This is a genomic window from Microbacterium mitrae, assembly GCF_008017445.1.
Lineage (GTDB): Bacteria > Actinomycetota > Actinomycetes > Actinomycetales > Microbacteriaceae > Microbacterium > Microbacterium mitrae.
The window spans coordinates 21,514-78,279 of sequence record NZ_VRSW01000003.1; the positions used below are offsets into that span (position 1 = coordinate 21,514).

Annotated in this window: 51 protein-coding genes and 1 pseudogene (1 of these 52 only partly in view); 23 read left to right on the forward strand and 29 right to left on the reverse strand. The window is 64.8% G+C overall.

Annotated elements, in window-relative coordinates; genetic code table 11:
- Window positions 1-355: 355 nt before the first annotated feature.
- From FVP60_RS09440 to FVP60_RS09455, 4 genes and pseudogenes are all read left to right on the forward strand, one after another.
- Window positions 356-1,272, forward strand: a pseudogene (locus FVP60_RS09440) (carbohydrate ABC transporter permease).
- Window positions 1,272-2,228, forward strand: coding sequence for a carbohydrate ABC transporter permease (locus FVP60_RS09445; protein ID WP_147826046.1), 957 nt, complete (start codon window positions 1,272-1,274; stop codon window positions 2,226-2,228). The pseudogene FVP60_RS09440 and the gene FVP60_RS09445 overlap by 1 nt, the downstream one beginning before the upstream one ends.
- A 27-nt stretch (window positions 2,229-2,255) precedes the next feature.
- The gene (locus FVP60_RS09450) at window positions 2,256-3,617 is read left to right on the forward strand and encodes an ABC transporter substrate-binding protein (protein WP_147826047.1); all 1,362 of its coding nucleotides are present in this window, start codon (window positions 2,256-2,258) and stop codon (window positions 3,615-3,617) included.
- Between the two features lie 148 nt (window positions 3,618-3,765).
- Window positions 3,766-4,809: a VanZ family protein gene (locus FVP60_RS09455; protein WP_147826048.1), complete on the forward strand. Its 1,044-nt coding sequence runs from the start codon at window positions 3,766-3,768 to the stop codon at window positions 4,807-4,809.
- 116 nt (window positions 4,810-4,925) lie between these two features.
- Here FVP60_RS09455 and FVP60_RS09460 read toward each other — a convergent pair whose 3' ends face one another.
- From FVP60_RS09460 to FVP60_RS09505, 10 genes are all read right to left on the reverse strand, one after another.
- Window positions 4,926-5,957: an IS110 family RNA-guided transposase gene (locus FVP60_RS09460; RefSeq protein ID WP_147826049.1), complete on the reverse strand. Its 1,032-nt coding sequence runs from the start codon at window positions 5,955-5,957 to the stop codon at window positions 4,926-4,928.
- Between the two features lie 379 nt (window positions 5,958-6,336).
- Window positions 6,337-7,020 (reverse strand): response regulator, encoded by a 684-nt coding sequence (locus FVP60_RS09465; RefSeq protein WP_147826050.1) that lies wholly within the window; start codon window positions 7,018-7,020, stop codon window positions 6,337-6,339.
- Window positions 7,017-9,578, reverse strand: coding sequence for a sensor histidine kinase (locus FVP60_RS09470; protein ID WP_147826051.1), 2,562 nt, complete (start codon window positions 9,576-9,578; stop codon window positions 7,017-7,019). The genes FVP60_RS09465 and FVP60_RS09470 overlap by 4 nt, the downstream gene beginning before the upstream one ends.
- Before the next feature lie 3 nt (window positions 9,579-9,581).
- Window positions 9,582-10,166, reverse strand: a complete 585-nt coding sequence (gene kdpC / locus FVP60_RS09475; RefSeq protein ID WP_147826052.1) for a K(+)-transporting ATPase subunit C — start codon at window positions 10,164-10,166, stop codon at window positions 9,582-9,584.
- Between the two features lie 24 nt (window positions 10,167-10,190).
- Window positions 10,191-12,323 (reverse strand): potassium-transporting ATPase subunit KdpB, encoded by a 2,133-nt coding sequence (gene kdpB, locus FVP60_RS09480; RefSeq protein ID WP_147826053.1) that lies wholly within the window; start codon window positions 12,321-12,323, stop codon window positions 10,191-10,193.
- Entirely contained in the window at window positions 12,320-13,978 is a 1,659-nt protein-coding gene (kdpA, locus tag FVP60_RS09485) for a potassium-transporting ATPase subunit KdpA (protein WP_425463454.1), read from the reverse strand. The genes kdpB and kdpA overlap by 4 nt, the downstream gene beginning before the upstream one ends.
- 22 nt (window positions 13,979-14,000) lie before the next feature.
- Window positions 14,001-14,090, reverse strand: coding sequence for a potassium-transporting ATPase subunit F (locus FVP60_RS09490; protein ID WP_147826055.1), 90 nt, complete (start codon window positions 14,088-14,090; stop codon window positions 14,001-14,003).
- Between the two features lie 280 nt (window positions 14,091-14,370).
- Window positions 14,371-15,585 (reverse strand): amidohydrolase, encoded by a 1,215-nt coding sequence (locus tag FVP60_RS09495; protein ID WP_147826056.1) that lies wholly within the window; start codon window positions 15,583-15,585, stop codon window positions 14,371-14,373.
- Between the two features lie 16 nt (window positions 15,586-15,601).
- A complete protein-coding gene (locus FVP60_RS09500; protein WP_147826057.1) occupies window positions 15,602-16,618 on the reverse strand; it encodes a LacI family DNA-binding transcriptional regulator in 1,017 nt (338 codons plus the stop codon).
- A gap of 21 nt (window positions 16,619-16,639) precedes the next feature.
- Window positions 16,640-18,316, reverse strand: coding sequence for a glycoside hydrolase family 13 protein (locus FVP60_RS09505; RefSeq protein ID WP_147826058.1), 1,677 nt, complete (start codon window positions 18,314-18,316; stop codon window positions 16,640-16,642).
- A gap of 114 nt (window positions 18,317-18,430) precedes the next feature.
- Here FVP60_RS09505 and FVP60_RS09510 point away from each other — a divergent pair, with 114 nt between their 5' ends.
- Window positions 18,431-18,955, forward strand: a complete 525-nt coding sequence (locus FVP60_RS09510; protein WP_147826059.1) for an adenine phosphoribosyltransferase — start codon at window positions 18,431-18,433, stop codon at window positions 18,953-18,955.
- A gap of 19 nt (window positions 18,956-18,974) precedes the next feature.
- A complete protein-coding gene (locus tag FVP60_RS09515; RefSeq protein ID WP_246132570.1) occupies window positions 18,975-19,445 on the forward strand; it encodes a GNAT family N-acetyltransferase in 471 nt (156 codons plus the stop codon).
- 76 nt (window positions 19,446-19,521) lie between these two features.
- On the opposite strand, the gene FVP60_RS09520 is transcribed toward FVP60_RS09515, so the two are convergent.
- Entirely contained in the window at window positions 19,522-20,250 is a 729-nt protein-coding gene (locus tag FVP60_RS09520) for a FadR/GntR family transcriptional regulator (RefSeq protein WP_147826061.1), read from the reverse strand.
- 187 nt (window positions 20,251-20,437) lie between these two features.
- Here FVP60_RS09520 and FVP60_RS09525 point away from each other — a divergent pair, with 187 nt between their 5' ends.
- Together FVP60_RS09525 and hemQ are read left to right on the forward strand one after the other, a co-directional pair.
- On the forward strand, window positions 20,438-21,544 hold the full coding sequence (locus FVP60_RS09525; RefSeq protein WP_147826062.1) for a ferrochelatase: 1,107 nt from the start codon (window positions 20,438-20,440) through the stop codon (window positions 21,542-21,544).
- A complete protein-coding gene (gene hemQ / locus FVP60_RS09530) occupies window positions 21,544-22,239 on the forward strand; it encodes a hydrogen peroxide-dependent heme synthase (protein ID WP_147826063.1) in 696 nt (231 codons plus the stop codon). Before FVP60_RS09525 ends, hemQ begins: the two co-directional genes overlap by 1 nt.
- 498 nt (window positions 22,240-22,737) lie before the next feature.
- Here hemQ and FVP60_RS09535 read toward each other — a convergent pair whose 3' ends face one another.
- Window positions 22,738-23,673 (reverse strand): NAD(P)-dependent oxidoreductase, encoded by a 936-nt coding sequence (locus FVP60_RS09535; protein ID WP_147826064.1) that lies wholly within the window; start codon window positions 23,671-23,673, stop codon window positions 22,738-22,740.
- A gap of 683 nt (window positions 23,674-24,356) precedes the next feature.
- On the reverse strand, window positions 24,357-24,659 hold the full coding sequence (locus tag FVP60_RS09540; RefSeq protein WP_147826065.1) for an SDR family NAD(P)-dependent oxidoreductase: 303 nt from the start codon (window positions 24,657-24,659) through the stop codon (window positions 24,357-24,359).
- 188 nt (window positions 24,660-24,847) lie between these two features.
- Between FVP60_RS09540 and FVP60_RS09545 the strand changes: the two genes are divergently transcribed.
- The gene (locus FVP60_RS09545) at window positions 24,848-25,624 is read left to right on the forward strand and encodes an IclR family transcriptional regulator (RefSeq protein ID WP_246132571.1); all 777 of its coding nucleotides are present in this window, start codon (window positions 24,848-24,850) and stop codon (window positions 25,622-25,624) included.
- Between the two features lie 472 nt (window positions 25,625-26,096).
- On the opposite strand, the gene purQ is transcribed toward FVP60_RS09545, so the two are convergent.
- Together purQ and purS are read right to left on the reverse strand one after the other, a co-directional pair.
- Complete coding sequence (purQ, locus tag FVP60_RS09550) at window positions 26,097-26,804, reverse strand: phosphoribosylformylglycinamidine synthase subunit PurQ (RefSeq protein ID WP_147826066.1); 708 nt, start codon at window positions 26,802-26,804, stop codon at window positions 26,097-26,099.
- Window positions 26,801-27,049 (reverse strand): phosphoribosylformylglycinamidine synthase subunit PurS, encoded by a 249-nt coding sequence (purS, locus tag FVP60_RS09555; RefSeq protein WP_147826067.1) that lies wholly within the window; start codon window positions 27,047-27,049, stop codon window positions 26,801-26,803. Before purS ends, purQ begins: the two co-directional genes overlap by 4 nt.
- 272 nt (window positions 27,050-27,321) lie before the next feature.
- On the opposite strand from purS, the gene FVP60_RS09560 reads away from it, so the two are divergent.
- The 5 genes from FVP60_RS09560 to FVP60_RS09580 all read left to right on the forward strand — a co-directional run bounded on the left by FVP60_RS09560 (window position 27,322) and on the right by FVP60_RS09580 (window position 32,521).
- Window positions 27,322-27,930, forward strand: coding sequence for an ion channel (locus FVP60_RS09560; RefSeq protein ID WP_222705918.1), 609 nt, complete (start codon window positions 27,322-27,324; stop codon window positions 27,928-27,930).
- Window positions 27,927-29,264, forward strand: coding sequence for a chloride channel protein (locus tag FVP60_RS09565; protein ID WP_147826068.1), 1,338 nt, complete (start codon window positions 27,927-27,929; stop codon window positions 29,262-29,264). Before FVP60_RS09560 ends, FVP60_RS09565 begins: the two co-directional genes overlap by 4 nt.
- A complete protein-coding gene (locus FVP60_RS09570) occupies window positions 29,261-30,724 on the forward strand; it encodes a GH1 family beta-glucosidase (protein ID WP_147826069.1) in 1,464 nt (487 codons plus the stop codon). The genes FVP60_RS09565 and FVP60_RS09570 overlap by 4 nt, the downstream gene beginning before the upstream one ends.
- A gap of 25 nt (window positions 30,725-30,749) precedes the next feature.
- Window positions 30,750-31,769, forward strand: coding sequence for a LacI family DNA-binding transcriptional regulator (locus FVP60_RS09575; protein ID WP_147826070.1), 1,020 nt, complete (start codon window positions 30,750-30,752; stop codon window positions 31,767-31,769).
- An 89-nt stretch (window positions 31,770-31,858) separates the two neighbouring features.
- On the forward strand, window positions 31,859-32,521 hold the full coding sequence (locus FVP60_RS09580; protein ID WP_147826071.1) for a hypothetical protein: 663 nt from the start codon (window positions 31,859-31,861) through the stop codon (window positions 32,519-32,521).
- 23 nt (window positions 32,522-32,544) lie between these two features.
- Here FVP60_RS09580 and FVP60_RS09585 read toward each other — a convergent pair whose 3' ends face one another.
- From FVP60_RS09585 to FVP60_RS09595, 3 genes are all read right to left on the reverse strand, one after another.
- Entirely contained in the window at window positions 32,545-33,429 is an 885-nt protein-coding gene (locus FVP60_RS09585) for a VOC family protein (protein WP_246132552.1), read from the reverse strand.
- Between the two features lie 121 nt (window positions 33,430-33,550).
- A complete protein-coding gene (locus FVP60_RS09590) occupies window positions 33,551-34,873 on the reverse strand; it encodes a uracil-xanthine permease family protein (protein WP_147826072.1) in 1,323 nt (440 codons plus the stop codon).
- A gap of 201 nt (window positions 34,874-35,074) precedes the next feature.
- Window positions 35,075-36,196: a hypothetical protein gene (locus tag FVP60_RS09595; RefSeq protein ID WP_147826073.1), complete on the reverse strand. Its 1,122-nt coding sequence runs from the start codon at window positions 36,194-36,196 to the stop codon at window positions 35,075-35,077.
- Window positions 36,197-36,331: 135 nt separating this feature from the next.
- Here FVP60_RS09595 and FVP60_RS09600 point away from each other — a divergent pair, with 135 nt between their 5' ends.
- Window positions 36,332-37,513 (forward strand): amidohydrolase, encoded by a 1,182-nt coding sequence (locus tag FVP60_RS09600; RefSeq protein ID WP_147826074.1) that lies wholly within the window; start codon window positions 36,332-36,334, stop codon window positions 37,511-37,513.
- A gap of 268 nt (window positions 37,514-37,781) precedes the next feature.
- Window positions 37,782-38,507, forward strand: coding sequence for a ScoMcrA-related endonuclease (locus FVP60_RS09605; protein WP_147826075.1), 726 nt, complete (start codon window positions 37,782-37,784; stop codon window positions 38,505-38,507).
- 75 nt (window positions 38,508-38,582) lie between these two features.
- Here the strand turns inward: FVP60_RS09605 and FVP60_RS09610 are convergent, their stop codons facing one another.
- The 5 genes from FVP60_RS09610 to FVP60_RS13060 all read right to left on the reverse strand — a co-directional run bounded on the left by FVP60_RS09610 (window position 38,583) and on the right by FVP60_RS13060 (window position 44,276).
- The gene (locus tag FVP60_RS09610) at window positions 38,583-39,464 is read right to left on the reverse strand and encodes a phosphoribosylaminoimidazolesuccinocarboxamide synthase (RefSeq protein ID WP_147826076.1); all 882 of its coding nucleotides are present in this window, start codon (window positions 39,462-39,464) and stop codon (window positions 38,583-38,585) included.
- A gap of 40 nt (window positions 39,465-39,504) precedes the next feature.
- The gene (locus FVP60_RS09615; RefSeq protein WP_147826077.1) at window positions 39,505-40,311 is read right to left on the reverse strand and encodes a siderophore-interacting protein; all 807 of its coding nucleotides are present in this window, start codon (window positions 40,309-40,311) and stop codon (window positions 39,505-39,507) included.
- 474 nt (window positions 40,312-40,785) lie between these two features.
- Window positions 40,786-42,057: a phosphoribosylamine--glycine ligase gene (gene purD / locus FVP60_RS09620; RefSeq protein ID WP_147826078.1), complete on the reverse strand. Its 1,272-nt coding sequence runs from the start codon at window positions 42,055-42,057 to the stop codon at window positions 40,786-40,788.
- 271 nt (window positions 42,058-42,328) lie between these two features.
- Window positions 42,329-42,685, reverse strand: a complete 357-nt coding sequence (locus tag FVP60_RS09625) for a sterol carrier family protein (RefSeq protein ID WP_147826079.1) — start codon at window positions 42,683-42,685, stop codon at window positions 42,329-42,331.
- A gap of 7 nt (window positions 42,686-42,692) precedes the next feature.
- A complete protein-coding gene (locus tag FVP60_RS13060) occupies window positions 42,693-44,276 on the reverse strand; it encodes an AAA family ATPase (protein ID WP_187240632.1) in 1,584 nt (527 codons plus the stop codon).
- A 239-nt stretch (window positions 44,277-44,515) separates the two neighbouring features.
- On the opposite strand from FVP60_RS13060, the gene FVP60_RS09635 reads away from it, so the two are divergent.
- Complete coding sequence (locus tag FVP60_RS09635) at window positions 44,516-44,842, forward strand: potassium transporter Trk (protein ID WP_147826080.1); 327 nt, start codon at window positions 44,516-44,518, stop codon at window positions 44,840-44,842.
- A 50-nt stretch (window positions 44,843-44,892) separates the two neighbouring features.
- Here FVP60_RS09635 and FVP60_RS09640 read toward each other — a convergent pair whose 3' ends face one another.
- Window positions 44,893-45,504: a zinc-binding alcohol dehydrogenase gene (locus tag FVP60_RS09640; RefSeq protein WP_147826081.1), complete on the reverse strand. Its 612-nt coding sequence runs from the start codon at window positions 45,502-45,504 to the stop codon at window positions 44,893-44,895.
- Between the two features lie 200 nt (window positions 45,505-45,704).
- Here FVP60_RS09640 and purM point away from each other — a divergent pair, with 200 nt between their 5' ends.
- Both purM and purF read left to right on the forward strand, forming a co-directional pair.
- The gene (purM, locus tag FVP60_RS09645) at window positions 45,705-46,757 is read left to right on the forward strand and encodes a phosphoribosylformylglycinamidine cyclo-ligase (RefSeq protein ID WP_246132572.1); all 1,053 of its coding nucleotides are present in this window, start codon (window positions 45,705-45,707) and stop codon (window positions 46,755-46,757) included.
- Window positions 46,758-46,763: 6 nt separating this feature from the next.
- A complete protein-coding gene (gene purF / locus FVP60_RS09650; RefSeq protein ID WP_147826083.1) occupies window positions 46,764-48,224 on the forward strand; it encodes an amidophosphoribosyltransferase in 1,461 nt (486 codons plus the stop codon).
- A 167-nt stretch (window positions 48,225-48,391) separates the two neighbouring features.
- Here the strand turns inward: purF and FVP60_RS09655 are convergent, their stop codons facing one another.
- The gene (locus FVP60_RS09655) at window positions 48,392-48,586 is read right to left on the reverse strand and encodes a DUF3073 domain-containing protein (RefSeq protein ID WP_147826084.1); all 195 of its coding nucleotides are present in this window, start codon (window positions 48,584-48,586) and stop codon (window positions 48,392-48,394) included.
- 128 nt (window positions 48,587-48,714) lie between these two features.
- Between FVP60_RS09655 and FVP60_RS09660 the strand changes: the two genes are divergently transcribed.
- The gene (locus FVP60_RS09660; RefSeq protein WP_147826085.1) at window positions 48,715-49,260 is read left to right on the forward strand and encodes a universal stress protein; all 546 of its coding nucleotides are present in this window, start codon (window positions 48,715-48,717) and stop codon (window positions 49,258-49,260) included.
- Here the strand turns inward: FVP60_RS09660 and FVP60_RS09665 are convergent.
- Both FVP60_RS09665 and FVP60_RS09670 read right to left on the reverse strand, forming a co-directional pair.
- A complete protein-coding gene (locus FVP60_RS09665; RefSeq protein ID WP_147826086.1) occupies window positions 49,257-49,871 on the reverse strand; it encodes a PadR family transcriptional regulator in 615 nt (204 codons plus the stop codon). The genes FVP60_RS09660 and FVP60_RS09665 overlap by 4 nt on opposite strands.
- A complete protein-coding gene (locus tag FVP60_RS09670) occupies window positions 49,868-50,734 on the reverse strand; it encodes a DUF4097 family beta strand repeat-containing protein (RefSeq protein ID WP_147826087.1) in 867 nt (288 codons plus the stop codon). Before FVP60_RS09670 ends, FVP60_RS09665 begins: the two co-directional genes overlap by 4 nt.
- 161 nt (window positions 50,735-50,895) lie before the next feature.
- On the opposite strand from FVP60_RS09670, the gene FVP60_RS09675 reads away from it, so the two are divergent.
- Both FVP60_RS09675 and dcd read left to right on the forward strand, forming a co-directional pair.
- Window positions 50,896-51,645: a MerR family transcriptional regulator gene (locus tag FVP60_RS09675; protein WP_147826088.1), complete on the forward strand. Its 750-nt coding sequence runs from the start codon at window positions 50,896-50,898 to the stop codon at window positions 51,643-51,645.
- 713 nt (window positions 51,646-52,358) lie between these two features.
- Window positions 52,359-52,964 carry a dCTP deaminase gene (gene dcd, locus FVP60_RS09680; RefSeq protein ID WP_147826089.1) on the forward strand — a complete coding sequence of 202 codons (606 nt, stop codon included), beginning with the start codon at window positions 52,359-52,361 and terminating at the stop codon, window positions 52,962-52,964.
- Window positions 52,965-53,635: 671 nt separating this feature from the next.
- Here dcd and FVP60_RS09685 read toward each other — a convergent pair.
- Window positions 53,636-54,463, reverse strand: a complete 828-nt coding sequence (locus tag FVP60_RS09685; protein ID WP_147826090.1) for a tetratricopeptide repeat protein — start codon at window positions 54,461-54,463, stop codon at window positions 53,636-53,638.
- Window positions 54,464-54,553: 90 nt separating this feature from the next.
- On the opposite strand from FVP60_RS09685, the gene FVP60_RS09690 reads away from it, so the two are divergent.
- Entirely contained in the window at window positions 54,554-55,984 is a 1,431-nt protein-coding gene (locus tag FVP60_RS09690) for an MFS transporter (RefSeq protein ID WP_147826091.1), read from the forward strand.
- A gap of 159 nt (window positions 55,985-56,143) precedes the next feature.
- Here FVP60_RS09690 and FVP60_RS09695 read toward each other — a convergent pair whose 3' ends face one another.
- Window positions 56,144-56,766, reverse strand: partial view of a hypothetical protein gene (locus FVP60_RS09695; protein WP_147826092.1) — the 3' portion only. 127 nt of this gene lie beyond the right edge of the window; only the last 623 of its 750 coding nucleotides appear in the window; the start codon falls outside the window, past its right edge — the gene reads right to left on this strand; it ends in the stop codon at window positions 56,144-56,146.

Genomic DNA, 56,766 nt, shown 5'->3' on the forward strand with positions numbered 1-56,766 from the left:
GTTCTGTTGCGGGCTAGACCCCCGCCGCCCCGCGGCGGGCCCCGCCGGGGGCGGGCCCCCCCCCGACTCGTCTCTGCGTTGCGCGGCTTTTTTCGATAGCACTTCTCGTCGACGCAGTCAATCCCCTCGGCAGATGAGCCGACGTGTGTCGCAATGAGATCGTGAGGCTGCACCACCATCGCGCGCACCACAGATCATCTATCCGTCGTGCTGACGGTTCTTGGTAGCGACTTTCTGGCCTCCGCACGGACAAGCATCGATGCGCTGGCGCAGGGGAGCGGTCATGACGCTGAGGTCGGAAACAGAGACGCAATCTGTCGCTGTGCGCGAACGCAAGCGGCGCGGCGTTTTTCGCATGCCGGGCTCGCGCGTTCGATACAACAAGCGTGAGGCGCTTGCCGGTTACCTCTTCATTACGCCGTGGATCGTCGGTTTTCTCATCTTCACCGCTGGTGCGATGGTCTATAGCCTGTACATTTCGTTCAGCGATTACAATCTGGCGACGAACACCGCACGACCCGTCGGGATAGACAACTATGCCCAACTGTTCGATGATCCGAGGGTCGGCGCTTCGCTCGCGAACACCCTGTTTTATGTGGTGATGGCGGTTCCGCTGGAGATCATTTTTGCCCTGCTTCTCGCGATGTTGCTTGCCAGAGTCGGGCGAGGGGCCGGAGTCTTTCGCGTGCTCTACTACCTGCCGAAGATGACGCCCGCGGTAGCAACAGCCGCGGTGTTTTTCCTGCTCTTGAACGGTAATTCCGGCGCGATCAACCAGTTCTTACGCTTGTTCGGAATCGAGGGCCCGGCCCGCAGTGGCTGGTCGATCCGGCGTGGGTCAAGCCGAGCATCGTGATCATGACGCTGTGGACGGTAGCCGGAACCATGGTGATTTTCCTCGCCGCGCTGAAGAACGTGCCAAACGAACTGTATGAAGTCGCATCTCTCGACGGAGCGGGGGCTATCCGCAAGTTCTTCTCGATCACGTTGCCGATGATCTCCGGCGCTATGTTCTTCAACGTCATTGTGCTGTCGATCGCCGCGTTTCAGATCTTCGACCAGGCATTCATCATCTTCTGGCGCGACCAAAGTAACTCATCGCCAGAGGCGTCGCTGTTTTACGCGATTTATCTCTTTCAACAGGCGTTCCGCCAGTTCAATTTCGGGTTCGCGGCTGCAATGGCGTGGCTTCTGTTCGTGATCATTCTCATCTTCACCGTCATCCAAGTGAAGTTTGGCAATCGTTTCGTGTTCTATGAGGGAGACAAATAATGTCGGCTCCGCTTCAGCAATTGCGTCAGCCTGTCACCCCGTCACCGGACTCGCAAACGACCAACCTAGTGGTTCCGAAACGCGGCTCAAAATTTCGTCGCGGGTTAAACCAGCCAAAGAGCTTTGTCGCGCGCATCGTCTTAGCCGTGTTGCTTGTGCTGTTCTCCTTGCTGTTTCTCTATCCGTTCGCCTGGCTCATCGCCGCGAGCCTCAAGCCACGCGGCGAGGTCTTCGACAACGCCCTCATTCCCAAAACCGTGGTTCCGGAGAATTACGTCGAAGTGTGGAACCAGTTGCCTCTGCTGAGTTGGATGTGGAACAGCATCGCAATTGCTTTGCTCGCAGCGGGAGCCGTCGCCATTTCGAGTTCGATTGTCGCGTTCGGATTCGCCTACTTCAAATTTCCGGGGCGAGGATTGTTGTTCGGGCTGGTGTTGGCGACGATGATGCTGCCGGGTGCCGTCACGATGATCCCGATCTATCTGATCTGGAAGCAAACGGGCATGCTGGGCACGTGGGTGCCGCTATGGGGCATGAACCTCTTCGGCTCGGCGTTTTACATCTTCTTGCAACGGCAGTTCTTTCTCGGGCTACCGAAGGAGCTGTTTGAGGCGGCACGCCTCGACGGCGCCAATTACTGGGGACTGTTCTGGCGCATCGCGATGCCGCTGTCCATCCCCTCGTTTGTCATTGTCTTCTTGTTTGAGTTTCAAGCCAGCTGGAACAACCTGCAATCGGCTCTCATCTATCTCAATGCGGGCGAAGTCGAAGACTTCACGGCGCCTCTCGGTATCGCTTTCGCGATGACGAAATACAGCCCCACGGCCGGAGGCCATGGCGACTATCAGTACGTCATGGTTGCGTCCCTCATCGTTACTCTCCCCATGCTCATCCTCTTCGCTTTCGGCCAGCGGTACTTCATCGAAGGTGTCGCAACGCAGGGCCGAAAAGGTTGACCGATACACAACTCGAAAGGAACAGAGATGCGAAATCGCACAATTGGAATTGCGGCGCTCGCCGCGGCATCGCTGCTACTCGCCGGATGCGGCAGCGGTGGCGCCGGTGCGGCTGGCGACGCAGATTTCACAGCAGAACCGTCTGGAACCCTCAACGCGTGGGGGTTTGAGAACGCGGACGACGTCGGAACCTCGAGGCTGGACTTCGCTGCCGAGAAGTTGGATGGGGTGGAGGTCAAACTCGATGCCACCGCTTTCGACGCCCAAAAATTCACCACACGCGTTGCTGGCGGCAACGTGCCAGACGTTGTACAGATGGATCGCCGCTATGTGACGACGTACGCCGCACAGGGGCTGATCATGCCGTTGAGCGCCTGCTTTGACGCGCACGATGTCAAACCGCGCGATCACTGGTATCCGTCGGTCGTTGACGACGTCACCTATGACGATGAAATCTGGGCGGTGCCGCAGTTCTATCAGCCACCGGCAATTATCGTCAATAAGAAGGTGCTCGACGAAGCGGGTGTGTCGGCAGATGAATTTGACACGTCTAACCCCGACAAGCTGATTGCGGCGATTGGCAAGATTTACCAGGAGTCCGGCGGCGTGCCAACGCGACTCGGGTTTGATCCGATGGCTACTGGCCAGTCGGGCCTGTGGATTTTGGGCATGGGCGGGCAACTCAATGATGCTGACGGTGCTCCGACGCTTGACGACGAGAGCAATATCGCGGGTCTTGAGATGTTGAAAAAGATCACCGACGCACAGGGTGGCTACGCGAAAGTGAAGAGCTTCACCGACTCATTTGACACATTTGGTGACAACAATCAGTACGTCGCCGGTCAGGTGGGGGCGCAGATTAACGCGCAGTGGTACCCGAACGTACTGGGGCCATACGCCGATCAGATCGACATCGAGGCGGTTCCCTTCCGCAACGCTGACGGCGAGCCGTTCTCTGTCGCGTCGGGCACGTCTTTTGTCATTCCCGTCGGATCAAAGAACCCCGCAGCCGCTTGCGCGTGGATGATCAACCTCACCTCCGATGATGCGTGGATGGCAGCTGGCGAGGCGCGGGCCACCACGCTCACTGAAAATGGCGGGCTCAATACCGGTTTGTTCACCGGCTCACCCGCTAGCGACAAAGCTATTCGCGACAAGTTCGTGGTTGAGACAGGAAACGCCGGGTTCGATCAAGTGATCGCAACGTACTACGACGTTGCAGATTACGGTCAGTCGTTCGGATCTTCGCCAGCCGGACAAGAAATTCAGAATGAGCTGAATAACGCCGTCACTGCCACCTTGTTGGGCGACAAGACCGCCGAACAGGCGCTTGCAGACGCTCAAGATGCGGCCCTGCGCGCGTACGAGAGTGCTATTGCCGGCCAATAGCCGGGTGACACGCGATGGGCTGGTCGACCGTGCGAATCCGCGGCGACCGGCCCATCGGAGCTCCTCAGCACAACGCGCCGCTCGTTAAACTGTCATCAGTGGTTTGAGGTGTTGGTGCGGCCGGATATGCCCCGAGCGAAGCAGGTGGATGAACAACCAGGTTTATAGCGCGATCATGGCGATCTTGCTGGGCGCGGTCGTGTGCATCGTCGTATTCGTTCCATTCGTGGCGGTGAGCTACCGCCGTCGCGGCACGCTGACCTTCGGACGTATTGTGCTGTGGGCTGCGGCTGCCGTCTATGGCCTCGCGATCTGGACATACACGCTTCTGCCACTTCCGGAGTCCGACGGTTACGCGTGCGCCCCCATCAACCTTGACCCATCGACTGTCGTCGATGACGTGCGCGACGCGCTCGCGACCGGCAACCCGCTGACGAGCGTGTTCTTGTTGCAACTCGTATTTAACGTGTTGTTGTTTGTTCCGCTCGGGTTCTTTCTGCGCGTGCTGGCTGGCCGCGGCATTGTGGTTGCTGGCCTGGTCGGTCTCGGAATCTCACTGATCATCGAGTTCACGCAGGTCACCGGCGCGTGGGGTCTGTATCCGTGCGCGTATCGAATTTTCGATGTCGTCGACATGATGACCAACACCTCCGGTGCGCTGATTGGCTCGATCATTGCACTCATGGTTCCGCGCCACCTCCGCGCAACCGACCTCAGCGCCGAAGCTGCTGAACCGCGCCCCGTTACTCGGTGGCGCCGGTTGCTTGCGATGCTCTGCGATGCGCTGGGCTTCTGGCTCGTTGCCGTCGGCGTGACGGTGACGATTGCTCTCGGCTATTCGGTGCTTACGGGAATCACCGACATCGGCGAATGGCCCGCCACCGTCGGCGCCGCAGCCGCCGTCGCGCTGTGGAGCATTTTCACGCTCGCCACCGGTCAATCGGTCGGCGACTACTCGGTCATGTTGCGATATGTCGAGCCGCGGGTGCCCGTTGTCGTCGCCCGCATTTTGCGTCCCATGGGCGGAATCGTTGGCTGGTACTTGATCGGTCTCGTGCCCCTTATCGGGGGCCAGCTCGCCCCTGCGTTCGCGCTCGCGACGTTCATCCTGATCTTCTTTACTCCCGACTCCCGCGGCCTCCCAGGCTTCATCTCGACCCAGCGCCTCGTCGACGCCCGGGAACCCCGGTAAATGTCGCGAAACCCGGTAAATTTCGCCCGAAAAGTGCGGGTTTCGCGACAAAGCACGGGTTTCAGGACAGCGGAACCACGGGGTGCGGAACCACGCGCTCGAAGCTTCTATGTTTGTCAACCGTTTTCGAGGAGGCGGTAGATGTGTCGGGCGAGGAGTCGTTTGAGGCTGCGTCGGATGTTGCGGTCGGTGTCTCCGTCTGCTCGGCGGCGGGCGGCGTAGGCGAGGGTTTCGGGGTGTGATCGCCATCGGGTCATGATGACGCGGTGCAGGGCCGCGTTGAGGCGTCTGTCGCCGCCGCGGTCGAGGCGGTGTTGGGTTTTGTTGCCGCTGGATGCGGGTTTCGGGGCGACTCCGGCGAGGCGGGCGAACGCGGCTTCGGAGTGGATGCGGCCGGGGTGTGACCAGGACGCGAGGAACTGGGCCGCGCTGACGGGTCCGATGCCGGGTTCGGCGATCAGTTGCGGGGCGAGGGTCGTGGTCCAGCCAGCGAGCTCGGTCTTGTTCCGGTTGATGTCGGTGGTGAGTGCGCGGATGCGGGTCGCGAGACGGATGGCTTCCGCGCGGGCGGTGCGGGTATCGATCGCGTCGCTGCTGCGGGTGCGCCAGGCCGCGATGCGGGTGATTTGGGTGGCGGTCAGGGCGCGGCGGGTGTCGATGCCGAGATCGAAGCGGCGCGTCAGCGCGTTGAGCGCGTTGATCGCTTGGGTGCGTTCCCGGGTCATGTCGGTGCGGGCAGTGAGGAGGATCTGGATCGCGTCGCGCTCCGGCCCGGCTTTGCGGTCCGCGAGGCGTTCAATATCCATCGGGAGAACCGCGGTCGCGGCGGTGCGGGCATCGATCCGGTCGTCTTTGCCCGCGGGCCGGTAACGGATGTGTGGGGCTTCAACGACGCGCACTCCCGCGCCGGTGAGGGATTCTGCGAGTTGCCGGCCGTAGGAGCCGGCACCATCGATCGCGGCGAGCAGCGCCTGCCCGCCGGTCGCTTCGTGGAGCCAGTGCGCGGCACGAGAATTCCCGGCCGGGTTGGCGGGAAACGAGCGCTCCGCGATGAGGCGGCCGGTGTAGTCCATGAGCGCGTACTGGTGTTTCTGGGAATGCGTATCAACGCCGGTGACGAACCGGTAGTTGTCTGCAACGATAGTCACTGCGATCTCCTTTGAATCGAATGGGCGGTCGTGGCCGACGCCCGGGATCTACAGGAAATCGTCGTGGGACAAAACTGTCATGAGCCATCACGGCAGAGCTTCTATCAAGTCACCACGACGGGCAGAACCCGGCGTCGGCACCCACCACCAGACGGACAATTCGAGCGCAAGACACACGCAAACGCGGTCAGTTGAGCGATGAGTCACGTCCAGCAGCAAGTACCAACACCGAGCCTGTCAGCAGACACCGTCGGCCACCACCCACACTGACAGTTGAGCGAGGACGCGAAGCGACCGAGACGAAACTGCTGCCCCCGATCGATCACGCCGGGGGCAGCAGTTTCGTCCCGCTTCGCTCGCGGGGCGGGCGGCACGGGGCTCAGGGGCCTGGGGAAATCACCAGGCGGTACCCGAGGCCCTGCTCGGTGATGAGGTGCTGCGGGTTGGCGGGGTCGGGCTCGAGCTTCTTGCGCAGCTGAGACATGTACAGACGCAAGTAGCCGGAGTCGGTGACGTCGTCGCTGCCCCAAATCTCTTTCAACAGGGTCGCGCGGGTGACGAGCGCCCCGGTGTTGCGCGCCAGAAACTCCAGCATTTTCAGCTCGGTCGGGGTGAGGTGCACGCGCTCACCATCGCGCGTGACCGTGTGCGTCGCGAGGTCAACGACGACGTCACCAAACGCAACCGCTGGTTCCGACGCCACCAGCGTGATGCGACGCGACAGCGCCCGCACGCGCGCCAGCAGCTCGTCAATCACGAAGGGCTTTGCGAGGTAGTCGTCGGCACCCGCGTCGAGCGCATCGACCTTGTCGCCAGAACCGGTGCGCCCACTCAACACGATGATCGGGGCGGTGGTCCAGCCACGGAGCCCGGCGATCACGCCCATGCCGTCGAGGCGCGGCATGCCGAGGTCGAGCAGCACGAGGTCGGGGTGTTCCTTTGCGGCCAACGCCAGCGTGTCGGCGCCATCGCGTGCCGCCACGACTTCGTACCCCTGAGTCGAGAGCGTGATCCGCAACGCCCGCACCAACTGAGGGTCGTCGTCGGCGATCAGAATTTTCATGCTGCGGTCTCCTGCGTCGGCAGTTCCAGCACCATCGTGAGGCCACCGCCCGGGGTCGTCTCAGCGGTCAGCGTCGCGTTCATACCCTCAGCAAACCCCTTCGAGAGGGCAAGTCCCAAACCGAGCCCGGTCGTGTTGTCGGTGTCGCCCATGCGCTGGAACGGCTGAAACATATCCGCCCGCTTCTCCTCGGCAACACCTTCGCCATGATCAATCACCCGAATCTGTGCATGCTCACCGTAACTGCTCGTCGTGATCGTGACGGGTTGGTCGGCGGGCGAGTAGCGCAGCGCATTAGACAGCACGTTGACAACGATGCGACGCAGAAGGGCGGCGTCTGCGAAGACTCGCGGAACCATGGGGTCAAGTGCCAGCACCACGGCACCCGGGCGGGCGCCGATTTCGTCGATAGAGGCGGTGATCACATCGGCCATGTCGATCATCGTGGATCGCACAGCCAGGGCCCCACTCTGCACGCGCGACACGTCAAGCAGGTCGGAGATGAGGTGGGAGAGCGTGCTGAGGCTGTCGTTGGCCGCTTCGATGAGCTCATCGCGGTCGCTGGGTGAGAGCCGGTCGCCCGCCGCCCGAATACCGCCGACGGCCGCGACGGCCGCCGCCAGCGGACGCCGCACATCGTGGCTGACCGCCGACAGCAGGGCTGAACGCACGTGGTCTGCCGCTGCGCGTTCGCGGGCTTGGCGTGCCTGCTCGGTCAGTTCTTGCCGCTCGAGCGTCGCCTCCATCTGCGTGACAATCGCGTCGAGCACACGGCGCTCGGTCGAATCTAGCGTCACACCGTGTATTTCAAGCACGGCACGGGAACCGACCGGAACCACGAGCGGCGGTTGCGGCGTCGGCTCGCCATCGACGGCGATGATTCGGGGTTCGGTTTCAGAACTCCCCTGCGGCGTTTCGCCTGCGTGCGCTTGCGTCACGACGGGCGATTGCGTTTGGGCGGAGGGAATGGTCGTCACCAGGCGCACGCCGGTGGCGCCGAAGGCTTCGCGAGTGCGGGCGATGATGGCCTGCGCAGCGTTCTCGCCACGCAGCACACTGCCGGCGATGGTCGCGAGAAGCTCGCTCTCTGCGGTTGCGCGCCGAGCGACGCGGGCGCGGCGGGCGGCTTGATCGACGATGTAGCTGACGAGAACGGCGATGACGACGTAGAGCGCTAGGGCCAGCGCGTGCGCGGGGTCGCTGATGCGAACGGTGTTATATGGCTGGATGAGCATATAGTCCAGCGAGAGCCCGGAGAGCACCGCGGCGACGACCGCGGGCCACAGGCCTCCGACGAGCGCGACGACGACGACGAGCAGTTGGTAGGCCAACGCGCTGGGCGTGAGGTAATCGGTTCCGCGCACCTGCACGAGTAAAAAAGTCAGGAGCGGTCCGATGAGCAACGTGATCGCCAGACCCACCAGTTTGCGCTTCGTGGAGAGCGCACCGCGCAAGCGTGGAAGACGGCGGCGACCGGCCGCAGCCGCGTGGTTGACGATGTGAACGTCAATGTCGCCGCTGGTACGAATAACAGTGGCGCCGATGCCGGGCCCCGAGGTCGCGGCGGCCAGCCGGCCGCGGCGAGAGGCCCCAAGAACAAGCTGTGTCGCGTTGACCGACTTCGCAAACTCAACCAGCGTCGTCGGCACGTCTTCTCCGACAACGGCGTGGAAGGTTCCACCCAGCGACTCGGTGAGGGCGCGTTGGGCGGTGAGCGCCGTGGGGTCGCTACCGCGCAGACCATCCTGGTGTGAGACATGCACGACAAGAAGTTCGCCACCCGACGAACGGGCGGCAATGCGAGCGCCGCGGCGAATCAATGTCTCGCCTTCGGGGCCACCGGTCAGCGCGACCACGACGCGTTCGCGGGTCTGCCACGTGCCATCAATTTCGTGCTGCTCGCGGTAGCTCAGGAGCGCTTGCTCGACCTCATCGGCCAGCCACAGCAGCGCGAGTTCGCGCAGCGCCGTGAGGTTGCCGAGGCGAAAGTAGTTCGACAGCGCCGCATCAATGCGTTCGGCCGGATACACCTGGCCTGCGGTCAAACGATCACGCAACGCTTGGGGCGCGATATCGATGACCTCGATCTCATCGGCCGAACGCACGACGGCGTCCGGCACGGTCTCGGTCTGCGTGATCTGTGTGATGCCACGCACCACGTCATTGAGTGACTCAATGTGCTGCACGTTGACGGTGGTGATGACGTCGATTCCCGCAGCGCGGATCTCCTCAACGTCTTGCCACCGTTTCTCGTTGCGGCTGCCCGGTGCGTTGGTGTGCGCGAGTTCATCGATGAGCGCGACGTCAGGGTGACGCGCGATGAGCGCATCGACGTCGAGCTCACTGAGCGTCACGCCGCGGTGGTCGGCGACCCGGCGGGGCTGAAGTTCGAGGCCCTCAGCCTTCGCCAGGGTCGCCGCTCGCCCGTGCGTTTCGAGCACGCCGACGACCACGTCACGGCCGTCGGCGGCCAGACGGTGACCTTCGGAGAGCATCTCAAAGGTCTTGCCCACGCCGGGGGCGGCGCCGAGAAGTACCCGAAGGTAACCGCGTTTCATTCTTTACTCGTTCTTCGAGAGCGCGTCGAGCGCGAGGTTGAGTTGCAGCACGTTGACCGTCGGTTCACCGAGGTAGCCCAGATCGCGGGGTTGCGTGTGCGATTCTACGAGCGCGAGCACGTCGGTGGTGGCCAATCCGCGTGCTTTCGCCACGGCCGTTGCCTGACTCGTCGCGTTCTCGACCGAAATGTGAGGGTCAAGACCGGAGGAAGAGCTGGTCAGCGCGTCGGGTTCAGATGCCCCGGCCGCGAGTCGTTCTGTGATCGCCGCGATCAGGTCTGGGTTCTCCGGGCCGAGGTTACTGCCCGAAGAATTGCCAGCGTCATACCCGACGGCAGAAGGTCGCGGCTGGAAGTATTCCACCAGCGGCATGCCATCTTCGTCAGTGAACGGCTGTCCCAGGAGAGCGGAACCGACGACGTCGCCGTCAGCGTTCTGAATGAGTGATCCGTTGGCTTGCGCAGGGAGCGCTACCTGGCCGACTGCCCACACGGCGGTCGGGTAGATGATGCCAAGGCCCACGGTTGCCAGCGCGAGCGCGCGAACGGCGGTGCCGAACGTGCGTGATGTGGTGCGAGTGCTTGCCATGATGTTTTCCTTACGCTGCGCGGCCTACAGGCCGGGCAGCACGCTCACGAAGAGGTCAATGATTTTGATGCCGATGAACGGGGCGATCACTCCGCCGAGTCCGTAGAGCAGGAGGTTGCGGCTGAGGAGCTTCGAAGCGCTCATCGCGCGGTAGGTGACGCCGCGCAGTGCCAGCGGAATCAACACGACGATGACCAACGCGTTGAAGATAATCGCGCTCAGCACCGCTGAGGCGGGCGATGACAGCCCCATGATGTTGAGGGCCGCAAGCCCGGGGAAAACACCCATGAACATCGCCGGAATGATGGCGAAGTACTTGGCGATGTCGTTCGCGAGGGAGAACGTCGTAAGCGCGCCGCGCGTGATCAACAGCTGCTTGCCGATGCGCACAATGTCGATGAGCTTGGTCGGGTCAGAGTCGAGGTCAATCATGTTGCCCGCCTCCTTTGCCGCGCTCGTGCCGGTGTTCATAGCCACCCCGACATCTGCCTGGGCCAGCGCGGGAGCGTCATTGGTTCCGTCGCCCGTCATCGCCACCATGCGCCCACCCTCTTGCTCCTTGCGGATCAGGTCGAGCTTGTTTTCGGGCGTCGCCTCGGCGAGGTAGTCGTCAACGCCAGCCTCGGAGGCGATGGCGGCGGCCGTGAGCGGGTTGTCACCGGTGATCATGACGGTGCGAATGCCCATCGCACGCAACTCGTCGAACCGTTCGCGCAGGCCCTCCTTGACGACGTCTTTCAGATGCACGACGCCGAGGATGCCCGCGGCGTCCGGGCCGATCACGGCGACCGTGAGCGGCGTGCCGCCATCGCCCGCGATTTGGTCGGTGACGGTCGTGACCGCAGCGTCGATGTCGGCCGCAATCGCGATGTTCTCGCTCGCGAGCCACGCACGCACGGCCGAGCCGGCACCCTTGCGAATGCGGGTGCCGTCGGGCAGGTCAAGGCCGCTCATTCGGGTTTGCGCGGTGAACGGAACCACGACTGCGGAGTCGGCGGAGGTTGCCGTTACACCGCGCAACTGCGCGAGTTCAACGACCGATGCGCCCTCGGGTGTGGGGTCGGCGAGCGATGAAAGCGCGGCCGCACGAGTGAGGTCGGTGACGTCGACTCCCGGGGTCGCGACGAAGTCGACGGCGCGACGGTTGCCGTAGGTGATGGTTCCGGTCTTATCCAGCAGCAGCGTGGTGACGTCACCCGCAGCCTCGACGGCACGGCCCGACATCGCGAGTACGTTGCGCTGCACGAGGCGGTCCATTCCGGCGATGCCGATTGCGCTCAGGAGCGCCCCGATCGTCGTCGGAATGAGGCACACCAGCAGCGCGATGAGCACCGGAATCGAGACCGGAGATCCGACATATCCGGCAATCGGGTTGAGTACGAGCACAACCACAAGGAAGGCGATCGAGAGGCTCGCGAGGAGAATGTTGAGCGCGATTTCGTTGGGCGTGCGCTGGCGGGCAGCGCCTTCGACGAGCGCAATCATGCGGTCAACGAACGTGTCGCCCGGCTTTGCCGTGATGTGCACCACGATGCGGTCGCTCAGTACGCGGGTGCCGCCGGTAACGGCCGAGCGGTCGCCACCAGATTCGCGCACGACAGGTGCCGATTCGCCCGTGATGGCCGATTCGTCGATCGTCGCGATGCCCGAAATGATGTCGCCATCACCCGGCACCAGCTCGCCCGCGGTCACGATGACAACGTCGCCGACGGTGAGCTCGGTAGAAGCGACCGGGCGGGTGTCGGCCACCGTTGCGTTGACGTCGGAGGCAGCGTTGTAGTTCACGACGACAGTGGCCATCGTGGTGCTGCGGGTCTTGCGCAGGCTCTGCGCCTGCGCCTTGCCACGGCCTTCGGCGACCGACTCCGCGAGGTTCGCGAACAACACGGTGAGCCACAGCCACACCGCAATTGCGATCGTGAAGCCGAGCTCGCCGCCCGCCCCGATGAAGGGGCTCGCGATGGCGAGCACGGTGGTGAACGCCGCGCCCACCCACACGAGCATCATGACGGGGTTGCGCCACTGCTCGGCGGGATTGAGGCGGCGAATTGTGCCGGGGAGTGCCGCCGTGAGCTGCTGCATCGACAGTGTTCGCTTGGCTTGGAAACGAGGCGAGGGCTGGGTTTCGGGCCGCGGAACCGCGGGTGCGGTGGTCATGAGATGAGTCCTTCTGCGAGGGGGCCGAGGGTCAGCACGGGAAAGTACGTCAGCGCCGTGAAGATCACGACGACACCCGTGAGGAGGCCGGCAAATTGCGGACGGTGAGTGGGAAGCGTGCCGACGGTCGCCGGAGCCGATGTCTGCTGCGCGAGCGAGCCGGCGAGGGCGAGCACGAGCATGATCGGCAGGAATCGGCCGAGCAGCATCGCAACACCAAGGGCAGTCGCGAGCCACGGTGTGCTTGCCGTGAGACCGGCGAACGCCGAACCGTTGTTGTTCGATGCCGATGTGAAGGCATAAAGCACTTCGCTGAGACCGTGGTTGCTGGGGTTCAAGATCGAGACGTTTTCAATCTCTTCGCGGATACCCGGAATCGCAAAGCTCAAACCGGTTCCGAGGAGCACGAGCGTCGGCGTCACCAGAATGTAGAGGCTCGCGAGCGTCATTTGCTTCGGGCCGATACGCTTGCCGAGGTATTCGGGCGTGCGGCCAATGAGCAGGCCACCCACGAATACGGCGATCACAGCGAGCACGAGCATGCCGTACAGGCCCGAGCCCACACCGCCGGGCGAGATTTCGCCGAGCATCATGTTGATCATTGGCATCATGCCGCCGAGCGCGGTGTACGAATCGTGCATCGAGTTGACGGCACCCGTTGAGGTCATGGTGCTGGTGGTTCCGAACAGGGTCGAACCGAGAATGCCAAACCGTTGCTCTTTACCCTCCATCGCGCCCCCAGCAAGCTGCGGAGCGGTTCCGTTCGCCGCCAACTCAGCCCAGCCGACGAGCACCAGGCTCGTGAGAAAGAGGCCAGCCATAACGCTCACGATGACGATGCCCTGGCGGGTGTCTTTCACGAGCATGCCGAACGTGCGGGGCAGCGAGAACGGGATGATGAGCATCAGCACGATCTCGAACAGGTTGGTCCACGCCGTCGGGTTTTCGAACGGGTGCGCCGAGTTCGCGTTGAAGTAGCCGCCGCCGTTCGTGCCGAGGAGCTTGATCGCCTCTTGGCTCGCGGTGAGGCCACCGGGGATCGACTGCGTGCTGCCCGTCACGGTGGTGACGTCAGTGAAGCCGTTGAGGTTCTGGATCACACCACCGGCGATCAGCACGATCGCAGCGATGAACGAGATCGGCAGCAGAATGCGCACGGTGCCGCGGGTGAGGTCTGTCCAGAAGTTGCCGAGCGTGCCGCCCGAGCGCGATGCGAAACCGCGCACAACGGCGATCGCAACGGCCATGCCGACTGCGGCCGAGACGAAGTTCTGTACCGCGAGGCCAGCGGCCTGCGTGACGTATGCCATCGTCACTTCTGGCGAGTACGACTGCCAGTTGGTGTTCGATATGAAGCTCGCCGCGGTGTTGAAGGCGACGCCCTCCGGAACCGGCGGGAGGCCGAGCGAGAAGGGCAACCACTGCTGTATGCGCTGCAGTGCATATACCGCGATGACGCTGACGAGGCTGAAGGCGAGAACAGCGCGCAGGTACGACTGCCACGACTGTCCGCGGCCGGAGCTGACGCCGATCAGGCGGTAGATGCCCCGCTCAACACGGAGATCTTTTGACGACGAGTACACCCGCGCCATGTACGAACCGAACGGCTTGTAGGCAACGATGAGGATGAGGGCGAGCGTGAGCGCCTGGAGCACGCCGAAGACAATGGTATTCACGTCAGAACTTCTCCGGCTTCACGAGGGCGATCGCCAAATAGACGATGCCGGCAACGCCGAGTGCTGCCGCGATAAGACCAAAAACAATCACCGGCGGTCCACCGCCCGGGCCATCAGCGCGACGAGTGCAAAGCACGCCACCGCTACCAACAGAAAAACCACGTCGAGCATGTCAATTCCTTTGTTAGGCGCGACAAATTGCCGCGTGGAGTCGATATTTCTCCTGCTGTGTTGCGTGAGCCGCCGTCCTAACGAAATCCCTACGGGCCGTGAGCCAATGCTTACGGCTTCCTTACGACGCCGACGAAATCAGCCCCGTGGTTCTGGAACCACGGGGCTGTGAGCGAACGCGCCGTCGCCGGTGCGAGAACCTAGTTCAAGAACTCGCGGGCAGCGATGACCAACGCATCGACGCCGCGCTCGATCGTAGGGTGCAGGATCGGGGCGAAGAAGGGGGAGTGGTTGCTCGGAATGTCGGCCTCGGCCGTGCCCGCTGCCATTGCTGCGGCGAACGCTTCGGGCTCAACGCCACCCCAGAACCAGTAGACGAGCGGCACGCCGGCTTCGGTCGCGAGCCACGAGACGTCTTCTGATCCGGTGAACATGCCGGGGTCGAGCACCGCGTCCTCACCGAACGCGGTCTCCCACGCAAAGATGAGGCGGTCCGTCGCTTCGAGGTCGTTGATCGTCGGGGGCAGCGTGTGCAGAATCTCGATCGTTGGCTCTTCGGTAGCGCCCGACGCGAGAGCCTCAGCCTTGATGATGTGCTCAACCTTGTTCATCACGCCCTGACGGGCAGTATCGTTGGGGTAACGCAGGCTGATGTCGATCGTTGCGGTCGCGGGAATGATGTTGTTCTTGAGACCAGCGTGCATCGAACCGACGGTGACGACGGCCATTTCGCGCGGATCAGTTTCACGGGAAACAATCGTCTGCAGTCGCATGACGGTCGCCGCAGCCATGACGACGGGGTCGATCGTGGTGTCGGGGCGCGAGCCGTGGCCGCCGCGTCCGTGCAGCACAACGTGCAGTCCGTCGGAAGCCGCCATTTGCGCGCCGGAACGCACGCCAATGGTTCCGGCCGGCAACGGCGCCAAGTGCTGACCCAGCACGATCGTGGGCTTCGGGAAGCGGGTGAGAACGTCGTCGGCGATCATCGCCTGGGCGCCGGAACCATATTCTTCCGCCGGCTGGAAGACGGCAACAATGGTTCCGCTCCACTTGTCAGTCGTCGCCTGCAACTGCTCGAGCGCGCCGAGCATCGCGGTCACGTGCATGTCGTGGCCGCACGCATGCATGACCGGAACATCGGTGCCCTCGGGGTCGATGCCGCGGGCGGTCGAGGCGTAGTCGAGACCCGTTTCTTCCTTGACGGGGAGCGCGTCCATGTCAGCGCGCAGCCAGACCACCGGGCCGTCGCCATTGCGAATGACGGCGGCGATGCCGGTCTTACCGATGCCCGTCTCGTGCTCGATGCCGAGGGCGGTCAAGTGGGCTGCGATGACACCCGCCGTGCGGGTCTCCTGGAACGACAACTCGGGGTTGCGGTGCAAGTCGATGTAGATGGCTTCAAGGTCGAGGGTCATGCCCGAAGCCTAGCGACTACCGCGGCGCGCGTGCAGTGGTCTCGCGCACGACCAGCTCGAACGGCAACGCGTTGGGCTGGTGCGTGACGGGCTTCTTCGTCTCGTCGAGCTCGCGGAACACCGCTTCGGCCGCACGCGCTCCCTGCTTGAGCGGAAACTGGTCGACCGTCGTGAGTCGAAAGAAGTCACCCAGTTCGTGACCGTCGATGCCGATGATCGAGAGGTCGTCGGGCACACGGAAGCCGAGGTCGCGAGCAGCAAGAATCGCGCCGATCGCCATTTCATCGGAGCCCGCAAAGATCGCCGTCGGGCGGTCGTGGGGGCGGCCGAGGAGTTGCTTCGCGGCGCGGAATCCGCCCTCGATCGTGAAGTCGGCGGGTTCGTACAGCGCGGGGCTCGGCTCAATGTCGGCATCGCGCAGGGCCTGCTCAAAACCGAGGCGGCGCGTCGTCGGCACGTGAAAGTCGATGTCGAACTCGGGGTTTGCGCCAATGTGGGCGATCGTGCGGTGGCCGAGCGTAATGAGGTGGTTCGTCGCCATGCGCGCCACCTCGAAGTCATCGACCGTGAGGGTCGACAGCTGCGGATTGGGACCACCAATCGCGATCACCGGAATGCCGAGCTCGAGCAACGCCTGGCTCTCGGCGTCGTCGAGCTGAATCGACACCGCGATCACGGCATCAACGCGACCGCGGCGCAAGAAGGTGCGGAAGATCTCGCCGCGCGCCTTCTCATCGGCCGTGATGTTGTACAGCGTGATGTCGTAGCCCGCGCGGGTGACGGCCGCCGCGAGTCCGCTCAGCACGGCCGAGAAGAACCAGCGATCGAGATACGGAACAATCACGCCGATGTTGCGGGTGCGTCCGGAGGCGAGGGAGGAGGCGCTCGATGACACGACGTAGCCCAAGGCGCGCGCTGCGGTCAGCACGCGCTCCTTGGTGGGAGCCGACACGTGTCCGCGCCCGCTGAGCGCGCGCGAAACCGTCGCCGTTGAGACGCCCGCAGAGCGCGCAACCTCATCGATGCTCACCATCGAGCGGCCTCCATTCGGGTTTTAGACGTCGCGAACCCACACCGTGACATCGGTCAGCACAGCGCCGTCGATGTCAGGCTCGCTCGCGATGAGCACCGTCTTGTCGCCAAGCTCTACGGGTGCGGCGCCAAAGTTGGTGATGACTTCGATGTCGCCATTCTTAAAGGCGACCACGTCACTACCGTACTGGTCGTTCCATTCGAGGGTGCCGGTTCCGAGCCCGAAGTCTGCGCGCAGCGTCAGCGCATTCGTGTACAGCGACAGCGTCGACTCCTTCACGCCGCGCTGCACGTCGCGAGCAAACGCCGCGAAACCAACAGGCTGGGGCAGCCACGCCTCACCGGTTTCGTTGAAGCCGAACGCCGGAGCGTTCCCCACCCACGGCAGCGGCACGCGGCAGCCGTCGCGACCGTAGCGCTTCTTGTTGGTGCGGAACCACGTGGGGTCTTGGCGGGCGTCGTCGGGCAGGTCGATGACCTCGGGCAGGCCGAGCTCTTCGCCCTGGTACAGGTAGGCAGAGCCGGGCAGCGCGAGCATCATGGTCGATGCGGCGCGAGCACGGCGCAGGCCGAGAGCGGCGTCGGGGCGCGGGCCGGGGGTGTTCGGGCCGATGCCCTCACCCTGCGGGTTGTCGATCGTCAGCGCGAGACGCGTAGCGTGACGCACGACGTCGTGGTTGGAGAGCACCCACGTTGACGGTGCGCCAACAGCGCCGTAGCGCAGCAGCGATTCTGTGATCACGGCGCGCTGGGCGGCCGGCTGCCACGGCGTTTCGAGGTAGGCGAAGTTGAAGGTCTGGTGCATTTCGCCCGGACGAACCCACTTCGTGGTCTGCTCGATCGTGGGCAGCCAGGCCTCGCCGCACAGCGCGCGGTCGCCGTCGTATTCGGCGAGCAGCTTGTTCCAATCGCGGTAGATGTCGTGCACGCCGTCTTGACCCCAGTAGGGCACGTCAGCCGAGTCGCCGCCCATGGAGCCGCCGTCGGGGTTGGGCGTGTAGTCGGGCAGGCCGTCGGCCTTGACCATGCCGTGTGCAACGTCAACGCGGAAGCCGTCGACGCCGCGGTCGAGCCAGAACCGCAGAATGCGGCGGAACTCTTCGCGAACCTCTTCGTTGTTCCAGTTGAAGTCGGGCTGACTGGAGTCGAAGATGTGCAGGTACCACTGGCCGGGTGTGCCGTCAGCGTTGGTGGTGCGCGTCCACGCCGGGCCGCCGAAGACCGACTCCCAGTTGTTGGGGGCGATTTCGCCATTGTCGCCCTTGCCATCGCGGAACATGTAGCGCTCGCGCTCGGGGCTGCCGGGCGCTGCCGCGAGGGCCTGCTGGAACCACACGTGCTGGTCGGAGGAGTGGTTCGGAACCAGGTCGACGATGACGCGGATGTTGCGTTCGTGGGCCGCGGCGAGCATGGTGTCGAAGTCAGCCAGGGTGCCGAAGAGCGGGTCGACATCGCAATAGTCGGCGACGTCGTAGCCGGCGTCTTTCTGCGGGCTGGTCATGAACGGACTCAGCCAGATGGCGTCAATGCCGAGGTCACGAAGGTCATCGAGTCGGCTGGTGATGCCGGGCAGGTCGCCGATGCCATCGCCGGACTGGTCGGCGAAGGAGCGGGGGTAGATCTGATAGATGACGGCGGAGCGCCACCATTCTGATCCGGTGGTCGCGTCGTTGCGGGTGAAAGTCTCCGGCATGCTCATAGGGACACCATACTGTAAGCGCTTACATTTTGGCAGTGGTAGGCGGGAAATTTCCCGTAATTCCGGGGTACAGGGCGGAGCAAACTCTCATCTGCGCCGAGTATCCTTACAAGAGTGACTTCGGCTGAGCTTGACCGCGCCCTTTCCCTGATCCGCAGCATCCCGGACTACCCGCAGCCCGGTGTGCTGTTTCGAGACATCACGCCGCTGCTCGCCGATGCCGCAGCGCTGACCACGACGATCGATGCTCTCATCGCACCGTTCCGCGGTGAGTTTGACTACGTTGCTGGCATCGAGGCGCGCGGATTCTTGCTCGCCGGGGCCGCCGCCACCTACGCCAATGTTGGGCTCATCCCCATTCGCAAGGCGGGCAAGCTGCCGCGGCCCGCCGCAGCCGTCTCCTACGCGCTGGAATACGGCACCGCGACGATCGAAGCGCACGATGACATTCCCAATGGCGCGACCGTGCTGCTGATTGACGATGTGCTCGCAACCGGCGGCACCCTCGGCGCCGCACACGACCTGGTTTCGCAGCTCGGTGGTTCCGTCGTCGGCACCGCCGTGCTGTTTGAGATCGACGAGCTTGGCGGCCGCGAAGCGGTTGGCGACCCGCGCCTGCACGCTGTCTTTCACTCGTAAGCCGCCAGCCGTGAGCGCCATGTCTGACCGGGGTGGGGTGCCTCTGGAACTTCGACTCGTCATGCCCGATGACGTCAAGACCGTCACGCGCTGGTCGCAGGATGAGCGGGTCAACCGCTACGTCGGCGGGCCGAGCGTGTGGACGGTGGAGTTCACGCGCTCACGCGTGCTCAGCGCAGGTGGCGGCGACTCATTTCGGCGCTGGTATCTCGCATCGCGCGGCGGCGACATTGTCGGCATGGGCGCCATCATGTTTCCCGATGAATCGACCGAACTCGGCTACTGGGTCGACCCAGAACACTGGGGTCAGGGCATCGCCGGGCAGATTCTTGACGGAATGATCGCGGTGGCGCGCGAAGCCGATCGCGGCCTGCCGCTGAGCGCGCAGATTCAGCCCGCCAACGGCGCCTCGGTGCGCGTGGCCGAGCGCGCCGGATTCGCGTGGTTTGCCAGCCACGACGACTTCGACGAGTACCGCCGCGAGAGCTGAGGGCTACCGGGGCACGGGGTGCTGGGTGGTTCCGCGCCGCGCGTACGCTAGTGCTGCGTGGTTCCGCAGTGCGGCGTTAGCCGGGCTGTTGCGAGAGCGTGGTCATTTCGGTCGTGAGCACGGTGTGACGCAGGGTGCGTAGCGCGGCGTCGGAGTGCAGCGCCATGAGGTGTGCCGCCGCGGCGACGTCGCGCGCGCGGATCGAGGTGAGGATGCGGTCGTGCTCATTGAGCAGTACGGCGGGGTCGATGCTCTCGGCGATGTGAGCGCCCAGGCCCGAGGAGTCGAGGGCGCGGGAGAGTGACGTGTCGAGGTCGGCGAGCAGGCGGTTGCCGGAGGCTTGAGCGATGGCGCCGTGAAACAGGGTGCAGCGGGTCACGCCACCGGGGATGCCGGCATTGTGCTCACGCATCGCCTCCATCTCGATCGCGACCGCGGTTTCCATGGCCTCCAGGCGTTCCGGAATCCACTGCGCGGCGGCCGTCTGGGCGGCCTCGACATCGAGCGCGCGGCGAATGCCGATGAGCTCGGCGGGGTGATACGTCTGAAGGGCGTCAAACAAGAGGGACGGCGCGGGCGTGAGCGAGCGCACAAAAGTGCCGCGTGCGGGCAGGGTCTCGACCATGCCGAGCGTGGCGAGCGAGCGCACCGCTTCACGCACGGTGGAGCGGCCAACACCGAGTTGTTCGGTGAGTTCCGGCTCGGTGGGGATGCGGGATCCCACGGGCCACTCGCCGGCGGAGATGCGTGCCTTGAGCTGCGCTAGCGTTGTGCGCGCCAGCGCGCTTCCCATTGGTTCGGCCATGGGCACCTCCCTCGTCACCTTCAGCCTATTGTGCTGGCGGTCGTTCGCCGGAGTTTTTTGGGCTCACGCGCCTGAATTCGGGCGGATTTCATACGTATTTGCGAGGTTGTGCCGGGTCAGCGCCGAAAGGTGGTGGCGCTCAGGCAAACATCAGATGATGATCTTCATCTGATGATAGGTTGGCGACGTGTCTGAAACACCCCGCGCTACAGCTCCCTATGACGCCCTGTTGGTCTGCTCTTTCGGCGGACCAAACCGCACCCCCGACGTGTTGCCATTTCTCAAGAATGTGACGGACGGCAAGGGGATTCCCGATGAACGTCTGGTTGAAGTGGGGGAGCACTACTACCACTTTGGCGGCAAGAGCCCCATCAACGAGCAGAACCTGGAGTTGATCGACGCGCTCGCCGCCGAGCTGCGCGCTCGCGGCGAAAACCTGCCTGTGCTGTGGGGCAACCGCAACTGGCACCCCTTCACGGTTGACACACTGCGCGACGCAGCCGCATTCGGAACCAGCCGCGTGCTGACCCTGGTGACGAGCGCCTACGCCTCCTATTCGGGCAGCCGTCAGTACCGCGAGCACCTCGCGGCGGCCGTCACCGAGCTCGGCGACATCGCGCCCGAGATCGACATTCTGCGGCCCTTCTTCAACGACCCCGGCTTTGTCGGCGCCAACCGTGAGCAGATCATCGCCGCCATCGACTCGCTCGACGGCGGCGCGGCCGACACCCACGTTGTGTACGTCACCCACTCCATCCCCAACACGATGCAAGACGCCTCGGCGCGCACCGGCGCCGGCTACGCCGAGCAGCACGAAGACGTGCGCGCGACCATCGACGCCGACCTTCGTGCCCACTACGGTCACGAACTACCCTCGTCGCTGGCGTACTGCTCCCGCTCCGGCAGCCCCATGGTTCCGTGGCTCGAACCAGACGTTAACGACCACCTCGAAGAGCTCGCGGCGGCCGGCGTGCACAAAGTGGTGCTCGCGCCGATCGGCTTCATCTCTGACCACATGGAGGTCGCGTACGACCTCGACACCGAGGCCATGGAGACGGCGACGGAACTCGGCATGCAGGCCGCCCGCGCCGGAACCGCGTCAACGCATCCGCTGTTCATCAGCGGCCTGGTCGACATGGTGTTGGAACGCGCAGCGCGCGAGCGTGGTGAGGACGTCGAGCCAGTGACCGTCGGCGCGCTCCCCGCGTTTGCCGACGTTGCCCCCGCCGGAAGCTGCCGCATGCGCGACGGCGAAATCACGGGAATCCCCGTTATCGCAGGAATGGAAGACTGATGTCACAGCAGCACCCCGTCATTGACCACTCGGCTATCGCTGAAGAGGTCAACGCGGCCATCAACTACACGATGTATGCCGTCTTTCGGGCGCAGCGTCTTGGTTCCGCTGCTCCGCGGGACGTGCTCGACGCGGTCGCTGGCATCGAGGGATTGCAGACGCGAGGGTGGTACGAAATCTCCGGGTTCCGCGCCGACGCTGACGTCATGATTTGGTGGCATGCGACCGAGGTGGAGACTCTGCAGGCCGCTTATCGCGCCGTGGTTTCGGCTTCGGACGGCGCGCTCGAACCGGTGTGGTCAAACATCGGCGTGCACCGTGCGGCCGAGTTCAACCGGGCGCACGTGCCGGCATTCTTGGCGGGCGAAAAGCCCGGCGGCTACGTGTGCGTGTACCCGTTCGTGCGCTCGCGCGAGTGGTATCTGCTGCCGGAAGCCGAGCGCGCCCAGATGTTGCGCGACCACGGCGCCGCTGCCCGCGACTACCGCGATGTGCTGGCGAACACGGTCTCGGCTTTCGCCCTCGGCGACTACGAGTGGTTGCTCGCTTTCGAGTCTGACAACCTGATTCGCATCGTCGACCTGATGCGCGAGCTGCGCGCCACTGAGGCCCGCCGCCACGTGATCGAGGAGACTCCGTTCTTCACCGGCCCGCTGGTCGACGCCGAGGTGCTGCTGGGCCGCTTGCTCGGGTAGGTCGGCTGGGGCGGTTCCGTTGGCGCGGTTCCGTTGCCGCGGTTGCGTTGGCGCGGTTCCGTGGCCAAATGTCGGAACCGTGTGGCTGGGGGCGCCGTGGCGGGCGTGGGTTTCGGCGTGTTGGGGTGAGTGCTCCGTCATTTGGGAACCGCTGGGAGCGGAACGCGCGTGCGGAACGCGTGCGAACCGTGGTTCCGCTTCGCGAGTTGTCTGTGGTTTCGTCGTGCGCGCGGCGCGCAGTTTCGTCGCCAAATGTCGGAACCGTGTGGTGGGGGACGCCGTGGCGGGCGTGGTTTTCGGCGTGTCGGGGTGAGTGCTCCGACATTTGGGAACCGCTGGGACGCGGAACGCGCGTGCGGAACGCGTGCGAACCGCACGCTCCGTGGTTCCGCTTTGCGCGTTGTCTGTGATTCCGCTTCGCGCGCCATCGGAACCACGTGGTCGCTGGAACCACGGTGTGCGGCGAGCACGACCCGTGCGCTTGACCGATTGGCCGCGTTAGCTCGTAAAGACGATGTTTTCGGGGGTTTCGCCGGCGAGGAGGTGACGAATCTGTCGCACAATGAGGCGCGCGATGCGGGGCTGCATGGAGGAGGCGGCGCCGCCGACGTGCGGCGTGATGAGCACGTTGTCGATGGTCCAGAGGGGGCTGTCTACGGGCAGTGGCTCGGGCTCGGTGACATCAAGCGCGGCGCGCAGTCGGCCGCCTGCGGTGTGTTCGGCGAGAGCGACGGGGTCGATGAGCGTGCCACGGCCGACGTTGACCACGAGTGCGCCGTCTGGCAGCGCGGACAGAACGGCATCGTCAATGATGTGGTGGGTCGCATCGTTGGCCGGCAGTGAGGTGATGAGGATCTCCGTCGTCGGCAACAGTTCAGGCAACTCGTCAATGCCGTGCACGTGCACGCCGTCTTCGTTGCGCGCACTCGACGCGACGGGCACGATCTCGACCTCAAATGGTTCCAATCGCGCAGCGATCGCCTTGCCAACGCCGCCGTAGCCGAGCACCATCACGCGACGATCGGCCAGGCTCGGTGAGAATCGGCCATGCCATTTGCTCTCGGTCTGCTGTCGCACATACAGCGGCAGGCGGCGCTGGCTGGCGAGGGTCAAGGCGAGGGCAAGTTCGGCGGTCGCCGCCTCGTGTACCGACGTTGCATTGGCAAAAACGTGCCCCGGCGGCAGGCTCGTCGGCACGTCATCCCACCCGATTGACTGACTCTGCACGAGCGTGGTGGCAACGCCCGCAAGGTTGGGCAGCCGGTCGGCGGCTGACATGTATGGTGCGACGACGATGTCGATGTGCTCGCGGTTAGACGGGCTTTCGAGCGTCCACTCGAACAGCTCAACGTTGCTGGCCTCGACGGGCGTCAGCAGCGCCGCAACATCGCCGAGGAGCCGAGCAGAAGGAACCGAAACAGTCATCGAAGTCATATTGCGAGCCTAACGAGGGTGTCGGGGTGGGCGCGAGGGGATCGGTTTCGAGGGGGTCGGGGGTGAGGGGGCGGTCTGAGGTGGTCTGAGGTGAGGGGTCGGGTGATGGGGGTCGGGTGCTGGGGGCCCTCGCGTGCGCGCCTTTGAGGTGATTGCTGATTACTGATTGCTGGGCCCCCGGCACGCCACCAGCCCACCGACCACACGCGGGGGCAGGAGATCAACGTGAGGGAAGGATGATTTCGCCGAGATCTCCGTCTGCGGGGTTGTTTTCCTGCTCTCAGGTTTGCGGAAAGCACGGGCTGCGGAACCCGCGAGCCGGAACCCGAACGCGCGCCAGCCCCCGGCCACACGCGGGGGCTGGAGATTAACGCGGGAGAAGGATGATTTCGCCGAGGTCTCCGTCTGCGGCGTTGTCTTCCTGCTCTCAGGTTTGCGGAAAGCACGGGCTGCGGAACCACGGCGCACCGGGATTGCGGAACCACGGCGCACCGGGATTGCGGAACCACGGCGCACCGGGTTTGCGGAACCACGGCGCACCGGGATTGCGGATCCAGCGGAACCCCCGAAACCCCAACCCCCGAAACCCCCAAAACTCAACCCCCAAACCCCGCTACCGCGTGACGGGGTCGCCGGAGGCGTGGAACGCGGCGAGGTCGCGGCGGGTGGGCGCGGCCTCCCAATCACCGTGGGCGAGGCAGGATGGTTCCGGCGTTGTTGACGAGAATGTCGGCGCGATCGGCGACCTCTGTGGCGAAGGCGGCAACCGCTTCGCGATCGCGGAAGTCGACGGCAAACCCCTCAAACGAGCGGCCAAGTTCGCGAACGCGCGCGCCGATGGCGCCGCCGTCGGCCTCCTGGCTGGCCGAAACGCCGATGATGTCGGCTCCGGCCTCGGCGAGTGCCTCAGCCATGGCAAACCCGATGCCGCGGCGCGCCCCCGTCACCACAGCCGTGGTTCCGCTCAGGTCAAAAAGCGTCGTCATGATGTTCTCCGTTCTTCGCGCCGTTGCAGGCGGAGAGGCGTTCGTGTTGCGCGCGGTGCTGGGGTGAGGCGGAACCGTTTAGGTAGTTCCGTGTGGCGGAACTTGGTTCCATAAATGGTAGACTAGCGTAGACGACCGGGGGAATCGAAACTCTCCGCCCCTGCACGTGAGAGAAAAGAGTGACCGAAATGGATGCGATGGCGACGCTGCACGCACCGTCGACGGGGGCGAGTCACAAGGTATTGCGGGTGCTGGAGGCGGCGCTGCTGCACCCGAGATTCACTGACATTGTTGACGAATCTGGACTCCCGAAGTCGACCGTGCACCGCATTCTCTCTTCGCTGGTCGAGGAGGGGTACGTCTCGGGTGACGCCGAGAACGGATACCGTGCCGGCCGCAGGTTTATGTCGCTCGCGGGGCTTGTGCTCGGCGCGGCCGACATTACGACTGCCGCTCGCGATGTCGTCGATCGCCTGGTGCGCGACGTTGACTGCACGATTCACGTTGGCGCGCTTTCGGGCGACGAAATGGTCTACGTGATTCGTGAGGATTCTTCGAAGCCGTACCGCATGAAGTCGCGCGTCGGCCTGTCGATTCCGCTCCATTCCTCCGGCATGGGCAAGGCCGTTCTTGGCGAATGGAGCGAGGCCGACCTGCGCGGCTATGCCGAACGCACCGGGTTGCCCGCCCGCACCGATGCCACAATCACGACTGTCGACGGACTGCTCGCCGCGGCGGCGGAAGTGCGCGAACGTGGCTACGCCCTTGACCTGTCAGAAAACGAGGTCGGAACCGTATGCGTTTCGGCCGCGATTCACGACTACACCGGGCGTGCGACGCACGGCATCTCGATCTCCTCGATTGCGCTCGAGCACCCAGGCGACACGATCGCGGCCTTCGCCCCGCAGGCGATGGCCGCCGCCGCCGAAATCTCCGCACTCCTCGGAGCCCAACCCCGCGGGTGATCTGCCCCGCGGTTCCGTTTCGGTTCCGGGGTGGCGTGGTGGCGCGGTTCCGTTTGCGTGACGCGGTTCCGTGCGCCGGTGTTCCGTGGTTCTGGGCTCCGTGGTTCCGGGTTCCGGGGTCCGTGGTGCCGTTTCGGCGCCAGGCTCCGGATTTCCGCGCGCCAGGGATCTCGCGGCGGGTTGCGGCTCGGAACCACACCGTTGCGCGTGCGGAACGCGCGTTCGTGCCGTTCCACACCGGTTGTGCAGGAAGAATTCGCACACCGGTGAGAAAACCCCTGGTCAGCGAGTCGGGTGTGTGCGATTTTCCTGCATAACCGGGGGAGTGTCGCAAATAGACCCGAAACCCCGTCGCGCCTCCAGCGGAGACTCGGAACCACGTCACGCCTCGCGCGGGCGGTCGGAACGAGGAAGCAGCGGGATACAAAGACGGTCCCCACAGCGCGGGGCGCTGCGGGGACCGGATGACGTTTTAGGCGACGGCCTTCGCGAGTGCGGCGATGGCGGAGTCGAAGAACTTGGCACCGTCTTCGCCGGAGCGCATGGCGGCGGTGGTGTCGGGGCCGAAGCCCGCCTCGACGGCGTGCTCGGGGTGCGGCATGAGGCCGACCACGTTGCCGTGCTCATTGACGACACCGGCGATGTCATTCAGCGAGCCATTGGGGTTGACGCCGATGTAGCGGAAGGCCACCCGGCCCTCACCCTCGAGGCGCTTGAGCGTCTCGTCGTCGGCAATGTATCCGCCGTCGCCGTTCTTCAGCGGGATGACAATCTCATCACCCTGCGCGAACGCGTTGGTCCACGCGGTGTCGGCGTTCTCCACGCGCAAGCGCTGGTCGCGGCGAATGAACTGCTGGTTTGCGTTGCGAATCAGGCCGCCCGGAAGCAGGTGTGCTTCGACGAGCATTTGGAACCCGTTGCAAATTCCGAGGATCGGCATGCCCTTGGCGGCAGCGTCTTTGACCTCGGCCATGATCGGGGCGAGCGCGGCAATGGCGCCGGCGCGCAGGTAGTCGCCGTAGCTAAACCCACCGGGCAGCACGAGCGCATCGACGCCCTGCAGGTCGTGGTCGGCGTGCCAGAGCGCTACCGGCTCGGCGCCAGCGAGTGCAATCGCACGCTGCGCGTCGCGGTCATCCAGCGAACCGGGGAAGGTAATGACCCCGATCCGCGCGGTCATTCGACGACCTCGATGCCGACGACATCCTCGATCACAGCGTTGGAGAGCACGTCTTCGGCAACCTTGCGGGCCGACGCGAGCACCTCATCGGTGATATCGCCCTCAACCGTGAGCTCAAAACGCTTGCCAATGCGCACGTTCGAGAAGGTCTCGACGCCGAGACGGCCCAGTGCGCCGCTCACCGCCTTGCCCTGAGGGTCGAGGAGTTCGGACTTCGGCATGACGTCAACGACGATCGTGGGCATGAGTGGCTCCATGGTGCGTGAGGCGAGTGGTTCCAGTCTAGCCCGGTTATCTTTCGCCCGTGACGGCACCCGCCCGCGCCGCGTGCACTAAGGCTTGACAGGTTTGGGAGCGCTCCCATAGCGTCATCACAAACCGAAACACCAAACACCAAAACCCGAAGACCGCAAGATCCCCCAAGCCTGCCAGAGGAGTGACATTGCCGACCGCCGCCCCCACACGCACAATCCGCGACGTCCTCGGGCTCGCCTGCGCGCAGTGACAGAATCAGGTCATGGTCACATCGCCGGCTGATCCGCCCCGCAACGGCTCGCAGCATCCGCGCCGCAACGGCACGCAGCATCCCGCCCGCAACGACTCGCAGCATCCGCGCCGCAATGCCTCGCACCGCCCGCTGCGAGAACGCCCGCTGGTCATTGCCCTGCTCACCGCGCTGTGCGGCGTGGCGATCCTCACGGTGTACTTTCTGGTTCCGCTCGCGAGCTCAGAACTTGGCGCGATCGAAAGAATAATCGGAACCATTGCGGCGGGCGTGATCCTGTTGCTCGCGCTGATCTATATACGGCGTCGTGCAACGAATGTGCCGCTGCTGGTCGTATTGCTGGTGCTGGTTGCCGTCACCTTCGCGGCAACGTTTTACGTCATCGCCAGCAATCGCCCTGGCGAATTCGACGGCATTGAGACGCGAATCGATGCGCTCTACTTCACCCTCACCACCATGACGACCACCGGTTACGGCGACATCCACGCGAACGGTCAGCTCGCTCGCGTGCTGGTCTCCGTCGTCTTTGTGTTCAACATCGTCTTCCTCAGCCTGGTCGCCGCCGAGGCATCCCGCATTGTCGATGCCCGCCAGTCACGTAAGGCGGAGGCGAAGTCATGAGTCGTGTGAAAGCTCGCCTCGAGGGTGTCACCCCTAAACTCGCGCTACTCGCCGTGATGTACGGCGCGGTGGCGGGGCTCATCGCGATTCTGACGTTCAGCGGAATGCAGTGGTTGCAGCACATCGTGTGGAGCTCGAACGGTGTGCTGGGGGAGCGCTCGCCGATTCAGATCGCGACGACGATTCTCATCGGTGGCGCACTGCTGCTACTCATCAGCCGCATCGCGCCAACCGAAGATCTCGCGACCGTTTTGAAACAGGCTGGCGACCCCGGCAACCTGCCCCGCCGCGCGGTACTCACAACCGCGCTTGCCGCCATTGTCGCGGTCGCGTTCGGTAGCGCCGTCGGCCCCGAGGCGGGCATCATCGCCGTTGTGGCGCAACTGTCGGCCATCGTGTCGCGCGTGATTTCGCGCGATGCGGCAACCCAGCGCGCCATCGGCCAAGCAGGCAACGCCGGAGCCCTTGGCGGCTTCTACGCCTCGCCGCCCGGTGCGGTCGTGGTTGACGGCGATGACCTGGGGCCGCAAAACGTGTTGCAGTTGGCGGCTGGTTGTGCGGGATTCCTGGTGTTCATGGGGGTCGCGCGGCTCACCTCCGAGGGAGGCGCAACCTTCACTGTTCCGGTGACCGATAACGCGAACCTGCACTGGGGCTTGCTGGCGGTCGCTGTCGCTGCGGCAGCCGCCGGCCTGCTGTTTCGGGTCGTTCATGACGGCATGGAACGCGCGGTTGCGCGGGTTCAGCCGTGGGTTGCGACGGCGGTTGGAACCATCATTTTCGCCGCGCTGGCCGCGGCACTTCCGCTGGTGCGGTTTTCTGGTCACCATGAGCTCGGCGATCTCGAAGTGCTCACCGCAGACGGCGCGCTTTCCATGTTGGTTCTCGTCGCCGTGGCGAAAATTGGCGCGCTCGCGCTGTGTCTGGTGAGCGGATGGCGCGGCGGTGAGTTCTTCCCGCTTGTCTTTATTGGGGCGGCTCTCGGCAGTGCGATCTCGCTCGTGGTTCCGGGTCTAGACCTCGGCATGGCGATGGCAACCGGCATGGCCGCGACCGCCGCGGTTGGCTGGCAGAAGCCGCTCGCGGTGCTGCTCATCCTGGTTCTTTTGGTTGAAAGCCCTGTTGCCCTCGCGCTGGTCATCGGGGTGGGCGTTGCCTTCCTCGTTGGCTTGCTGGTTCCGCAGGGCGAGGGCTCGAAGCAGGGCGGCCGCGCCCCGAACCAGGGCGAGGGCTCGAAGCAGGGCGGCCGCGCGCCGAATCACGGCCAGGGCTCGAAGCACACCCGCCGAGGGCCGAAGCGTGACAGCGGAGGAAAGAAAGGAAGTCTGGCATGACGAACGTTCACCGTGCCTTCCCGTCGAACTTTCTGTTTGGTGCGGCAACAGCCGCGTACCAGATCGAGGGCGCGACGAGCGAAGATGGCCGCACTCCCTCGATCTGGGACACGTTTTCGTGGGTACCAGGCGCCGTCGTTGGCGGTGACACCGGCGATGTCGCGTGCGATCACTACCACCGATCTGCCGATGATGTCGCGATGATGAAGCGTCTCGGCGTGCAGACCTACCGCTTCTCGACCGCGTGGCCGCGCGTGCGCCCAGACGGCGGCGCCGCCAACCCGGCAGGCATCGATTTCTACTCGCGTCTGGTCGATGAGCTGTTGGCGGCAGACATTGTTCCGTGGCTCACCCTCTACCACTGGGATTTGCCGCAGGCGCTGCAAGACAAAGGTGGCTGGGTGTCACGTGACACCGCCGATCGGTTCACCGAATACGCGCTCACGGTGCACGACGCTCTCGGCGACCGCGTCAACATCTGGACCACTCTCAACGAGCCGTGGTGCGCATCATTTCTCTCCTACACCGGCGGCGAACACGCGCCCGGGCACACCAGCGTGCGCGAGGGGCTCCTCGCTTCCCACCACCTCCTGCTCGGCCACGGCCAGGTCATCCGTGAGCTGCGAGCCCGGGATGCCAGCCTGAACCTGGGCTTGACGACCAACCACACCGTCGCCGTAGCGCTTGACCCCAACAACCCAGCAGACGTTGACGCCGCACGCCGAATTGACGGACAGTTCAACCGTTGGTTCTTAGACCCGGTGTTTCGCGGCTCGTATCCCGCAGACATTGTCGAAGACATTCGGCTGGTTGATGCGGGCGCCGTCGAGGCGTTTGAAGCGGCGGTGCAGCCGGGAGATCTTGACCTGATTTCGCAGCACATCGACACGCTCGGCATCAACTACTACCACGGTGACCTTCTGGCTGGCTCTCCGCCCGCTGACCCTCCGGTGTCGGCAGATCCCACCACCGAGCGCGAAGTTCGTAGCCCATACCCATCGTTTGAGGGCATCTACAACGTTGAGCGCGGCCTGGAGCGCACCGCCCAAAACTGGGAGATTGAACCGGCCGGGCTGACAACGCTGCTGCAGCGCATTTGGAATGAATACGCGAAGGCTGCCGGAACCACGCTGTACGTCACAGAGAATGGCGCGGCTTTTGACGACGAACTGGTGCTCGAAAACGGCGAAGCCCGCGTGCATGACGAGCGCCGGGTAGCGTTCTTGCGCGATCATCTCAACGCGACCCTCGATGCGCAGGAGGCAGGCGTTGATGTTCGCGGGTTCTTCTACTGGTCGCTGATGGACAACTTTGAGTGGGCGTGGGGCTACGCGAAGCGGTTCGGCATTGTGCACGTCGACTACGAGACCCAGGTGCGCACGCTGAAAGACAGTGCGCTGGAGTATCGTCGGATCATCGGCGAGCGCGCGATCTCTGGTGCCGCTTCTCGGCAGCCGTAACCACTCCCCACCGGCCAGAGGAAAAATGTCCCCAGCATCATCGGCCGCCACGATCGAAGAGGTCGCGGCAGCCGCGGGCGTGTCTCGATCCACCGTTTCACGCGTGGTCAATGGCTCACCCGCCGTGAGCCCCGCCGCCGTCGCGGCCGTGAACGACGCGATCGCCAGGCTCAACTACGTGCCCAATCGTGCCGCTCGCACGCTTGCCAGCCGCACCACCAATGCCATTGCCCTCGTGGTTCCGGAAGACCCAACGCGATTCTTCGGCGACCCGTTTTTCGCCACCATTGTCGGCGGCATCTATCGCAGACTGGCCGAGACCCCCTATGTGCTGAACGTTTTCTTGGCTTCGGATGACTCGGGCGAAAAGGCCACCGCCTACCTGCGCGGCGGCAACGTTGACGGCGCCCTCATCGTCTCGCATCACGCCCGTGATGGATTCGTCGCTCGCATCGCTGATGCGGTTCCGGTGGTGTTCGCCGGCCGCCCGACGCAGCCGGAGATCGCACAACGCGCGCACTACGTTGACGTCGACAACGTGTTGGGCGGGCGGCTGGGTGCGGGATCTCTCATCGACGCCGGGCGCACGCGCATCGCGACCATTGCTGGCCCCGCCGATATGCCGCCGGGCATTGACCGACTCATCGGATTCGAGGCGGCACTCTCCGACGCGGGGCTGGAGGCGGCTGGCATCGCAGTCGGCGACTTCTCGGAGGCGAGCGGCGCCGCGGCCATGCGCGAATTGCTCGCCAGCGGGCGCGAGATTGACGCCGTCTTTGCGGCGAACGACCTGATGGCCCGCGGGGCGATGTCGGTGCTGAGCGAGACGGGTCGCAGCGTGCCAGCAGACATTTCCGTCGTGGGATTCGACGATTCGGTGATCGCCACGCAGGTCACCCCACGCCCCACCAGCGTGCGCCAGCCCTCATTTGAGCAGGGCGAGCTCATGGTTGAGGTGCTGCTGGGGTTGATCGCTGAGGAGGCCCCCGAACGAGTCACGATCGTTGACCCCGAACTGGTGGTGCGCGACTCCGTAGCGCGATAGCTCCGCGCACTAGCGAGCGAACATTCTGCCGTCAACCGCCGTCGCCCGCTAGCCTGGAGGCGAACACGGGGAGCTGAGGGGCCGACTCAATGTACGTACTGTCACAAGAACGACGCACGCGCTCGCGCCGCGCGCTGGCCGCCGCAGCCCTCACGGTGCTTGCCGCCCTTGTGCTGACGGCGTGCTTTGTGGTTCCACTCTCCGACGGCCGCTCACCCTTCGATGACCCGAACGGAACCTCGTTTGCCGAATTGGAGGAGGCGGTGCCGTTGGTTCAGGCCGCCGTTGATACCACCGCCGCGGCCGAGGCTGGCTGGGGCTTTCGCGTGACGGGGGAGAGCGAAAACTGCGAGGGTGCGTGCAATCTGCACGTTTTGGTGGAGATCCTGCCGCCGTCAAATGCCGACGAATTCGCGCAGGCTGATCCTGCGACGTTTAGCAATCCGACGCAGCAGGTTCCGGCCGACGTGTTGGCGCAGACCCTTGTGGCGACCGCCGACGCCGGGGAAAGCGCGAGCGTTAACGTGCGCGTCTCTGCGAGCTGGAGCGACGCCTTCACCCTGCCGGGCTCGAGCGTCGAGTACTACCGCGAGGGCAGCCTCGCCGATGCCATCTCCGAGCTATTTCCTGACGCCAGCATCGGCACGCACGGCGAGGCGTATTGGATCGCTGACTCGCCCGTCCACGGCCTCCAGGTCGTACTCAACACCCGCGATGTCAGCGACGTGAGCGAAGCACTCGGCCTCGGCTAGCTCGGCTAACTCTGCGAGCTCTGCTAACTCGGCGACGCGGCCAGCGTTGCCCGCAACTCGTTGTTCCACGGGTCGGTGAAAGACAGCGTCTGGCCGTCATCGCGAATGGCCGCACCAAAGTGGTCGAGACGTTCGGTCAGCTCGCCAATGGCGTCCCGCGTCGGCAGCACCAGATCAACCTGGCCAAGGCCCAGCGCGGGCATGCGGGGCCCCGCGCCCTGCGACTTCCACACGTTCATCGCCATGTGGTGGTGGTATCCGCCCGCGCTCACAAACAGCGCACGCGAGCCGAGCGTCGCGGTCTGATCAAAGCCCAACTGGTTCACATAAAACTCATGCGCTGTCGCGACATCGCCCACCGAAAGATGCACGTGGCCGATGCGCGCCTCAGCACTCGCATCGACGGCGCTCGCGGCAGCGGGGTTCAGATGCTCGTGCAAGAACGCATTGGGGTCGAGGTAAAGGGTGTCCATTTCGACCTGACCGTGCGTCCACGACCACGCTGTGCGGTCACGATCCCAGTACAGCTCGATGCCGTTGCCCTCGGGGTCGGTGAGATAAAACGCCTGGCTGACGAGGTGGTCGGCGCTGCCCGTGAAGGTGTGCGGGGCGTGTTGCACTACCGAGGCCAGCGCCGTGGCCAGCGCCGCCTGCGTCTCAAACAGAATCGCGGTGTGAAAGAGCCCAGCGGAACCATGGGGCGCGTGCCGCAGGGCCGGGCTGTGGCGAAGAATCACCAGCGGGCGTCCCCTGCGCCCGAGCGTCACCGTGTCGCCCTCGGCAGAGATGACGTCGAGGGTTACGACCTCACGGTAGAAACGCGTCATGGCATCCAGGTCACCCACCAGCAGGGTGACGGCACCCATTGACGTGTCGGCGGCAAGTCGGCCAGCAGAAAGATCATTCATATGAATGAAAACCGTTCGCTCGGTGAAGGTATTCCCAACCCGAAGGCTACGCGAGTTGAAACTCAAGCACGAGGGTCGGTAGCGACACGTTGCCGCCACCGACCCTCGGTTCGATCGATTCTCAGTTGTTCGGGTCGCCACCCAACGGGCCGACCGCCGGGATCGGACCGCCATCGTCGGCGCCCGTCTTGCGGGCGCGGGCGATCGCATTGCCCACGTGGTAGATCACGAGCGCGGCGACCGTGCCCAGCACGATGCCACCAAACTCGAAGCCCTCCGGCTTCCAAACGAAGCCACCCACGGCCACCACCAGCGCCACCGCTGCGGTGTACTGGTTGACGGGGCGAGAGAAGTCAACGCGGTTGTCGACCCAGATCTTGATGCCGATGATGCCGATCAAGCCATACAGCGCCGTGGTGACGCCACCGAGCACACCCTGTGGGATCGAGTTGAAGATCGCGCCGACGAGCGGCGACATCGACAGCACGATCGCAAACAGGCCGGCGACCCAGTAAACGGCGGTCGAGTACACGCGCGTCGCGGCCATGACGCCGATGTTCTCGCCGTACGTCGTGGTTCCGGAACCACCAAGACCGCCGGCAAGAACGGTGGCGGCGCCGTCGGCGATGAGCGCCTTGCCGGTCAGCTGGTTGATCGAGGGGTCTTCGGCCATTGAGGCGACGCCGCGAACGTGGCCAACGTTTTCAGCAACCAGCACCAGCACAACGGGCAAGAACATGGCCATCACCGACCAGGTCGTGGGTGAGCCGAAGTCGGGCACATCGAACGGCGGCAGGCCGAAAACCGGAATTCCGGTCAGATCGAGATCGATCTCGCCACGAATCGCGGCGACAACGTAGCCGATGATGACGCCGAGGAAGATCGAAATGCGACCCAAGAAGCCACGAAACACGACGCCGCAAACGATGACCGATGCCAGCGTAATGAGGGCCGTCACCGGCGCTGCTTTGAAGTTGTTCCAGGCGGCACCGGAGAGGTTAAAGCCGATGAGGGCGACGATCGCGCCGGCCACGACCGGCGGCATAAAGCGGTCAACCCAGGCGACACCCGCAACGTGGACGACGAGGCCGATGAGCGCCAGCAATACGCCGACGGCGACGATACCTGCAAGCGCGGAGCCGGTTCCGCCCGCCGCGACGGCGGCCGTCACCGGCGCGATGAAGGCGAAGGATGAGCCGAGGTAGCTGGGCAGCTTGTTGCCGGTGATCAGCAGGAAGAGGATGGTTCCGATTCCGCTGAACAGCAGGGTTGTCGACACCGGAAAGCCGGTAAGAGTCGGAACCAAGAACGTCGCGCCGAACATTGCGATGACGTGCTGAGCGCCCATCGCGATCGTCGAGGGCCAGCCGAGGCGCTCAGTGGGCTTGACGATGGCTCCGGGCTTGACGGACTGACCGTCGCCGTGGCGGGTCCACAGGGGCATGCGGGACTCCTTGGGGAAGGGGAAAAGGGCTAACCAAACGATAGCGATTCTGAGGGTTTGCTGACCGCAAAACCGCGCGAATCGTCGATTCTGTTGCTCTTTTGCGCCCTCGCTTGCTCCCCCGCTCACCCCGATGCGGCCCCGTGGTTCCGGAGCCCCTGGTTTCGCAGCCCCTGGTTCCGCACCCCCCGTGGTCCAGCGTTATCGGGTCGCGAAGAAGATCTCGCGCTGCATCAGCAGTTGCATCAAGACCGACGCCGTCGTGCCGTCAGTGGGTGAGAGCAAGACGGCAACGGTGCTGTCTTTCACGACGACATCGTTGACGGTCGCGAGGTCAGAAACCCGCTGTTGCGTCGTGAGGGTTGCCCCCTTCTCCCACACGGCGCGGAGCACCTGCGCGCCGTCCTTGGCTGCGTCATCGGAGAGGAAGTGGTAGGTGGCGATCCACCGCGGCTTGCCGTCAACGACCGCCCAGCCGAGACCAACGAGGTCGTAGGGGTCAGGCGGAACCAGGGCATCGAATTCTTTGAAGGCGGCCTCGGCTTCTGAGGGCGACGCGTCGGGGCCGAGGATGGTCTGGCCGCTAAACACGGCCGGTTGAGTGATGTACGCCGCCGACGCACCATACGCGTCCAGCGCCTCGGCAATGGCGTTCACCGATTCGTCATCGGCGAGGCTCTCTTCGTTTGAGACCCACGCCTCGGCGAGATCAGTGGATGAGCTCATCGCGATGCGGTTGCCCTGGTGCGCGAAGCGGGTGGGGCGGCCCATTCGGTCGATGACCGCGCCGATCTGTGACGGATCGACGGTGTAGTCCTCCCCATCGACATCGGTCATGACGCCGTCGCTCACCGGGGTGAGGGTCGAGGGTAGCTCGGCCAGGTCGCCCGCGATCACGGTCATGCTGGCGGGCAACGCCGAATAGGTCACGAAGCGGTCGACGTCTGCCAGATTCCACCCGAGGGTGTCAGCGCCTGCGCCGGCTGCGCTCTGTTGCAGGAGTTCGGGCAGCGGGAGATAGATGGGAGTATCCGGCCCTGCAATCATGTCGGGCAGCCACGTCTGCAGATCATCGGTGCGCTCAACACCCATGATTTTCGCGATGCCGTCCAGATCGGCCATCACGATGTCGTAGCGCTCGGCAACATCAGACGCCGGAATCTGCCCAACGGCTGCCGTGACGGAGAAGCCAGAATCAAAGTTCTTTTCGGCCGAGCCAGAGCAGCCGGCAAGCAGCAGGCCAGATACGGCGAGCAGGCCTGCAACGGCGAGCGCGCGACGTGAGCGCCCGCGTGGCTTGTGGTGTGACGAGTCGATGTGCATACGATCCCCTCTTCTTCAACTCGCAACGGGGTTCCGTCCCTGGTTTCGCCCGGTGCCTGAGTTGAGGTTACTCGCTCGTAGGGTAGAGGCACAGCCGCACAACGTTGTGCGCGGCTTTCGAAACAGAGGAGTGACATGTCGACGTTTGCGATTACGGGTGCCCACATTGTGCCGATTTCTGGCGAGGAATTCGACGGAACCATTGTGGTGACCGACGGGAAGATCGCGGCCCTCGGGCCCGATGTTGCGATTCCGAGTGGTGCCGACGTGATCGACGCGATGGGTCGGTGGGTGCTGCCCGGTTTGATCGACGCGCACGTTCACCTGGGTACGCACGAAGAGGGCGAGAACGCGAAAGACGACGACACCAACGAAATGACTGACCCGGTGACGGCCGGGGTGCGCGCAATTGACGCGATCAACCCGTTTGACCCCGGTTTTGATGAGGCGCTCAAGGGAGGCATCACGACCGTCAACGTCAACCCCGGATCGGGCAATGCGATCGGCGGTCAGGCTGCCGTGATCAAGACGTTCGGTCGCCTGGTTGATGACATGGTGATGCGGGCACCGAGTGGCGTGAAGAGCGCGCTGGGCGAAAACCCCAAGCGCGTTTATGGCGGCAAAGACAAGACCCCGTCAACGCGGTTGGGTACGGCGATGGTGATTCGCAAGGCGTTTGCCGAGGCGCAGAACTGGATCGACGAGGGCAAGACCGGCCGCAACATTGCTCTGGAACCACTGATCGCCGTGCTGAAGCGTGAGATTCCGTGGCGCCAGCACAGCCACCGAGCCGACGACATCGCGACGGCACTGCGCCTGCAAGAGGAGTTTGGCTACGACCTGGTGCTCGACCACGGAACCGAGGCGCACGTGATCGCCGACGTGATCGCCGAGCGCGGGGTACCGGTGCTGATCGGCCCGCTGTTCACCACGAAGTCCAAGCCTGAGCTGCGCGGCCGTTCCATCGCCAACCCTGGAAAGCTTGCCCGCGCTGGCGTGGAGATCTCGATCATCACCGACCACCCGGTCATTCCGATCAACTTTCTGATTCACCAGGTGACGTTTGCGATCAAGGAGGGGCTCGACCGTGACACGGCGCTTCGCGCAGTCACCATTAACCCCGCGAAGGTCCTGGGCGTTGCCGACCGGGTTGGCACCCTCGAAGTCGGAAAAGATGCCGACCTGGTGCTGTGGTCGACCGATCCGATCGACATCATGGCGCGCGCTGACCGCGTGTGGATCGACGGCGTCGCCGTTGGCGAATATGACGCCGCCGCCGCCGACTTCACCGTGATTGACCGCGCCCCCCGCTTCTAACCCACGCCCCGGTTCCACCCCGGCCCCCCGGGCTGGTTCCGCCCCCCGGCCTGGTTCCGTCCCAGCCTGGTTCCACCCCAGCCGCGCCCAGCCACCCACCCCCCCCACCGCACGGGCGAAACACACTTTGGTCGGCGAGAAACATGCGGCGCGGTGGGGTTTCGCCGACCAAAATGTGTTTCGGGTGGCGGTGGCGTGGAAAACGCAGGGGCGCGGAGCCTGCACGCGACGGTCAGACATGTGCGGCGAAGTGGCGTACCGTTGAATTGTGGTCTCCTACTCATCCCTGACCGACCATTCCGCCATCACACAAGCCTTCGACGAGTTCGACAAGCTGGGTCGCGAACTGTTCTTGATCCGCTACGGATTCAAAGAAGTGAACGAGTCGTTTGTTGTCGCCCGCAGTGGTCGCTACGACACCCGCGCGCTGTTTGCCGCCGCCTACGAATACCAGACTGGTGACGCCCTGAGCGCCCGCCAGATCACTGGCTTCGCGGGGGCTGCAACGCAGTTCACAGCGCTCGGATACGTCGTGGTCGGCGCCAACGATCAGAAGGATCGTGAGCGCTTCACCTCGTTCGATGCAGCTTTGTCGCGTGTGCGGATACCCGTCGAAAACATGCCCGCCATCCGTGAGTTCCTGGCTCGCGGACTCTATGCCGAGTACTACGTTCCCGCCTCGGGCGCGTATATCGGCCTGAAGCCCCGCTCTGGTAAGCCGCCGCACTTTGTTGCGGCCGGCTACATCGCCCACCGTGAAGACGATGGCCGCGCTCGCGGCTTTGACCTTCCGTACAAGCCGGCGCTACGAAGGTTTGCGCCGTCGAAGCAGATTCGCCCCGCATCGTCGACACCATCGACGCGCGTGGCGAGCAGCAAGCCGTCAACGCCGCAGTCCCGTGCGGCGGCCGCCGCCGAGCGGCACGTCGCCTACTGCGAAACGTGCTTCTTGGCGTTGCCCGCAACCGGCATCTGCCCAAACTGCGACGACTAAAACCCCAACGAAAAGCGAGCGGAACCATCGACAGCTGTCGAGGTTCCGCTCGCTTTTCGTGTGCCCGCCGGCGCGCTAGTCGCGGAGGCGGGTGAGGAGCTCGGCGTACTTGGCGGCGGTCTGCTCGACGATGTCAGCGGGCAGTACCGGGGGAGTGCCCCGCTTGTCCCAGTTGGCTGCGAGCCAGTCGCGCACAATTTGCTTGTCGAAACTTGCCATGCGCGCGCTGGGCGTGGTTCCGGCCTCCCACGCGGCCTTGTCCCAATAGCGGGACGAGTCGCTGGTGAGCACCTCGTCGGCGAGGGTGAGGGTGCCGTCGGCGTCGTGACCAAACTCAAACTTGGTGTCGGCGAGAATCAAGCCGTGTGCCTCGGCGATGGCGGCGGCACGGCGGTAGATTTCCAGCGACGTGTCGCGCAAATCCATGGCGATCTCTTCGCCGACAAGCTCCGTGACGCGTTCGAACGAGATGTTCTCGTCGTGCTCGCCCAGCTGCGCCTTGTAGGCCGGGGTGAAGATCGGCTCGGGCAGGCGGTCGCCATTGTGCAAGCCCGCCGGCAGCGCGATGCCGCACACGGTTCCGCTTGACTGATATTCGACCCAGCCGCTGCCGGTGAGGTAGCCGCGCACGACGCATTCGATGGGCAGCATGGTGAGCTTTTTCGCAACCGTGCCACGCCCCGCGACCGCGGCGGGTGGCTCTTCACCGGTGCGGTGGTTGGGAATGGCGCGGCCACCGTCGGCTCTGGCGAGCTGGTCAAACCACCAGTCACTCAGGGTGGTCAGCAGCGCTCCCTTGTGGGGGATCGGCGGCTCGAGTGAGAAGTCAAACGCACTGATGCGGTCAGACGCGACGATCAACATGCGGGCGGAATCGCCCGAAGTCGGCTCGTAAAGGTCGCGCACCTTGCCCGAGTACACGTGGGTCCAGCCGGGAATGCTCACAGGAGAAGTCACGGTCTCATTATCCCCCGCGTACTCGGGCGGATTCGACGGGTTACTCGTCGGGGTCGGTGGGGTCAAGCGGTGCGTGGTGGTCCCACGCGACAACGCCGGTGCGCCAGTATCCGCTCACGGCGACCTGGGCTGCGGGCAGTGCGAGCGTGCGGCGCAGGTGGCGACGAATCGGAACCAGCACTGCGGCGTTGCCGGCGACAAAGACAAACGTGGATTCAGTGATGCCAACGCTCGCGAGCTCCGCGAGGGCGGCGCCGGCGTCGTTCGGGGTGACGATAACGCGCGCGCTCTCGCCAACGTAGCCCTGCACCCACGCGCCGTCGCCGGTCACGGTCGCGATGACGACAACCTCGGTGCCTACCCGGGCGTCTGCCACCCAGCGTGAGGCCGAAGGCATGGCGGTTTCGTCAGCGACCACGATGAGACGGGTGATGCCGGCGGGGAAGGATCGCGACCCACGCGGGCCGCCGATGGCGAGGGCGGAACCAACAGTCGCGTTGAGCGCGAACGAGGCGGCGGGGCCGGGGTTGACGTGCGTGTAGAAGTCGAGGTCAATCACGGTGCCGTCGCCGCTTTCGCGCACCAGCGGCGTGAAGTCGCGCGAAATGACGGCGGCAGGATTGCCATCTTTCGGGGTCGTGATGATGCCGGTCTTGGGGTTGGGGAGGAACAGCTTGATGTGGTCGGCCGCGCCGTTGCTAACAAACCCGGCAAGCTCCGCGCCGCCGATGGTGAGGCGCACCATGTCGGGTGCGACGCGCTGCACTGCCGTCACCTCCACCCGTCGCAGCACCAGCTCATGCATGGTGAGTTCGCGGTGAAAGAGAGCAGTCTGTTCCGTCGTCATACCCCCAGCTTAGGGCAACCTAACTTCCCCTGGCTCCGTGGTTCCGCAGCCTGGCTCCGTGGTTTCGGGGGACGGCTTCGTGGTTCCGGAACCCGGCCCTTGGTTTCGCGACTAGGCTCCGTGGTTTCGCGACTCGGCTCTGTGGTTCCGTAGCCCGGCTTCGTGGTTCCGGAACCACGGGCTCACGCGCGCAGCGTCGTGCGTTCCGCAACGCGAGGGCAGGAGATTACGCCGGAGGCAGGAGAATTGGCGCGAGGTTTCCTTCCCTCACGTGATTCTCCTTCTCTCGCGTGGGGTCGCGCCGGGTCGCGCCGTGTCGCGCCATGCACCACCGGTCTCTCGTCACGCGGCTCGGGGCAACGTCACGCACCCCATAGAAACGCCACGCACCCCACAGAAACGCCACGCACCCCACAGAAACGCCACGCACCCCACAGAAACGTCACGCATGCACGGTCTCGCCGCCCGCAGCGGCTACTCGGTGACGACGCGGGCGGCGATGTCTTTGCGGTACTGGGCGCCTTCGAGCTCGATCTTGCCGAGTGCGGCGTAGGCGCTGGTGCGGGCTTCGGCGAAGTCGTTGCCGAGGCCGACGACGTTGAGCACGCGTCCGCCGGTGGCGAGGAGAGCGGAACCATCGGCTGCGGTCGCAGCATGCGCGATGTGCACGTTGGGTACCGCGGCGGCCTGATCCAGGCCGGCTATCGGTCGGCCGGTGACGGGGTTCGCGGGGTAGCCCTCGCTCGCGAGCACGACGGTAACGGCAGCCTGCGAGGAAAATTCGGGCAGCGGCTCGTCTTCAAGGTTGCCGGATGCGGCCGCGAGCAACAGTTCAGACAGCGGCGTGACCAGACGCGGCAACACAACCTGGGTCTCGGGGTCGCCAAAGCGCGCGTTGAATTCAATGACCTTGATGCCGCTGTCGGTGAGGATCAGTCCCGCGTAAAGCAGGCCGATAAACGGGGTGCCTTCGCGGTCAAGCTGGCGGATCACGGGGAGGGCAACCTCGTCGGTCACCTGCTGCACAAACGCGGCTTCAGAACCGAACTGGTCGGCCAGCCAAGGCAGCGGCGAGTACGCGCCCATGCCGCCCGTGTTCGGACCCTCATCGCCATCGCCGAGGCGCTTGTAGTCTTGCGCCGGGCTGAGCGGGCGAACCGTATCGCCATCGGCGAGGAAGAACAGGCTGACCTCGGGGCCGGAGAGAAACTCTTCGACCAAGATGGGTCCGACCGGCAGGTAGGTTTCGGCGTGAGCGAGCGCGGCGTCGCGGTCGGTGGTCACGACGACACCCTTGCCCGCGGCCAGGCCATCGGCCTTGACGACGTACGGCGCGCCGTATTCGTCGAGTGTTGCGGCAACTTCGGCGAGCGTTGCGGCGCGGGTTGCGCGGCCGGTGGGAACGCCAGCGGCCTCCATGATGCGCTTGGCAAACGCCTTGGAACCTTCGAGAGCGGCAGCCTCCTTGCCCGGGCCGAAGACCGGGATTCCGCGCTGACGCAGCGAGTCAGAAACGCCCGCGATGAGCGGTGCCTCTGGGCCGACAACGACCAGGTCAATCGCATGTTCGATGGCGTAATTCGTGACCGCCACCGGATCGTTCGCGTTCAGCGCGACCGGCGTCGCATCCTGCGCAATGCCAGCATTGCCCGGCGCAATGAACAGGTCGTGAGCGACGCTCTCCGACTTCAGCGCAAGGATGATGGCGTGCTCGCGGGCACCGGAACCGAGAACCAGGATCTTCACAAAGCCAGCCTATCCGCCGCATCCCAAATCTCCCGCCCCGCGTCGTAACGCAAGACCACGGTTCCGCAATACCCGCCACCGACACAGGCGCGCGCTCGGCGCCTACCCCACGCGAGAGCAGGAGATTACCTCGGGAGAAGGAAATCTCACGCCTCCGCTCCTGCTGTGGGCGTAGTTTCCGTCTCTCGCGTCGTGCGCAGGCGCACCCCGGAACCAGGGCTCTGGTGCACCCCGGAACCAGAGGGCCAAGGCGCACCTCGGAACCAGGGGTTTAGGGGCGAAGCGGAACCAGGGCGGAGAGGTCGGCGCGGGTGCCGGAAGCAGAAATCAGGCCGGCGGCGTAAAGCTCATCCCAGGTCTGTGCGCCGGTTGCGAGGGCGATCCAGGTGTCGGCGTCGGTCTCGACCACGTTGGGCGGCGTTCCGCGGGTGTGGCGCGGACCCTCCAACACCTGAACCGCACCAAACGGCGGCACTCGTACCTCCACCGTGTTGCCCGGCGCTTTTTCGGCGAGCAACTGCAGCAGGTACCGCACGGCCGTTGCTCGGTCGGTGCGCGCCGTTGACCCGTCGAGCACGGCCGCCAGGGCTCGACGACCGATCGTCGTGTCGATTTTCGGCGCGGGCATTCGCGGGCTAGAGCCCCTGGGCGACGGCCGCCGCGGCCGCAAGCCACGCACGCTGCGTCTCGGGCTTGAGAGCGTCGTACGAAAGCTTGCCCGCTCGCATGGCCGGGTCAAACGGAATCACGCTTGCGGCACGCGCCATCGACCGGAACCCGTCGGCCACCTTCTCGGCCTGCGCGGTTCCGCCCTTGTGGTCTGCCTGCGACACCACAACGACGGCGTCGCGCGCGAGTTGTGCCGAGTGCTCGCCGCGCTCGCGCAGTGCCTCAAGGAGCAGGGCGCCGGCCTCGGCGTGCTCGCCGCGCGCGGTGGTGGCGATGACGATCTGGTCGGCCTGATCGATCATGCGGCGCCAGCGGTCGGCCGACTCGTCGTTGCCGGAGTCAATGAAAATGAGGCGGAAATACTTCGCCGCGACCGAGTGAATGGCATCGAACTCGTTCATCGTGAGGCGCTGGTCTTCGGCCAGAATGTTCGGGTTTGAGCGCAGCACGTCGTACTTGTCGGCAACCTGGTGGTGCAGGTAGCCGGTCAGATCGGAGGAGCGCGCCTCAGAAGACATGAGCGAGGACGCATTGGGCAGCAATGCCTGCACCGTCGCCTCGTGCTGACCCTGCTCGGTGCGCCAGCCCAAGGTTCCGCGGGTCTCGTTGTTGTCCCACGCCAGCACGCCGGAGCCGCCGTTGCGCGCAAAAACAGCCGACAGCATGGCGGTGGTCGGGGTCTTCGAGGCGCCACCCTTGCCGTTCACGATCGCAATCGTGCGCGGGCCCGACCAGTGCTGGCTGACGCGCGCAATGTCGGAACGCTCCGAGGCCTCGGCCGCGTTGGGTGCGAGTCTGAAGCCCACCTTGTTGAGAGCGCCGCGCATGCCGCGCTCGGCGCGAGCGGCCGCCGTCTCTTCTTCGATGAACGAGCGCCGTGCGGGGCCCGCGGGTCGGTCGTTCACAACGGCTGCGGGGGCTGGAGCTTCAGTCACGACGGGGGAGTCCTGTTCTGCCGCGACGGCGGCAACGGGTGCGGAAGATTCGGGGGTCGGAACCGTGGGCTGCGGAACCACGGGTGCGGCGGGTGCGGCAGTAACGTCGTTCGCCACCGCGGCGGCCTCGGGCGCCGAACCAACAGCCGGCACCGGAGGAACATCGGCAGCCTGGGGCTCCGAAGCAACATCAGCGCCCGGCGCTGCGACCGGGGTGATGCCGCGTGCCGGCGTGGGCGTCGGAACGCTGCGCACGATGGGCAGACGACCCGTGTTGATGGGAGAGTTCATGTCGGGCGCGCCCTCGGGCACGTACGAAACCTCGGGAGCCATCTCCATCTCGCGCTGCGGCGGCAGCGGGGCGGTGCTCTCTTCGACATTGCCGTTCGGGTTGACCACCAGGTGGGCGGTGCCAGACGGATCTTTGGAGACGACGGTCACGGCGCGGTCGTGCTCGGCGGCGTGAGCAACCAGAACGCCGATGGCGCGAGCGCGGGCGCGCTCAACGGATGACTCCGCGATGAGCTCAGTACGGTCGCCAATGACGACAACACCACTGCCGTCTGCGCGAATGGTGGCGGTTGCCGGCGTGCGGTTTTCCGTCGACGTTTCCATACTTCATCCTCCGTATGGTGCCGCACCCGTGGTTCCGGCACCAATCTCGTTGCGCTCGCGCGCGACGCCCAGCTCATTAATGCCGCGCCACCGCAAGTTTACAGGGGTAAACCGTGGGAATTCGGCGAATGCCGACAGACGCGCGGCGGGTGCGATACCGGCGCCGAGTGACACTTTCGTTACCGGATGTGGAGGTGGATCGCGGCTAACGCTCAGGGTGGCGGTGACACAATGGATACATGCCCGAACAGACCTCCACCACGGTGACAGAGGGGCGCGTACGTCGCGTTCCTCGGTACGGCGTCTTCCTGGTGATGGGTGGTGCTCTGGGTGTTTTGACGGCGGCGATACTGACGCTGACGTTCGATGGCATTGCCGAGCCGAGTGAGATTGGCGTCACCTACTCGCAGAGCCAGGTGTTCGGATTCCTCATGCTCTACTGCGCAGCCGGTGGGGTCATGCTGGGCGCCATCGTCGCCCTGATTCTCGACAAGACCGTTGGTCGCCGCACGCACACCGTGACGATGACGACCGAGAAGGTCATCGAGCAGCCCGACGCGGCCTAAAACCGTCGCGGCCTAAGGCCGAGCAGCCCGACGCGGCCTAAAACCGTCGACTAACCGATCTCGTCGACCACGGCGGCCAGCGCCGAGTCGAACGCGACCACATCGGAGCGCACCGAGTCGGTAATGGCGATGGTGAGCGCGCCGATCCACCACACGCCCCGTTGACTAAGCGGCAGCACCTCGACGTTCAACTCGAAATCGTTGGCGCTGCGCCCGGTGGTGCGGTGCAGCGTCGAAATCGCGTTCACGTAAGGCCTCCGAGCCTCGCCGCCGCGACGCGAAGACTCGTCAGAGTAGCGCTGACTCGCCTCCGCGGCGTAGGCCATGGCGGCGGGGGCGAGCGGAACCATGGCAGCGCGAAGTTCGTCAGCATCGGTGACCGGGAGGGCCACGAAGTCACCGAATCCGTCGACCAGGTCGAGCGGCCCCGAATGGGTGTGCGCCCGCGGTTCCACCGTGAGGTCCCAGTACAGCCGCCACTGGCGTTCCAGCGCGTCGTGCTCGCGATCGGAGCGGATGGGCGCCGCGATCGGGGCATTGCGCAGCGTGGGCAGCTCATGTCGCCCGCGAATGCCCAGCGCTTGCCGGGCGTAGAGCGCAACCATCACCGCGTGGGAGGCCTCCTCACGGATCACCCACCGAGACTGCGCTTCATCGTGCATGCGCCCATTCTATGAACCTCTGTCGCCCAATCGGGCAAGATCTGTCGCCCGATCGGGCACGGTTATGCGGGGATCTTGACCCCCGCAGAGCAGGTAGGCTGTCAGTCGTGGCCGCTGAAGCTCAGGCAAACGAATCCCCCCTCTCCGCCTACGCGGCAGCAGGTGTTGACACCGTCGCAGGTGACCTCGCTGTCGAACTCATGAAGAACGCCGTGCGCTCTACCCACGGAGCCGAAGTGCTCGGTGGCGTCGGCGGGTTTGCCGGCATGTTTGATGCCAGCGCGCTGCGTGACTACCGCCGCCCGCTGCTGGCAACAAGCACCGATGGCGTCGGAACCAAGGTGGCCATCGCGCAGGCCATCGACAAGCACGACACCGTCGGCCAAGACCTCGTCGGCATGGTCGTTGATGACATTGTGGTTGTGGGTGCCAAGCCCCTCTTCATGACCGACTACATTGCCACCGGCAAGGTGGTTCCACAGCGCATCGCAGACATCGTGCGCGGCATCGCCGAAGCGTGCTCAGCCACCGGCACCGCCCTCGTCGGCGGCGAGACGGCGGAGCACCCCGGACTCCTCGGACCGAACGACTACGACATGGCGGGAGCTGCCACCGGCGTCGTTGAGGCAGACGACGTGCTTGGTGCCGACCGCGTTCAAGACGGTGACGTCGTGCTCGCCCTCGGCTCCAGCGGCCTGCACTCCAACGGCTACTCGCTCGTTCGTCACATCATCACGAACGCCAATATCTCTTACGGCGACAACGCCGCTGACTTCGCAACGACGTGGGGTGAGGCGCTGCTCGAACCGACCCGCCTTTACACGACGCCGCTGCTGAACCTCATCGAAGAGCTGCCGGGTGTGGTGCACTCGCTGAGCCACGTCACCGGCGGCGGCATTGCCGCAAACCTGGCGCGCGTGCTGCCCCCGACGGCCTGGTGCGATGTTGACCGCTCGACGTGGTCGCCGCTTCCGGTGTTCCAGGTGCTTACCAGCGTTGCGGGCATGCGCCTGGAAGACACCGAGGGCACGTGGAACCTCGGCATCGGCTTTCTTGCCGTGGTCGACGCGAGCCGCGCGGCTGATGCGATTGCGGCGATCAACCGTCAGGGCATCGACGCCTGGCAGGTGGCGACCGTGCGCATGACCGACCGGCCCGCCGGCGACTACGAACAGGGCGCCAAGGGTGTTGACGGCGGCGCCGTTCGCCTCGTTGGTTCCTATGCAGCATCATCTGGAAAGGGCGCGGAGTAACACCCCATGTGCGGCATCGTCGGAATGGTCGGCTCTGGGCCGGTTAATCAAGACATTTACGACTCCCTCGGATTGCTGCAGCACCGTGGTCAAGACTCCACCGGTCTTGCCACGGCTGAGCCCAATGGCGTCTTTCACATCAACAAGGCCAAGGGCATGGTGCGCGAGGTCTTCCGCACGCGCGATATGCGCAACCTCGTCGGAAACGTCGGCCTCGGCCACGTTCGCTACGCGACCATGGGGGCCGCGGCCAACGAAGAAGAGGCGCAGCCCTTTTACGTCAACGCGCCTTATGGCATCGTGCTGGTGCACAACGGCAACCTCACCAACACGCGTGAGCTGACCGAAGAGCTGTTCAGCAAAGACCGCCGCCACCTCAACACCACGAGCGACACCGAACTGCTCGTCAACGTTTTGGGTTCCGAATTGCAGACCGCCATTGCCGGACCCGACCTCGACACCGCGCAGATCTTCGAGGCGGTGCGCCGCGTCCACCAGCGCGTCGAAGGTTCCTACGCCACCATCGCGCTGATCGCCGGCCACGGCCTGCTGGCCTTCCGCGACCCGTTTGGCATTCGCCCGCTCATCATGGGCAAGCGAACGGCGGCGAACGGTAAGACCGAGTGGATGGTCGCGTCAGAGTCGCTGGTGCTGGAGAACGGCGACTACGAAATCGTGCGCGACGTAGCGCCCGGCGAGGCTATCTTCATCGACACCGACGGTGTGATGACCGCGCAGCAGACCGCAGAGGCAACGCGACTTGCGCCGTGCTCGTTTGAATACGTGTACCTGGCCCGCCCCGACTCCATCATGAACGGCATCTCGGTCTACGAGACGCGTCTGCGCATGGGCGACCGCTTGGCCGCAACCATCGCCAAGCACGTCGATGTTTCGCAGATCGACGTGGTCATGCCGATTCCTGACTCCTCGCGCCCCTCGGCCATGCAGGTTGCCCGCAAGCTCGGAATCGAATACCGCGAGGGCTTCTACAAGAACCGCTACGTCGGCCGCACCTTCATCATGCCGGGGCAGGCCACCCGCAAGAAGAGCGTGCGGCAGAAGCTCAACGCCATGTCGACGGAATTTCAGGGCAAGAACGTGCTGCTGATCGACGACTCGATCGTGCGCGGAACCACGAGCAAGCAGATTATTCAGATGGCACGCGACGCGGGCGCCAAGTCCGTCATCTTCGCCTCGGCCGCACCCCCCGTGCGGTTCCCTCACGTGTACGGCATCAACATGCCTAACCACAACGAGCTGGTGGCGCACGGCCGCACCATCCCCGAGATTGCGGTCGAGCTGGGCTGCGATGGCCTGGTTTACCAGGAGGTCGAAGACCTGCGTGAGTCGATTCTGCAGGGCACCGACATCGCCGAGCTCGACATGAGCTGCTTCGACGGCAACTACGTGACCGGAACCGTCACCGACGAGTACCTCGAATGGGTCGAGAAGGTCAAGTCAAGCTAACGCAAAGGCGGGGCCTGGCAACCCAGACCCCGCCTGACGTTTGGTTCGACGAGCGATCTCGTGTCGACGAGCGATCTCGTGTCGACGAGCGATCTCGCGCACCGCGCGTCGCGCACCGAAGAATCGCGCCACCTGATCGGTGACGCGATCGCGCGAAAGCTACTCAGCTACGCGGTTTCCCGCGTTTCCGAGTCTTCTTCGTCCTCGTCGGCGTACATGTCGGCCCACTTGTCGACGTATTCGTCTTCTTCAGCGGGTACACCGATCTCACGCTGCAGCGCGGCGTAATTAACGTCCGGGCTGAAGGACTTGAGTTCGCGGGCGAGCTTAGTGTGCTTCGCCTTCTGACGGCCACGCCCCATGCGCAACCCCCTCACGAGTTCACTGCGGGCGGTCAAACCCGACTATTCACGATTCCGACTCTCGGTCGGTAAGAGTAAAGTCCAGGATACCATGACGGGGCACCGTCCCCCCTGCAGAGAGGACAGCAATGAGTACTTCACCTGCGCACGACCCGGCCCTGGATCCGTTTGACGCCGACGCCGTTCGCGGCGCCGTGATTGTCGGCCTGATGCCGGGCCAGAACCCGCGGGTTCTTCGTGAAGCCGCGAAGTTTGCGACCCTCCTGAATGTTCCGCTGGTTGGCGCCTACGTCGACACGACTCGATTCGTCACATATGAAGAGCCGGGTGGCACCGTGCACTCCGCCGCGCTTGATCTTTCGGTGGAATCAAAGCAGGTCGACTACGAAAATCTAGTGGCTGAAACGCGTGAAGCGTTGGCCGGAACCGACACCGTCTGCGTCGTGCGGGAGCTCGTGGGTGACCCGGCTTTTGCCATCCGCGACCTTGCTGACGAGGTGGGTGCCAAGCTGATCGTGGTCGGAACCCGCCGCCCGGGTCTCGGCGAAACTCTCCGCGAGTTCATCACTGGTTCCGTCGCCGCCCGACTCGCGCACCGCCAAAAACGCAACATTCTGGTGGTTCCACATGGCGAAGTCGTCGACGACGACACGCCCCTCTTTCCCTCTGACTAACGATCGCGGCGGCGCAGCGACGCGGTGAGAGTGCGCGCTGCGTCGTCCATCGCGTCGATAAACGCGGTTACGGCTTCGGCATCGATCGTGCCGCCGCGCGCCACCTGCGTGCGCAGATCGGTGCGCACTCGCGCGCGGAAATTGGTGAGTGCGGCGTCGGCGCGGTGCAACTGTTCGCGCGCCTCGGAACGAGCGTCTTGGTGGGCAACCTTCGGCGCGGTTTCACGCATGGAACGCGCGGCGGCGGCGAGGTCGGCGTTCAACGACCGCATCGCGTCTTGCACGCTGGAGCGCACGCCATCGGCGATCAGGCGCACCGAGTCGGCAAGGCCAGACTCGATATTGTCCAGGTCATCGCGGCGGGAGGCCACCTCGGCGCGGCCGGCCTCGGTGATCTCGTAGATCGTCTTTCGGCCATCGACCGTCTTGGTGACGAGTCCCTCTTCCTCCAGCTTCGCAAGGCGCGGGTAGATCGTTCCGGCGCTCGGCGTATAGGTGCCGCCCGTGCGGTCGGTGAGCGCCTGGATCAGGTCATAGCCGTGCCGCGGGGCCTCATCGAGGAGGAGCAGCAGGTAGAGCCGCAGGTCGCCGTGCTGAAAGACGGGGGTCATGATGATGCCTCATCGTTGTTGGTGGTGGCTTCGGTTGGCACGCTGGGTGCCGGAACCATGGGGCGGCGAAGCACGGTGACGTTGCCGGAGACGGCGTTGACGCGGGCGTCGACAAACTTGCCAGAAAGGTCGCCGCGAGTGACGGTGACGTTGGACGGTCCGACGGTGGTGTGCTGCGCGCCGTCGAGCAGAATCTTGCCGCTGACAGTGCGCATCACATAGTTGGCGGCGAGGTCATCGTCGAGGCGGATGGTGGAGGCGCCCGAGACGGTGTTGAGGTTGATGTCGTGCACGTAGCCGGTGGCGTCAACGAGCATGTCGCCGGAGACGGTGTCGATAGAAACCTTGGGGGTGTGGCCAACGACGGTGACGTCGCCGGAGACGGTGTTGGCATTGAAGCGGCCATCGAGGTCTCGCACCTGAGTCTCGCCGGAGACGGCGTTGACCGAGAGGTCGCCGGTGAGGCCGTCAACCACGATGTCGCCCGAAACAGTGTTGAGTTTGGCACCGTTTTCGAGCCCAGCGACCAGTGCGGAGGCGCTCACGACACCGAGCGTCAGTGCGATGCTGCGGGGCACGGCAACAGAGATCTCAGCCTTGGGGCCGGTGGTGGTGAAGTTGCGGAAAACTTCGAGAAAGTTGTCCCAACGCAATTGGGCGTGGTCGATTTCGAGCAGGTCGCTGGTCAGCTCGATGCGGAGGTCTTTGAGTGTGACGTTGTGAACCTCGATGCGGATGGTCGGCTCGTCGTGCGCAATAACGTCAACCTGACCGCCCACCAGGCCGATCTTGAGCTTGGGGGTGGCGGGCACGTCGATAACGCGCGTGTCACCGGGGCTGATGAGCCACTTTTCTACGGGCATTCTTTGCTCCTTCGTTACTCGCGATATATCGCGTTGAGAAACGATAACACGATATATCGCGAGTTGCCCATCGTTCGCAGAGAACTTTCGGAAATGGGTCGATTGGGGGCTTGACCTTGACGCAGCGGAAGGTTTTATCGTCGAATGCGAAAGGAAAACGCATGGAATGGTCGATCCAACAGATAGCCAAGCTTTCGGGCACGACGAGCCGCACGCTGCGCCACTACGGCGACGTGGGCTTATTGGTTCCGGCGCGCACCGGCGCCAACGGCTATCGCTACTACGACGACGACAACCTCGTCACCCTGCAACGCATCTTGCTGCTGCGGGAGATGGGGCTCGGACTCGACAACATTCGCGACGTATTGGCGCGCGACGTGAGCGAAGCCACCGCGCTTGAGGGCCACCTTGAATGGCTGCGCGGCGAACAGAATCGCATCGCTCGGCAGATCATTGCGGTCAGATCGACCCTGCATGCTCGCAAGGAAGGAGTGCCCCTCGTGGCAGAAAACACATTTGATGGCTTTGACCACACCCAGTACAAGGATGAGGTCGAGCAGCGCTGGGGAGCCGACGCCTACCGTCGCTCCGACGCGTGGTGGCGCGGCATGTCAGACGCCGAGAAGCAGACGTGGCAGGCTGATGTTTCGGCGCTCGGCGCGGACTGGACGGCCGCAGCCGCGCGGGGGATTGACCCCGCGAGTGACGAGGCCCAGCAGCTCGCCGCGCGTCACGTCGCGTGGCTGACGTCGATTCCCGGAACCCCGGCCGGCGACGGCGGCGACGTCGCCGCCTACGTGCTGGGCCTGGGTGAAATGTACGTGGCCGACCCGCGCTTCGCCGCCAACTACGGCGACACGGCCGGCGCCGAGTTCGTGCGCGACGCCCTCGCGCTCTACGTCGCGGAGTGAGCCGCCGTTATGATCCCGCGCTGACTCGCGCCGTGGTTTCGGGGTTTCGTGGTTCCGGGGTGCCGCATGCGGAAGCGGGTTCGTTTCCTTGGTTCTGCAGGAATAACGCGTGTGCTGGCGATGCTGACCTGGGGTTTTTTCACCGGGGTGTGAGTTTTTCCTGCAGAACCGGGGCTGGAACCGCGTGTGCCGCTGGCGCGGTTCGGTCCGTGGTTCCGTGGTTCCGTGGTTCCGGTTCCGGGGTTCCGCAGTTCGGCGGTGCCGCATCCGGAGGCGTTTCCTCGGTTCTGCAGGAATAACGTGCTTGCTGGCGAAGCTGACCTGGGGTTTTCTCGCCGGGGCGTGAGTTTTTCCTGCAGAACCCGGACCGGAAACTCGGGGCTGCTGGCGCGTTCCGGTCCCGTGGTGCAGGCGGATCGGGGCGTTTCCTTGGTTCTGCAGGAATAACGCGTGTGCTGGCGATTTTGACCGGGGGTTTTCTCATCGGGGTGTGAGTTTTTCCTGCAGAACCGGGGCTGGAACCGTGGGTGCGGCTGGCCGCGAGTGCTGGCTACTGGCGCGTAGGGGATTCGGTTGTTCCGCCCGGCCTCACGCGTTCCGTTCGGGGTTCCGCCCCGGCCGGGGCCTGTGTCATGGTTCCGTTCGCGGGCAATCGCGGGGGCGCTGGTGCAATCTATTCTGCGGGCGGTGGCGCGGCATCGTAGGCTGGTTCCGTGCTGCTCTCTGATCGCGATATTCAGGCTGAACTGACCGCTGGCCGCATTGGTCTTGAACCGAGTGATGCGGCGATGATTCAGCCGTCGAGCGTCGACGTGCGTCTCGACCGATACTTTCGGTTGTTCGACAACCACAAGTACCCGTTCATCGATCCCGCTGAAGACCAGCCCGAGCTCACGCACCTCATCGAGGTCGACCCGAAAGAGCCGTTCATCCTGCACCCCGGCGAGTTCGTGCTCGGCTCCACCTACGAGCAGGTCACCCTGCCCGACAATATTGCGGCGCGTCTCGAAGGTAAGTCGTCACTCGGGCGGCTCGGGTTGCTGACCCACTCCACGGCCGGCTTCATCGACCCCGGATTCTCCGGTCACGTGACCCTTGAGCTGTCGAATGTGGCGACCTTGCCGATCAAGCTCTGGCCCGGAATGAAGATCGGCCAGTTGTGCTTCTTCCAGCTGTCCTCGCCCGCGATCAACCCCTACGGAGCCGGTGCCTACGCCAACCGGTACCAGGGACAGCGCGGGCCGACCGCATCGCGTTCGTTCCAGAACTTCCACCACACCGACGTCAGCGTGACCGACGCCGGCGCCCCCGGCAACTAATAGCCGGCCGCAATCCGGACTCGCTGGATACTCCGCCAACACGGCGCCATCGTGGCGTATCTCTATCGCGCCTCGTGACCGGACATGTGGTTCCGGAACCAGGGCGACGGGTTCGGAACCAGGGTGATGGGTTCGGAGTGGGCGACGGTTTCAGGGCGCGCGTCGGTTTTGACGACCTCTTCGCGCCACGGCGGGCTTCCCAAATATCGGCGGCGTGGTTCCGAAACCGCCGTGTCAGGGTTGTCGACCGGCGCGTCGTGCGCACTGATCCGACATTTGGGAAGGCGCGAGCTGGAACCACGGGGTCGGGCGCGAGCACCTCGTGCATAAGGCTCGCCCCGAAACCTTGCACGGCACCCGAAACCCCGCATAGCGCCGGAACCAGGGCGACGGTGAGAGGCGTGCGTCGGTTTTGAGGACCCCTTCGCGCGTCCCGGGCCTCCCAAATGTCGGAGGCGTGGTTCCGAAACCGCCGCATGAGCGTTGTCGACCGGCGCGTCGCGCGAACTGCTCCGACATTTGGGAAGTCGCGGGCCGGAACCACGTGGTCGGGTGCGAGGGTCTTTCGCCGATTCCGCGAGCCCACCCGAAACCCCGCCCCGCACACCCGGAACCACGGGGCCGGTCGAGAGCATCCCCCCGAAACCCACGCCCCAATCGGCGGGAGAATGTCAGACGTTAAGCGGAAGATGTGCGAGCTCGTGGGCGCGGCGCGCGTAGCGGGCGCTCTTGTCGTCGCTCAGCGGCGCACCTTGGCCGGTCGCGTACATGTTCGCGAGTGTGCTGGCGGCGCGCACGCTGCCGGCGTCGGCGGCGCGCAGATACCAGGTGAGGGCCTTCGCCTCGTCGCGGGTCATGCCGTTGCCGGTCGCGTAGGCTCCGGCGAGGTTCGCCATCGCTCGCGCGTACCCGAGCTTTGCCGCCTGATGCAGGTGGGTGGTGGCCGCCTCGTCATCGTGCGATCCGCCAAAGCCGGTCGCCTCGTAAACGTAAAGCTCAAACAGTGCTTCGGCCGAGCCTGCGTCGGCGGCCGCCTGCATCATGGCACGCGCGCGGCCGGGGTTTTTGGCATAGCCGTGACCGCTGGCGAGCATGTACCCGGTGTAGACCATGGCCTCGACGCCCGGCGCGGTTCGGAGCAACACGTTCAACTGCGACGCGGCGCGAACGTAATGCTCGCTCGTCAGATCGCTCGGCAACAGGTGCACGGCGCGGGCATAGGAGAGTGTGGCGGCGTGATCACCGCTCGCGGCTGCGACCGCCAGTACGTCGAGTGCCTCGCGCAGTACGGCGGGGTCGCCATCGGCGGTGCGCACCAGGTGACGGCCGAGGTCGCCCCCGGCGCCAGAAACGCCGCCGTCAAGTGCCTCACGCAACAACGTCGTGATCTCGCCCACCGTCTCGTCCGCCGCAGTCGTGGTTCCGCCGTCGGCTTCGGCCATCAGTGCGCGCGCTCGAGCCCGCGCGGTGTGCGCGTGCTCCAAAGCGGTCTCGCTCACGTCGGCCTCCTGATGTGCGATTCACCACACAATAACAAGTTCGACCCTTTGGTTAACTGTGCGGATGCCCCGACGCACTAAGGTGAGCGCATGAGCAATGAGATGCCCACGAGCCGCAAGATTCCGACTGCGGCGAACACCGGGGCCATTGCTCCGATCGGCCTGGAGCTGAATGAAGACCGGACGATCCCCAAGAAGCAGATCTGGTCATGGGCGATGTGGGACTGGGCGACCCAGCCCTTCAACAGTGTCATTCTGACTTTCGTTTTTGTGTCGCTGTATCTGGTCAGCGACTCGTTTCTCTCGCCCGAGATCGCAGCGCTCGCCGAAGATGCGCCCGAGAAGCAGCGGGCCCTCGCCGAGCTGAGCGCGACGCTCGGATGGGGCGGAACCATTGCTGGCATTTTCATCGCGGTGCTTGCGCCCGTGCTCGCGCAGCGCGCCGACGCCGCAGGCCGACGCAAGCGGTGGCTGCTGATCTACACCGGCGCGCTTATCGTCACGATGTTCTTGCTCTATTTCGTGCAGGCAGACCCGGCGTACTTCATGCTCGGCGTCGTGCTGATCTCCGCCGGAACGGTGTTCAGCGAGCTCGCCGGCGTCAATTACAACGCCATGATCACTCAGATCTCCACCCCATCGACGGTGGGGCGAATTAGTGGTCTCGGCTGGGGTCTCGGCTACATCGGCGGCATCGTTGCCCTCGTGATCGTGGTGGTGCTGAACACGTTCGACTGGTTTGGCATGGACACCTCCAACGGTCAGGCCTACCGCCTCATCGGTGTCGGCGCCGCCGTGTGGGCATGCATCTTTGTGATTCCGATGATCCTGAACGTGCCCGAAACCCCACGCATGCAGTCCAAGCCGCGCGGCGGCAACTGGGTCACCGACTTCTTGCTGAGCTACCGCGACCTCTACCACCACGTGCGCCGCATCTTCCGCGAGTCGCGCCCCACCTTCTGGTTCTTGGTGGCCTCGGCCGTTTACCGAGATGGGCTCAGTGGCGTCTTTACATTCGGCGCGATTATCGCCGCCCGGGTGTACGGATTCTCGACCAACGAGGTCATCATCTTCGGCATCGCCGCGAACCTCATCGCGGGAATTGGAACCATCATCGCCGGCCGCTTGGACGACATCTTCGGCCCCCGCAACGTCATCATCGGCGCTCTGACCGCACTCCTCGGCGCCGGACTGTTGGTGTTCTTCCTGCACGACGCCGGTTCGATCGTGTTCTGGATCTGCGGCATGATCCTTTCCGCACTCGTCGGCCCAGTGCAGGCAGCATCGCGTTCGCTGCTCGCCCGCGTGACGCCCGCGGGCCGCGAGGGAGAAATCTTTGGCCTCTACGCCACCACAGGCCGTGCCGCGAGCTTCCTTGCCGCCATGCTGTGGGCGATCTTTACCAGCGCAATGGGCGCGATCTACTGGGGAATCCTCGGCATCATGATCGTGGTCGGCGCCGGCCTCGTGCTCATGCTGTTCGTGAAGATGCCGCCGATGGGTTCCCGCGCGACGCGATAGCGGAACCACGGATTCGCGATAGCGGAACCACGGAACTGGCGGGACTGGAACCGCGAGGCTGGAACTGCTGGAACCCGGCGCCGACGGGGCGAGAGCCGTGGCGCAACGACAAAATGCGGACCCGAGAGGGTCCGCATTTTGCTTTCATGGGCTGAGTGCTTAACTCTGCTCGCTCGCCCCGCCATTGCGGTGGCGTCCGCGACCTCGGCCGTGGTGCATGCCGAAACCACGCGGGTGGCCGTGACGGCCCCGCGAGTGATCGCCGTGCTGCTCCGATCCGCAGAACTCTCTATTAACGTCGCTGGCGTGCGGGTGCTCGGCGTGCGCGTGCTCGGCGTGCGCGTGACGCATGCCGTGACGCATGCCGGGGTGCATTCCATGACGCATGCCGCGCCAGGGGCCGAAGCCGGGCATGCGCGAGGCCATCCGCTCGCGCATCTGGTCGCGCTTCGTGCGTCGCGCCTCGCGTGCGGCGTCCGCGCCACCGAGAGAGTCGATGAGCGAGGTCAGCGCCTCGTTGAGAGCGTCACCATGTGCCGCCGGAATAGAGGCGGTGATGATGTCATCAAGTCGTGCGCACTCGGCTTCGCCTGCCGGCGTCAGACGCCATGCCTGATCCGTGAACGCGATCCAGCCGCGAGCAGCGAAGGTGGCTGCGACGGAACCGGGCTGTGCGACCTTGACGTCGAGGCTGTGGCGAATGTGCCGAGCGCGTTCGGCATGATCAATCTCGCCGAGGCGGGCGAGTCGGTCAAGGAGTCGGAACTCGCGCAGGCTGCTGC

What these genes read in the sequence shown, in the direction of transcription:
- FVP60_RS09445 (WP_147826046.1), top strand. Translation starts at nt 1,272, where the DNA reads ATGTCGGCTCCGCTTCAGCAATTGCGTCAGCCTGTCACCCCGTCACCG.
- FVP60_RS09450 (WP_147826047.1), top strand. Translation starts at nt 2,256, where the DNA reads ATGCGAAATCGCACAATTGGAATTGCGGCGCTCGCCGCGGCATCGCTG.
- FVP60_RS09455 (WP_147826048.1), top strand. Translation starts at nt 3,766, where the DNA reads ATGAACAACCAGGTTTATAGCGCGATCATGGCGATCTTGCTGGGCGCG.
- FVP60_RS09465 (WP_147826050.1), bottom strand. Translation starts at nt 7,020, where the DNA reads ATGAAAATTCTGATCGCCGACGACGACCCTCAGTTGGTGCGGGCGTTG.
- FVP60_RS09470 (WP_147826051.1), bottom strand. Translation starts at nt 9,578, where the DNA reads ATGAAACGCGGTTACCTTCGGGTACTTCTCGGCGCCGCCCCCGGCGTG.
- kdpC (WP_147826052.1), bottom strand. Translation starts at nt 10,166, where the DNA reads ATGGCAAGCACTCGCACCACATCACGCACGTTCGGCACCGCCGTTCGC.
- kdpB (WP_147826053.1), bottom strand. Translation starts at nt 12,323, where the DNA reads ATGACCACCGCACCCGCGGTTCCGCGGCCCGAAACCCAGCCCTCGCCT.
- FVP60_RS09495 (WP_147826056.1), bottom strand. Translation starts at nt 15,585, where the DNA reads ATGACCCTCGACCTTGAAGCCATCTACATCGACTTGCACCGCAACCCC.
- FVP60_RS09500 (WP_147826057.1), bottom strand. Translation starts at nt 16,618, where the DNA reads ATGGTGAGCATCGATGAGGTTGCGCGCTCTGCGGGCGTCTCAACGGCG.
- FVP60_RS09505 (WP_147826058.1), bottom strand. Translation starts at nt 18,316, where the DNA reads ATGAGCATGCCGGAGACTTTCACCCGCAACGACGCGACCACCGGATCA.
- FVP60_RS09515 (WP_246132570.1), top strand. Translation starts at nt 18,975, where the DNA reads ATGTCTGACCGGGGTGGGGTGCCTCTGGAACTTCGACTCGTCATGCCC.
- FVP60_RS09520 (WP_147826061.1), bottom strand. Translation starts at nt 20,250, where the DNA reads ATGGCCGAACCAATGGGAAGCGCGCTGGCGCGCACAACGCTAGCGCAG.
- hemQ (WP_147826063.1), top strand. Translation starts at nt 21,544, where the DNA reads ATGTCACAGCAGCACCCCGTCATTGACCACTCGGCTATCGCTGAAGAG.
- FVP60_RS09535 (WP_147826064.1), bottom strand. Translation starts at nt 23,673, where the DNA reads ATGACTTCGATGACTGTTTCGGTTCCTTCTGCTCGGCTCCTCGGCGAT.
- FVP60_RS09540 (WP_147826065.1), bottom strand. Translation starts at nt 24,659, where the DNA reads ATGACGACGCTTTTTGACCTGAGCGGAACCACGGCTGTGGTGACGGGG.
- FVP60_RS09545 (WP_246132571.1), top strand. Translation starts at nt 24,848, where the DNA reads ATGGATGCGATGGCGACGCTGCACGCACCGTCGACGGGGGCGAGTCAC.
- purQ (WP_147826066.1), bottom strand. Translation starts at nt 26,804, where the DNA reads ATGACCGCGCGGATCGGGGTCATTACCTTCCCCGGTTCGCTGGATGAC.
- purS (WP_147826067.1), bottom strand. Translation starts at nt 27,049, where the DNA reads ATGCCCACGATCGTCGTTGACGTCATGCCGAAGTCCGAACTCCTCGAC.
- FVP60_RS09560 (WP_222705918.1), top strand. Translation starts at nt 27,322, where the DNA reads ATGGTCACATCGCCGGCTGATCCGCCCCGCAACGGCTCGCAGCATCCG.
- FVP60_RS09565 (WP_147826068.1), top strand. Translation starts at nt 27,927, where the DNA reads ATGAGTCGTGTGAAAGCTCGCCTCGAGGGTGTCACCCCTAAACTCGCG.
- FVP60_RS09570 (WP_147826069.1), top strand. Translation starts at nt 29,261, where the DNA reads ATGACGAACGTTCACCGTGCCTTCCCGTCGAACTTTCTGTTTGGTGCG.
- FVP60_RS09575 (WP_147826070.1), top strand. Translation starts at nt 30,750, where the DNA reads ATGTCCCCAGCATCATCGGCCGCCACGATCGAAGAGGTCGCGGCAGCC.
- FVP60_RS09580 (WP_147826071.1), top strand. Translation starts at nt 31,859, where the DNA reads ATGTACGTACTGTCACAAGAACGACGCACGCGCTCGCGCCGCGCGCTG.
- FVP60_RS09585 (WP_246132552.1), bottom strand. Translation starts at nt 33,429, where the DNA reads ATGAATGATCTTTCTGCTGGCCGACTTGCCGCCGACACGTCAATGGGT.
- FVP60_RS09590 (WP_147826072.1), bottom strand. Translation starts at nt 34,873, where the DNA reads ATGCCCCTGTGGACCCGCCACGGCGACGGTCAGTCCGTCAAGCCCGGA.
- FVP60_RS09595 (WP_147826073.1), bottom strand. Translation starts at nt 36,196, where the DNA reads ATGCACATCGACTCGTCACACCACAAGCCACGCGGGCGCTCACGTCGC.
- FVP60_RS09600 (WP_147826074.1), top strand. Translation starts at nt 36,332, where the DNA reads ATGTCGACGTTTGCGATTACGGGTGCCCACATTGTGCCGATTTCTGGC.
- FVP60_RS09615 (WP_147826077.1), bottom strand. Translation starts at nt 40,311, where the DNA reads ATGACGACGGAACAGACTGCTCTCTTTCACCGCGAACTCACCATGCAT.
- FVP60_RS09625 (WP_147826079.1), bottom strand. Translation starts at nt 42,685, where the DNA reads ATGCCCGCGCCGAAAATCGACACGACGATCGGTCGTCGAGCCCTGGCG.
- FVP60_RS13060 (WP_187240632.1), bottom strand. Translation starts at nt 44,276, where the DNA reads ATGGAAACGTCGACGGAAAACCGCACGCCGGCAACCGCCACCATTCGC.
- FVP60_RS09635 (WP_147826080.1), top strand. Translation starts at nt 44,516, where the DNA reads ATGCCCGAACAGACCTCCACCACGGTGACAGAGGGGCGCGTACGTCGC.
- FVP60_RS09640 (WP_147826081.1), bottom strand. Translation starts at nt 45,504, where the DNA reads ATGCACGATGAAGCGCAGTCTCGGTGGGTGATCCGTGAGGAGGCCTCC.
- purM (WP_246132572.1), top strand. Translation starts at nt 45,705, where the DNA reads ATGAAGAACGCCGTGCGCTCTACCCACGGAGCCGAAGTGCTCGGTGGC.
- purF (WP_147826083.1), top strand. Translation starts at nt 46,764, where the DNA reads ATGTGCGGCATCGTCGGAATGGTCGGCTCTGGGCCGGTTAATCAAGAC.
- FVP60_RS09655 (WP_147826084.1), bottom strand. Translation starts at nt 48,586, where the DNA reads ATGGGGCGTGGCCGTCAGAAGGCGAAGCACACTAAGCTCGCCCGCGAA.
- FVP60_RS09660 (WP_147826085.1), top strand. Translation starts at nt 48,715, where the DNA reads ATGAGTACTTCACCTGCGCACGACCCGGCCCTGGATCCGTTTGACGCC.
- FVP60_RS09665 (WP_147826086.1), bottom strand. Translation starts at nt 49,871, where the DNA reads ATGACCCCCGTCTTTCAGCACGGCGACCTGCGGCTCTACCTGCTGCTC.
- FVP60_RS09670 (WP_147826087.1), bottom strand. Translation starts at nt 50,734, where the DNA reads ATGCCCGTAGAAAAGTGGCTCATCAGCCCCGGTGACACGCGCGTTATC.
- FVP60_RS09675 (WP_147826088.1), top strand. Translation starts at nt 50,896, where the DNA reads ATGGAATGGTCGATCCAACAGATAGCCAAGCTTTCGGGCACGACGAGC.
- FVP60_RS09690 (WP_147826091.1), top strand. Translation starts at nt 54,554, where the DNA reads ATGAGCAATGAGATGCCCACGAGCCGCAAGATTCCGACTGCGGCGAAC.